At 71.7% G+C, this 57,671-nt stretch carries 41 protein-coding genes and 2 pseudogenes; 23 read left to right on the top strand and 20 right to left on the bottom strand.

Features of this window, described 5'->3' with window-relative positions:
- Nucleotides 1-108 precede the first annotated feature (108 nt).
- Nucleotides 109-1,095 (top strand): DeoR/GlpR family DNA-binding transcription regulator, encoded by a 987-nt coding sequence (locus AB0937_RS23425; protein ID WP_366714138.1) that lies wholly within the window; start codon nt 109-111, stop codon nt 1,093-1,095.
- Nucleotides 1,096-1,677: 582 nt separating this feature from the next.
- Here AB0937_RS23425 and AB0937_RS23420 read toward each other — a convergent pair.
- On the bottom strand, nt 1,678-3,453 hold the full coding sequence (locus AB0937_RS23420) for a biotin carboxylase N-terminal domain-containing protein (RefSeq protein WP_366714137.1): 1,776 nt from the start codon (nt 3,451-3,453) through the stop codon (nt 1,678-1,680).
- A gap of 337 nt (nt 3,454-3,790) precedes the next feature.
- On the opposite strand from AB0937_RS23420, the gene AB0937_RS23415 reads away from it, so the two are divergent.
- A complete protein-coding gene (locus tag AB0937_RS23415) occupies nt 3,791-4,267 on the top strand; it encodes a hypothetical protein (RefSeq protein ID WP_366714136.1) in 477 nt (158 codons plus the stop codon).
- Here the strand turns inward: AB0937_RS23415 and AB0937_RS23410 are convergent.
- The 4 genes from AB0937_RS23410 to AB0937_RS23395 form a co-directional block, all read right to left on the bottom strand.
- On the bottom strand, nt 4,236-4,856 hold the full coding sequence (locus AB0937_RS23410; protein ID WP_366714135.1) for a nucleoside triphosphate pyrophosphatase: 621 nt from the start codon (nt 4,854-4,856) through the stop codon (nt 4,236-4,238). The two genes, AB0937_RS23415 and AB0937_RS23410, sit on opposite strands and share 32 nt — an antisense overlap.
- Before the next feature lie 32 nt (nt 4,857-4,888).
- Nucleotides 4,889-5,017, bottom strand: coding sequence for a hypothetical protein (locus tag AB0937_RS23405; protein WP_366714134.1), 129 nt, complete (start codon nt 5,015-5,017; stop codon nt 4,889-4,891).
- Between the two features lie 109 nt (nt 5,018-5,126).
- Nucleotides 5,127-5,336 (bottom strand): acyl-CoA carboxylase epsilon subunit, encoded by a 210-nt coding sequence (locus tag AB0937_RS23400; RefSeq protein ID WP_366714133.1) that lies wholly within the window; start codon nt 5,334-5,336, stop codon nt 5,127-5,129.
- Nucleotides 5,337-5,361: 25 nt separating this feature from the next.
- Nucleotides 5,362-6,966: an acyl-CoA carboxylase subunit beta gene (locus tag AB0937_RS23395; protein ID WP_351642544.1), complete on the bottom strand. Its 1,605-nt coding sequence runs from the start codon at nt 6,964-6,966 to the stop codon at nt 5,362-5,364.
- A gap of 110 nt (nt 6,967-7,076) precedes the next feature.
- Between AB0937_RS23395 and AB0937_RS23390 the strand changes: the two genes are divergently transcribed.
- Entirely contained in the window at nt 7,077-7,943 is an 867-nt protein-coding gene (locus AB0937_RS23390) for a biotin--[acetyl-CoA-carboxylase] ligase (protein WP_366714132.1), read from the top strand.
- Nucleotides 7,944-8,309: 366 nt separating this feature from the next.
- On the top strand, nt 8,310-9,416 hold the full coding sequence (locus tag AB0937_RS23385; protein WP_366714131.1) for an adenylate/guanylate cyclase domain-containing protein: 1,107 nt from the start codon (nt 8,310-8,312) through the stop codon (nt 9,414-9,416).
- Between the two features lie 43 nt (nt 9,417-9,459).
- On the opposite strand, the gene AB0937_RS23380 is transcribed toward AB0937_RS23385, so the two are convergent.
- Nucleotides 9,460-10,242, bottom strand: coding sequence for a hypothetical protein (locus tag AB0937_RS23380; RefSeq protein WP_366714130.1), 783 nt, complete (start codon nt 10,240-10,242; stop codon nt 9,460-9,462).
- 231 nt (nt 10,243-10,473) lie between these two features.
- Here AB0937_RS23380 and AB0937_RS23375 point away from each other — a divergent pair, with 231 nt between their 5' ends.
- The 3 genes from AB0937_RS23375 to hutH all read left to right on the top strand — a co-directional run bounded on the left by AB0937_RS23375 (nt 10,474) and on the right by hutH (nt 14,168).
- Nucleotides 10,474-11,274 (top strand): enoyl-CoA hydratase-related protein, encoded by an 801-nt coding sequence (locus AB0937_RS23375; RefSeq protein ID WP_366714129.1) that lies wholly within the window; start codon nt 10,474-10,476, stop codon nt 11,272-11,274.
- 87 nt (nt 11,275-11,361) lie between these two features.
- Nucleotides 11,362-12,510 (top strand): GGDEF domain-containing protein, encoded by a 1,149-nt coding sequence (locus AB0937_RS23370; RefSeq protein ID WP_366714128.1) that lies wholly within the window; start codon nt 11,362-11,364, stop codon nt 12,508-12,510.
- A 119-nt stretch (nt 12,511-12,629) separates the two neighbouring features.
- Nucleotides 12,630-14,168 carry a histidine ammonia-lyase gene (gene hutH / locus AB0937_RS23365; RefSeq protein ID WP_366714245.1) on the top strand — a complete coding sequence of 513 codons (1,539 nt, stop codon included), beginning with the start codon at nt 12,630-12,632 and terminating at the stop codon, nt 14,166-14,168.
- Between the two features lie 92 nt (nt 14,169-14,260).
- Here the strand turns inward: hutH and AB0937_RS23360 are convergent, their stop codons facing one another.
- On the bottom strand, nt 14,261-14,575 hold the full coding sequence (locus AB0937_RS23360; RefSeq protein WP_366714127.1) for a hypothetical protein: 315 nt from the start codon (nt 14,573-14,575) through the stop codon (nt 14,261-14,263).
- Between the two features lie 109 nt (nt 14,576-14,684).
- On the opposite strand from AB0937_RS23360, the gene AB0937_RS23355 reads away from it, so the two are divergent.
- The 6 genes and pseudogenes from AB0937_RS23355 (at nt 14,685) to AB0937_RS23330 (ending at nt 21,662) form a co-directional block, all read left to right on the top strand.
- Nucleotides 14,685-15,014 carry a hypothetical protein gene (locus tag AB0937_RS23355; RefSeq protein ID WP_366714126.1) on the top strand — a complete coding sequence of 110 codons (330 nt, stop codon included), beginning with the start codon at nt 14,685-14,687 and terminating at the stop codon, nt 15,012-15,014.
- Between the two features lie 246 nt (nt 15,015-15,260).
- Nucleotides 15,261-16,520, top strand: a complete 1,260-nt coding sequence (locus AB0937_RS23350) for an Ig-like domain-containing protein (protein WP_366714125.1) — start codon at nt 15,261-15,263, stop codon at nt 16,518-16,520.
- Nucleotides 16,521-16,705: 185 nt separating this feature from the next.
- A pseudogene (locus AB0937_RS23345) lies at nt 16,706-17,025 on the top strand (ABC transporter permease); the annotation flags it as partial.
- Between the two features lie 40 nt (nt 17,026-17,065).
- A complete protein-coding gene (locus tag AB0937_RS23340; RefSeq protein WP_366714124.1) occupies nt 17,066-17,551 on the top strand; it encodes an ATP-binding cassette domain-containing protein in 486 nt (161 codons plus the stop codon).
- Between the two features lie 206 nt (nt 17,552-17,757).
- Entirely contained in the window at nt 17,758-21,072 is a 3,315-nt protein-coding gene (locus tag AB0937_RS23335) for a S8 family serine peptidase (protein WP_366714244.1), read from the top strand.
- A gap of 77 nt (nt 21,073-21,149) precedes the next feature.
- A complete protein-coding gene (locus AB0937_RS23330) occupies nt 21,150-21,662 on the top strand; it encodes a hypothetical protein (RefSeq protein WP_366714123.1) in 513 nt (170 codons plus the stop codon).
- A gap of 10 nt (nt 21,663-21,672) precedes the next feature.
- Here AB0937_RS23330 and AB0937_RS23325 read toward each other — a convergent pair whose 3' ends face one another.
- The gene (locus AB0937_RS23325; protein ID WP_366714122.1) at nt 21,673-22,587 is read right to left on the bottom strand and encodes a helix-turn-helix transcriptional regulator; all 915 of its coding nucleotides are present in this window, start codon (nt 22,585-22,587) and stop codon (nt 21,673-21,675) included.
- Between the two features lie 180 nt (nt 22,588-22,767).
- Between AB0937_RS23325 and AB0937_RS23320 the strand changes: the two genes are divergently transcribed.
- The 3 genes and pseudogenes from AB0937_RS23320 to AB0937_RS23310 form a co-directional block, all read left to right on the top strand.
- A complete protein-coding gene (locus AB0937_RS23320; RefSeq protein ID WP_366714121.1) occupies nt 22,768-23,808 on the top strand; it encodes an NAD(P)-dependent alcohol dehydrogenase in 1,041 nt (346 codons plus the stop codon).
- Between the two features lie 146 nt (nt 23,809-23,954).
- A complete protein-coding gene (locus tag AB0937_RS23315; protein WP_363118409.1) occupies nt 23,955-24,338 on the top strand; it encodes a VOC family protein in 384 nt (127 codons plus the stop codon).
- Between the two features lie 128 nt (nt 24,339-24,466).
- Nucleotides 24,467-25,099 (top strand): annotated as a pseudogene (locus AB0937_RS23310) (NAD(P)H-binding protein); the annotation flags it as partial.
- Between the two features lie 135 nt (nt 25,100-25,234).
- Here AB0937_RS23310 and AB0937_RS23305 read toward each other — a convergent pair.
- From AB0937_RS23305 to AB0937_RS23285, 5 genes are all read right to left on the bottom strand, one after another.
- A complete protein-coding gene (locus AB0937_RS23305; protein WP_366714120.1) occupies nt 25,235-25,921 on the bottom strand; it encodes a DUF4389 domain-containing protein in 687 nt (228 codons plus the stop codon).
- A 134-nt stretch (nt 25,922-26,055) separates the two neighbouring features.
- Nucleotides 26,056-27,171: an AI-2E family transporter gene (locus AB0937_RS23300; RefSeq protein ID WP_366714119.1), complete on the bottom strand. Its 1,116-nt coding sequence runs from the start codon at nt 27,169-27,171 to the stop codon at nt 26,056-26,058.
- Nucleotides 27,172-27,230: 59 nt separating this feature from the next.
- Nucleotides 27,231-27,587: a hypothetical protein gene (locus tag AB0937_RS23295; RefSeq protein ID WP_366714118.1), complete on the bottom strand. Its 357-nt coding sequence runs from the start codon at nt 27,585-27,587 to the stop codon at nt 27,231-27,233.
- A complete protein-coding gene (gene msrA / locus AB0937_RS23290; protein ID WP_366714117.1) occupies nt 27,580-28,248 on the bottom strand; it encodes a peptide-methionine (S)-S-oxide reductase MsrA in 669 nt (222 codons plus the stop codon). Before msrA ends, AB0937_RS23295 begins: the two co-directional genes overlap by 8 nt.
- Before the next feature lie 81 nt (nt 28,249-28,329).
- Complete coding sequence (locus tag AB0937_RS23285) at nt 28,330-29,451, bottom strand: hypothetical protein (protein WP_366714116.1); 1,122 nt, start codon at nt 29,449-29,451, stop codon at nt 28,330-28,332.
- A gap of 119 nt (nt 29,452-29,570) precedes the next feature.
- Here AB0937_RS23285 and AB0937_RS23280 point away from each other — a divergent pair, with 119 nt between their 5' ends.
- Nucleotides 29,571-30,725, top strand: coding sequence for a cystathionine gamma-synthase (locus AB0937_RS23280; RefSeq protein WP_366714115.1), 1,155 nt, complete (start codon nt 29,571-29,573; stop codon nt 30,723-30,725).
- A 37-nt stretch (nt 30,726-30,762) separates the two neighbouring features.
- Here AB0937_RS23280 and AB0937_RS23275 read toward each other — a convergent pair whose 3' ends face one another.
- The 3 genes from AB0937_RS23275 to AB0937_RS23265 form a co-directional block, all read right to left on the bottom strand.
- A complete protein-coding gene (locus AB0937_RS23275) occupies nt 30,763-31,011 on the bottom strand; it encodes a hypothetical protein (protein ID WP_366714114.1) in 249 nt (82 codons plus the stop codon).
- Nucleotides 31,012-31,036: 25 nt separating this feature from the next.
- Complete coding sequence (locus AB0937_RS23270; RefSeq protein WP_366714113.1) at nt 31,037-31,537, bottom strand: sigma factor-like helix-turn-helix DNA-binding protein; 501 nt, start codon at nt 31,535-31,537, stop codon at nt 31,037-31,039.
- Between the two features lie 385 nt (nt 31,538-31,922).
- A complete protein-coding gene (locus AB0937_RS23265) occupies nt 31,923-32,429 on the bottom strand; it encodes a MarR family transcriptional regulator (RefSeq protein WP_366714243.1) in 507 nt (168 codons plus the stop codon).
- A 163-nt stretch (nt 32,430-32,592) separates the two neighbouring features.
- On the opposite strand from AB0937_RS23265, the gene ilvA reads away from it, so the two are divergent.
- The 3 genes from ilvA to AB0937_RS23250 all read left to right on the top strand — a co-directional run bounded on the left by ilvA (nt 32,593) and on the right by AB0937_RS23250 (nt 35,850).
- On the top strand, nt 32,593-33,822 hold the full coding sequence (gene ilvA / locus AB0937_RS23260) for a threonine ammonia-lyase (RefSeq protein ID WP_234845472.1): 1,230 nt from the start codon (nt 32,593-32,595) through the stop codon (nt 33,820-33,822).
- Between the two features lie 196 nt (nt 33,823-34,018).
- The gene (locus AB0937_RS23255) at nt 34,019-34,996 is read left to right on the top strand and encodes an ATP-binding cassette domain-containing protein (RefSeq protein WP_366714112.1); all 978 of its coding nucleotides are present in this window, start codon (nt 34,019-34,021) and stop codon (nt 34,994-34,996) included.
- On the top strand, nt 34,993-35,850 hold the full coding sequence (locus tag AB0937_RS23250; protein ID WP_366714111.1) for an ABC transporter permease: 858 nt from the start codon (nt 34,993-34,995) through the stop codon (nt 35,848-35,850). The genes AB0937_RS23255 and AB0937_RS23250 overlap by 4 nt, the downstream gene beginning before the upstream one ends.
- A gap of 55 nt (nt 35,851-35,905) precedes the next feature.
- On the opposite strand, the gene greA is transcribed toward AB0937_RS23250, so the two are convergent.
- Nucleotides 35,906-36,403, bottom strand: coding sequence for a transcription elongation factor GreA (greA, locus tag AB0937_RS23245; RefSeq protein WP_234845475.1), 498 nt, complete (start codon nt 36,401-36,403; stop codon nt 35,906-35,908).
- Nucleotides 36,404-36,582: 179 nt separating this feature from the next.
- A complete protein-coding gene (locus tag AB0937_RS23240; RefSeq protein WP_366714110.1) occupies nt 36,583-36,981 on the bottom strand; it encodes a DUF4307 domain-containing protein in 399 nt (132 codons plus the stop codon).
- A 147-nt stretch (nt 36,982-37,128) separates the two neighbouring features.
- Here AB0937_RS23240 and mca point away from each other — a divergent pair, with 147 nt between their 5' ends.
- Both mca and AB0937_RS23230 read left to right on the top strand, forming a co-directional pair.
- Complete coding sequence (mca, locus tag AB0937_RS23235) at nt 37,129-38,010, top strand: mycothiol conjugate amidase Mca (RefSeq protein WP_352117799.1); 882 nt, start codon at nt 37,129-37,131, stop codon at nt 38,008-38,010.
- A complete protein-coding gene (locus AB0937_RS23230) occupies nt 38,003-38,293 on the top strand; it encodes a hypothetical protein (protein WP_366714109.1) in 291 nt (96 codons plus the stop codon). The genes mca and AB0937_RS23230 overlap by 8 nt, the downstream gene beginning before the upstream one ends.
- 132 nt (nt 38,294-38,425) lie before the next feature.
- Here AB0937_RS23230 and AB0937_RS23225 read toward each other — a convergent pair whose 3' ends face one another.
- Both AB0937_RS23225 and AB0937_RS23220 read right to left on the bottom strand, forming a co-directional pair.
- The gene (locus AB0937_RS23225) at nt 38,426-41,623 is read right to left on the bottom strand and encodes a tetratricopeptide repeat protein (RefSeq protein ID WP_366714108.1); all 3,198 of its coding nucleotides are present in this window, start codon (nt 41,621-41,623) and stop codon (nt 38,426-38,428) included.
- 173 nt (nt 41,624-41,796) lie between these two features.
- Nucleotides 41,797-42,723 (bottom strand): ornithine carbamoyltransferase, encoded by a 927-nt coding sequence (locus tag AB0937_RS23220; protein WP_366714107.1) that lies wholly within the window; start codon nt 42,721-42,723, stop codon nt 41,797-41,799.
- A 194-nt stretch (nt 42,724-42,917) separates the two neighbouring features.
- Here AB0937_RS23220 and AB0937_RS23215 point away from each other — a divergent pair.
- Nucleotides 42,918-57,671 (top strand): amino acid adenylation domain-containing protein (locus AB0937_RS23215; RefSeq protein WP_366714106.1); only part of this gene is annotated, 14,754 nt, incomplete at its 3' end.

The following is a 57,671-nucleotide window of genomic DNA, read 5'->3' as shown; positions in this document are numbered from 1 at the left end:
GCGGCGGGACTAGGCCCTATACCACCTCCCGCTGCCTGGTGCGAACATCTTCTGCTATTCAGCGCAAACTGCTGAAAGCAGACGGTCGCTGGCGTTACTGTCAGTTTCGTGTTCGCTGCAGAACGTCGCCAATTGATCCTCGAAATGGTGCGAGCGAACGGGGCCGTGTCGCTCCGTGAGCTCGCCCGCGTCGTCCAGACCTCCGAAGTGACCGTACGGCGGGACGTGCGCGCGCTGGAGGCAGAAGGACTCCTCGACCGCCGGCACGGCGGTGCGGTACTGCCGGGCGGTTTCACGCGGGAGTCCGGCTTTCCGCAGAAGTCTCATCTCGCGACCGCCGAGAAGACCGCCATCGCCGACCTCGCCGCGAACTTCGTGGAAGAGGGCGAGGCGATCGTGGTCGGGGCGGGTACGACCACCCAGGAGCTGGCCCGCCGGCTCGCCCGGGTGCCCGGTCTCACCGTCGTCACCAACTCACTCCTCGTCGCCCAGGCGTTGGCCCATGCCAACCGGGTCGAGGTCGTGATGACCGGCGGCACGCTCCGCGGTTCGAACTACGCGCTGGTCGGGAGCGGTGCGGAGCAGTCCCTGCACGGGCTGCGGGTGTCGCGCGCGTTCCTGTCCGGGGCCGGGCTGACCGCCGAACGCGGGCTGTCCACGTCCAACATGCTGTCGGCGTCCGTCGACCGGGCGTTGGTGCAGGCCGCGGCGGAGGTGGTGGTGCTCGCCGACCACACGAAGCTCGGCACCGACACCATGTTCCAGACCGTGCCGACGGATCTCATCACGCGCCTCGTCACGGACGAGCCGCCCGCCCATGACGACCGTGCGGCCACGGAACTCCAGGCACTCGCCGACCAGGGCGTGCAGATCGCCGTGGCCGGGGGGCAGGGGGGTTCTGCCGGAGCGGGGGCGGCGGGCCCGGGGGGTGATGGGGTCCCGGCGCGCCAGCAGCGCCGGGATGTGCCGTTGCCCGGCCCTCGGCGGCAGGTGCCGGGAGCCGGTGGACAGTTGAGGTCCGCCTCTGCCTCGATGCTGGGTGAGCAGGGGCCCGGGGCGGAGCGGGCGCGGGTGGCTGATCTGCGGCGGCGATGATGCCGACGGTGGGTTGAGCCCGTGGGTTTACCGGCACCCGGCGCTGGTGCTGAGGCCGGGTGGGTCCGCAGCCCTGCGTCGCGAGGTGCCGCTGCGTCGGTGCCGAGGCCGGGTGGGTCCGCAGCCCGGCGGAACGGGGTGCCTCCCCCAAGCTCTCGGCTTCGCTCGAGCAGGGGGACCCCCACGCCCACCCGTGCCACCCCTGGCGGCACGCATGCCCGCAGCTGGGCGGCTGCTCACAGGTCCATGCGGACGAGTAACGACGGGCCCGCAGCCACGCGCCTGCGACGGCTGGGCGAGCCAGGATGCTCCCGAGGCCATGGGCCCATGACGCTGGCCGGGCGAGTCACGACCGGCCCGCAGCCGTAGGACGCTGATCGCGCCGGGCGAGCCACGATGCTCCCGCAGTCGCCGTCGTACCCAAGGGGTCGTGTCGGGGGTGTCCGCCCGCAGCGGTTGGCGCGTCGACGGACAGTCAGCCGGTGTCCGGCCCCATCGCGCCGTTCCGAGGACGGACACCCCCCGGCGCGGCCCCCACTCGGGGCCGCGCCGGGGGGCGTGCCGTGTAGCCGTGCGGCCGCGTCAGTCCTTGATCTCGCAGATCGCCGCGCCCGACGTCACCGACGCGCCGATCTCCGCGCTCAGGCCCTTGATCGTGCCCGAGCGGTGCGCGTTCAGCGGCTGTTCCATCTTCATGGCCTCCAGGACGACGACCAGGTCGCCCTCCTTGACCTCCTGGCCCTCCTCGACGGCGACCTTGACGATGGTGCCCTGCATCGGGGAGGCGAGGGTGTCACCGGACGCCACCGGGCCCGACTTCTTCGCCGCGCGGCGCTTCGGCTTGGCGCCCGCCGCGAGACCCGTACGGGCCAGGGACATGCCCAGCGACGACGGCAGGGAGACCTCGAGGCGTTTGCCGCCGACCTCGACGACGACCGTCTCGCGGCCCGGCTCCTCGTCCGCGTCCGCGCCGTCCGCCGGCGCCGCGAACGGCTTGATCTCGTTGACGAACTCCGTCTCGATCCACCGCGTGTGCACCGTGAACGGGTCGGACGAGTCCGTGAGCTCCGGCGCGAACGCCGGGTCCTTCACCACCGCACGGTGGAACGGGATCGCCGTCGCCATGCCCTCGACCTGGAACTCCTCCAGCGCACGGGCGGCACGCTGCAGCGCCTCCTTGCGGGTGCGGCCGGTGACGATCAGCTTCGCCAGCAGGGAGTCCCACGCCGGGCCGATGACCGAGCCGGACTCCACGCCCGCGTCCAGACGGACACCCGGGCCGGACGGCGGCGCGAACGCCGTGACCGTACCGGGGGCCGGGAGGAAGTTGCGGCCCGGGTCCTCGCCGTTGATACGGAACTCGAACGAGTGACCGCGCAGCTCCGGGTCGCCGTATCCGAGCTCCTCGCCGTCGGCGATGCGGAACATCTCACGCACGAGGTCGATGCCGGCGACCTCCTCGGTGACCGGGTGCTCCACCTGGAGACGGGTGTTGACCTCGAGGAAGGAGATCGTGCCGTCGAGGCCCACGAGGAACTCGACCGTGCCCGCGCCGACGTAGCCGGCCTCCTTGAGGATCGCCTTGGAGGCGGAGTACAGCTCCTCCACCTGCGCTTCGGAGAGGAACGGCGCGGGGGCCTCCTCCACGAGCTTCTGGTGGCGGCGCTGCAGGGAGCAGTCACGGGTGGAGACGACGACCACGTTGCCGTGCTGGTCGGCCAGGCACTGGGTCTCCACGTGCCGCGGCTTGTCCAGGTAGCGCTCGACGAAGCACTCGCCCCGGCCGAAGGCGGCGACGGCCTCACGGACCGCCGAGTCGTACAGCTCCGGCACCTCTTCGAGGGTGCGGGCGACCTTCAGACCACGACCGCCACCGCCGAAGGCGGCCTTGATGGCGATCGGCAGGCCGTGCTCCTCGGCGAACGCGACGACCTCGTCGGCACCGGACACGGGGTCGGGCGTGCCGGCCACCAGCGGGGCACCCGCGCGCTGCGCGATGTGCCGGGCGGCGACCTTGTCACCGAGGTCGCGGATCGCCTGCGGGGGCGGTCCGATCCAGATCAGGCCCGCGTCCAGGACCGCCTGAGCGAACTCGGCGTTCTCGGAGAGGAAGCCGTAGCCGGGGTGGATGGCGTCCGCGCCCGACTCGCGGGCGGCGTTGAGCACCTTCTCGATGTCGAGGTAGCTGGTGCCCGGCGTGTCACCGCCCAGGGCGAACGCCTCATCCGCGGCGCGGACATGCAGAGCGTCCCGGTCCGGGTCGGCGTAGACGGCCACGCTCGCGATACCGGCATCCCGGCAGGCCCGGGCCACGCGGACAGCGATTTCGCCACGGTTGGCGATGAGCACCTTGCGCACGATTGAGGCTCCCTCCTTGAAACAAGCCGAGTTTAGGGACAGCCGACACGACACTTCGACCCGTCCACAGTGGTGAGCTTGCCCACACGGAGCGTGATGCGTGGCTCGCTCGACCCGCGAAATCCCTTGTCGCACCGCGGTACGCAGTACTCCTTCGGAGAACCCTAGCCCTCCCTTGTGGTCAAGGTCTCTGTCATCACGTGCTGCGGGCCACTCGGTTTCTTTGTCGAGTCCCTACGAATGGCCCAATGATTCTTTGCCCGCTGCCGGACCCTTGTCCCCCGGTTTACCGGTTAGTAGCGTTCACGGTGTCTTCGGAGGGAAGAGGGTGGGCCCGGTGATACGCAGGCCGGTGGCGTGGGTCGTGGCGGTGCTGCTGTTCGCCGAGGCGTTCGGCATCGCGGCGCTCAACTGGTTCCTGGGGGTCGTCGTCGACCGGCAGGACATGTCGCTGGCCGGGCTGGACCCGCACATGATGTCGGTGTCGTCGAAGATCGGCGGGATCGCCTTCGGCCTCTACTTCGCCCTGTGCGGCCTGGTCGCCCTGCTGGTGGCGCTTCGGGACCGGCCCCCGGCGGGCCTCGGACGCGTGCTGCTGATCAGCGCGGCGGTCGTGCACGGTGTGCTGGGCGCGTTCACCTGGGGGCTCGTCGGCTGGCCGGCGTTCCTGTTCATGGTGCTGGTGCTCGCCCTGATCGTGCTGCTGCTGATGACGTACGACCGTCCGGGGGAGCCCGCCGGCGCCGCGCCCGGGGGCGGGGAGAGCGGCGACGGGTCCCCGGTCAGCGCTCCGCCGGCTCCCACAACTCCGTGATGCCGACGCCCAGCTCGGCCAGCAGCCGCCGCAGGAGCGGGAGGCTGAGGCCGATGACGTTGCCGTGGTCGCCGTCGATGCCGTCGATGAACGGGGCCGAACGGCCGTCCAGAGTGAACGCCCCGGCGACGTAGAGGGGTTCGCCGGAGGCCACGTAGGCGGCGATCTCCTCGTCGGTGGGGTCGCCGAAGTGGACGACCGTGGACGCGGTGGCGGAGACGTACCGGCCGGTGAGCGTGTCGTAGACGCAGTGGCCGGTCTGGAGGGTGCCGGCGCGGCCGCGCATCGACTTCCAGCGGGCGGTGGCCTCCTCGGCGTCCGCCGGCTTGCCGAGGGCCTGGCCGTCCAGGTCGAGCACCGAGTCGCAGCCGATCACGAGCGCGCCCTTGACGTCGGGCCGGGCCGCCACGACGGAGGCCTTCGCCTCGGCCAGGGCCAGCGCCAGCTCGGCGGGGGTGGGGGCGATGACGGCGTCCTCGTCGACGCCGCTCACGATCACCTCGGGGGTGAGCCCGGCCTGACGGAGCAGTCCGAGCCGGGCGGGGGACTGGGAGGCGAGGACGAGTCGGCGGCGCGGCTGATCTGTCATGCGTTCAGCGTATCGGCGTCACCCGGCGCGTCTCACCTCACGCCGATCACGAGCATCACCAGCACCATGGCCAGGGCCAGGAGAACGCTCAGCCGCCGCAGCATGTCCTGCATGTCACGCAGTTCTTCGGGCGGTTCGTTCTCGGGGTCGGACCACAGCATGTCACCAGGGTGCGGCCTGGCAGGGCGGGGCGCCTGAGTAGCGGTACTCAAATCGGCGCCCCGCGTTGTTCCACCGTGCGCGGTTCCCCGCGCCCCCGGGACGGGAGCTCTAGCCCGGCCAATACGTGCGGCCCCAGGCCGACGGCCCCGGCTGGGGCAGGCGGTGGGCCGCGATGCGGGACGGGTCGGACCAGGAATCGCGGGAGGTCGGCGCGCCGGGCGGGACGGCTGCCGCCGCCGCGGCGCGGGCCCTGACCACCGCCAGGGCGGCGGCCAGCTCCTCCGGGGTCGGGTTGCCCCGTACGACCTTGATCGTCATGTGGGCCTCCTGGGCTCGCTGCGGGCTAGAGGGGGATGTTGCCGTGCTTCTTCGGAGGCAGGGATTCCCGCTTCGTGCGCAGTTGACGCAGACCCCGTACGACGTGCCGGCGGGTCTCGGACGGCAGGATCACGGCGTCGATGTAGCCGCGCTCGGCCGCGACGTAGGGGTTGAGGAGGGCGTCCTCGTACTCCTGGATCAGCCGGGCCCGGACCGCCTCCAGATCCTCGCCGTTCGCCTCGGCCTCCGCGATGGTGCGGCGGTGCAGGATGTTGACCGCGCCCTGGGCGCCCATCACGGCGATCTGGGCGGTGGGCCAGGCGAGGTTGAGGTCGGCACCCAGGTGCTTGGAGCCCATGACGTCGTAGGCGCCGCCGAAGGCCTTGCGGGTGATGATCGTGATCAGCGGGACGGTCGCCTCGGCGTAGGCGTAGATCAGCTTGGCGCCGCGGCGGATGATGCCGTCGTGCTCCTGGCCGACGCCGGGCAGGAAGCCGGGGACGTCGACGAACGTGATCACCGGGACGTTGAAGGCGTCGCAGGTGCGCACGAAGCGGGCGGCCTTCTCGCTGGCCTTGATGTCCAGGCAGCCGGCGAGCTGCGTCGGCTGGTTGGCGATGATGCCGACCGGGTGGCCCTCGACCCTGCCGAAGCCGGTGACGATGTTCGGCGCGTACAGCGGCTGCGTCTCGAAGAACTCGGCGTCGTCCAGGACGTGCTCGATCACCGCGTGCATGTCGTACGGCTGGTTCGCGCTGTCCGGGACGATCACGTCCAGCTCGCGGTCCTCGTCGCTGACCTCCAGGTCGGCCTCCTCGGGGAAGACCGGTGCCTCGGAGAGGTTGTTGGACGGCAGGTAGGACAGCAGCTGCTTGATGTACTCGATGGCGTCCTTCTCGTCGCCCGCCATGTGGTGGGCCACGCCGGAGGTCGCGTTGTGGGTGCGGGCGCCGCCCAGCTCCTCGAAGCCGACGTCCTCACCGGTGACGGTCTTGATGACGTCCGGGCCGGTGATGAACATGTGCGAGGTCTGGTCGACCATGACCGTGAAGTCGGTGATGGCCGGGGAGTAGACCGCGCCGCCCGCGCACGGCCCGACGACCAGGCTGATCTGCGGGATGACGCCGGACGCGTGGGTGTTGCGGCGGAAGATCTCGCCGTAGGCGCCGAGCGAGGCGACGCCCTCCTGGATACGGGCGCCGCCGGAGTCGTTGATGCCGATGACCGGGCAGCCGGTCTTCAGCGCGAAGTCCATGACCTTGACGATCTTCTGGCCGTAGACCTCGCCCAGCGCTCCGCCGAAGACGGTGAAGTCCTGGGAGAACACGGCGACCGGGCGGCCGTCGACGGTGCCGTACCCGGTGACGACCCCGTCGCCGTACGGGCGGTTCTTGTCGAGGCCGAAGTTCGTGGAGCGGTGCCGGGCGAACTCGTCGAGTTCGACGAAGGAGCCCTCGTCGAGCAGGAGCTCGATCCGCTCACGGGCCGTCAGCTTGCCCTTGGCGTGCTGCTTTTCGACGGCACGAGCGGAGCCGGCGTGTGTCGCTTCCTCGATGCGTCGCTTCAGATCCGCGAGCTTGCCCGCGGTCGTGTGAATGTCGGGCTGCTGCTGCTCTTCCGGCTCGGACATCGGGATGCGGCTCCCTGCCTGCTCAAAAGGGGGGACGGTTACTCATCCGTAGAGTAGTGGGGTGCCTCCACATCGGCAGTGCGGCGTTTACCACACCTAGGGTGGCTTGCATGACGCCGCGAGATGCATCAGAGCCCAACGGAAGCCGGTGGTCGGACCTGGACCGTCCGCCCCTCAACATCACCGCCCTGCGCCGGGGGCTGGTGCGGCAGGGAGGGTTGTGGTCGGCGGTGGACGTGGTGCAGCGCACCGGCTCCACGAACTCCGATCTGGTGGCCCGGGCGGCGAAGGGGGAGGCCGCCGAGGGCGCGGTGCTGGTCGCCGAGGAGCAGACGGCGGGCCGTGGCCGCCTCGACCGTCAGTGGACGGCGCCGCCCCGCTCCGGCCTCTTCTTCTCCGTCCTGCTCACGCCGGGCGAGGTGCCGGTGGCGCGGTGGGGCTGGCTGCCGCTGCTCACGGGGGTCGCGGTGGCGGCGGGGCTGTCCCGGGCGGCGGGCGTGGACACGGCTCTGAAGTGGCCGAACGACCTGCTGGTCACGGTCGGCCGGGACGAGCGCAAGGCCGGCGGGATCCTGGCCGAGCGGGCCGGTGACGGCGGGGTGGTCATCGGGGTCGGCATCAATGTCTCGCTGAGGGACGACGAGCTGCCCGTACCGACGGCGGGATCGCTGGCACTGGCCGGGGCGGTGAGCACGGACCGGGATCCGCTGCTGCGGGGAATGCTGCGGTCCCTCGAGGACTGGTACGGCAGGTGGCGTGCGGCCGGGGGCGACGCTGGGGCATGCGGGTTGCACGAGGCATATGCGGCGGGGTGCGCGACGCTCGGGCGTGAGGTGCGGGCGGAGTTGCCGGGGGACCGGGCGATCGTGGGGGAGGCCGTCACGGTGGACGGGGACGGGCGGTTGGTGCTGGCGACGGAGGCGGGCGTGCAGGAGCCGGTCGGGGCCGGGGACATCGTGCATCTGCGGCCGGCTTGAGCTGCGGCCGGGTGGGTGCGCAGCCGGGCGTGGCGGGTGTGTCCCCCAAGCTCTCGGCTTCCGCTCAAGCAGGGGGACCCCACGCCCACCCGTCCTCCCCCCTGGCGGCACGCATGCCCGCGGCCAGGGGGGGCCGGGGGCTGCGGATGTCCCAGCCCGTCCGGCGCTTGCGGACCAGGCCGTTCAGGCCGACCGGGGGTCCAGGGGGCGGAGCCCCCCGGGGCAGCGGCAGACCCGCCCGGTTCCTGTGCGGCCCCGGGAGCCTCACCCCCGTCGGCTGAACCTGACGGAGTGAGCTGGCGCACACCTGCCGTAGAGTTGAGGCCGGTCGATACATGACCGTGACAGATCGGAAGGGCAACACGCGTGACCGTCGACGACTCGGGTTCCGGCACGGACGCGCAGGGCGCCGACTCCGGCGAGGATCCGCTCGCCCTGCGCCTCGAAGGGCTCATCCTGGGCGCCGAGCGCCGCTACACCCCGTTTCAGGCGGCCCGCAGCGCCGGTGTCTCCATGGAACTGGCCTCCCGCTTCTGGCGTGCCATGGGCTTCGCCGACATAGGCCAGGCCAAGGCACTCACGGAGGCCGACGTCCTCGCGCTGCGACGCCTGGCCGGTCTGGTGGAGGCGGGGCTGCTGAGCGAGGCGATGGCCGTACAGGTGGCCCGGTCCACGGGGCAGACCACCGCACGGCTCGCCGAGTGGCAGATCGACTCCTTCCTGGAGGGGCTGACCGAGCCGCCCGAGCCGGGCATGACCCGCACCGAGGTGACGTACCCGATCGTCGAGCTGCTCCTGCCCGAGCTGCAGGAGTTCCTGGTCTACGTCTGGCGCCGGCAGCTCGCCGCCTCGGCCGGACGGGTCGTGCAGGCGGCCGACGACGAGGAGATGGTCGACCGGCGGCTGGCCGTCGGCTTCGCCGACCTGGTCGGGTTCACGCGGCTGACCCGGCGCATGGAGGAGGAGGAGCTCGGCGAGCTGGTCGAGGCCTTCGAGACCACGGCCGCCGACCTGGTGGCCGCGAACGGCGGTCGGCTGATCAAGACCCTCGGCGACGAGGTGCTCTACGCCGCCGACGACGCGGGCACGGCCGCCGAGATCGCCCTGCGCCTGATCGAGACGATGGCGCACGACGAGACGATGCCGGAGCTGCGCGTCGGCATGGCGTTCGGCACGGTGACCACCCGAATGGGTGATGTGTTCGGTACGACCGTGAACCTGGCCTCCCGGCTCACGTCGATAGCGCCGAAGGATGCCGTGCTCGTCGACACCGCCTTCGCCGAGGAACTGATCCGTACGCAGGACGCCCCGGCCTCGGAGGCGGAGGCGGCCGAGGAGGCCGCGGCGGCGGAGAAGGAGGGCGAGGAGCCCCCGGTGTACCGGTTCGGGCTGCAGCCGATGTGGCAGCGGCCCGTGCGTGGACTGGGCGTGGTGGAGCCGTGGCTGCTCACGCGGCGCGACGGGGCGCCGTAGCCACTCGCCCGGTCCCCCTGCCGTAGTGCGTCGCCCCCGCGCGTCAGCGGCGGCCTACCGGTGAGTCCACGCACAGCCCGACGACCGGCACGCACAGGCCCGGGTCGTGCGGTGGCTTCTCCTTCTCGGGTGGTGCGGGTGCCGGGGCCGGTGCGGTCCGGCTCGGCGGTGCGGCGGGAGGGGAGGCCGTGCTCGGGGCGTCGCCGAGGTGTGAGGCCGTGGGCGACGGGGCCGGGGCTTGGGCGTTCGGCGCGTCGGGGATGGTCGTGGGCGCGGGAGCCGCGGTGGTGGCCGTCACCGGGACGCCGGCCGTGGTGGACGGGGACGGCCGGGCGCCCTGGGTGACCGGTGACGGGGTCAGGCCTCCCAGGGCCGTGGGTGACGAGGGGCTCGCGTCGGGGACGGCCGGGAAGGTGACGGCGGTCCGGGTGGCGCCGTCCGTGGCGGTGGCTGCCGGGTCCGGGCGTGACCCCGCTTCGAGCGGGCCGGCCCCGGCGCCCGGGCCGGAGGACAGGCGCAGGAAGCTCAAGGCGCCGGCGGCGAGGGCGAGGCCGCCGGTGGCGAGCAGGACCTTGCGGGAGCGGGGTTTACGGTGCCGGCCCCGGACCCGGGGAGTGAACGGGCCGGTCGCGCCCGGTGCCGGCGCCCGGGGCGCGGAAGGCTCGCGCCGGTGTGGTGCCGTGGAGCCTCGTGCCGTGGAGTCCTGGTGGGGTGCGGGTTCGCGGCGGGCGGTTGTCGTGGAGTCCTGGTGGGGTGGCGGCTCGCGTCGGGGCTGTGGCGGGGCGGGCCTGGTGGCCCCCCGTGGCTTCGCCGTCGAGTTCGTCATCACGGTCCCTCCCCGAGGCGTCCCTCCCCGATACACGTGCGCCCCCTGTGCGCCGTGGGGGACGCACGCTATGCGCTCCCATGAGCGGTTGGGACGGAGTTGGGGTGATGTCACTCGAACGGGTGGGCGGGGGGTGGTGCGGACCCGGGCGCGTCCGCCCTTTCGCGGGCGGAACGCGGCTGCGATGATCGAAGCGTCGACCTTGTTAACCCGCGTTAACCGGAGGGTGTCATGAGTGAGGAACGGTTCGGGGAGTTCGTGCTGGTGCGGCGGCACGAGCAGGGGCATGTCGCGGAGCTCGTCCTCGACCGGCCCAAGGCCATGAACGCGGTGTCGACGGAGATGGCGCGGTCCGTCACCGGGGCGTGCGCGGCCCTCGGCGAGGACCGGGACGTACGGGCGGTCGTGCTGACCTCGACGCATGAGCGGGCCTTCTGTGTCGGGGCGGACCTGAAGGAGCGCAACTCGTTCAGCGACGCGGATCTGCTGCGGCAGCGGCCGGTGACGAGGGCGGCCTACACCGGCGTGCTGGAGCTGCCGGTGCCGACGGTGGCTGCGGTGCACGGGTTCGCGCTCGGCGGCGGGTTCGAGCTGGCGCTGGCGTGCGACGTGATCGTGGCGGACCGGACGGCTGTGGTGGGCCTGCCGGAGGTGTCCGTCGGGGTGATCCCCGGAGGCGGGGGCACGCAGCTGCTGCCGCGGCGTGTCGGGGCGGCCCGGGCGGCCGAGCTGATCTTCTCCGCGCGGCGGGTGGAGGCCGTGGAGGCGGGCGAGTTGGGACTGGTCGACCGGCTGGTCGAGGAGGGGCGGGACCGGGAGGAGGCGCTGGCGCTGGCGACGCGGATCGCCGGGAACTCGCCGGTGGGTCTGCGGGCGGCCAAGCGGGCGCTGCGGCTCGGGCAGGGGCTGGACCTGAGGGCCGGGCTGGAGGTCGAGGACGCGGCGTGGCGGGCCACGGCGTTCTCGGGCGACCGGGCGGAGGGTGTCGCGGCCTTCAATGAGCGGCGTACGCCGCAGTGGCCGGGGGAGTAGGGGCCGGAGCGGAGCCGGGCGATACCGGTCGTCCCCGTTCGCGTCGTAAACAGGTCAGTCTGGCTGGAAACTCCCTAGCCTGGAGTGATGGGTGAGGACAGACGGCTCGCGGCCGTCGTCGCGTTGGCTCAGGGGATGGCGGCCGCACACGGGTCGCGTGAGGCGTGGCGCGCCGCGGCCGCCGGGGCGTGCCTGGCGCTGGGCGGGAGTTTCGCCGCGCTGTCGGTGTGGGAGCGCGAGCTCGGGCGGCTGCGGGTCCTGGTGAACGTCGGGGAGCTCGCCGAGGGGGAGGAGGAGTTCCCGGAGGACGAGGCCTACCCGGTGCACCAGTTCGCGGAGATCACCGAGTTCCTGCACGAGCAGTGGGCCGGTGGCGGGGAACCCGACGCGTGGGTGGAGACCGCCGAGGGGCCCGCAGCCGGGCGGCCCGGCTACAGCCACCAGCGGGTCGCCGCCCTGCGGCGCCGCGGCCGCGGCTGCTGCGTGGTCGCGCCCATCGTGCTGCACGGCCGGGCGTGGGGCGAGCTGTACGTGGCCCGGCCGGCCGGTGAGGCCGTCTTCGGGCGGGGCGACGCCGACTTCGCCACCGTCCTGGCCTCCGTCGTGGCCGCGGGCATCGCACAGACGGAGCGGCTGGAGGAGGCCCGGCGGCTCGCCTTCACCGACTCCCTCACCGGGCTGGCCAACCGCCGTGCCGTGGACGTACGCCTGGAGCAGGCGATCGAACGGCACCGCCGGGACGACTCCGTCGTCAGCCTTGTGGTCTGCGACCTGAACGGGCTCAAGCGGGTCAACGACACCCATGGGCACGCCGCGGGGGACCGGCTCCTGGAGCGGTTCGGGTCGGTGCTGTCGCTCTGCGGGGCCATGCTGCCCGGGGCGCTGGCCGCGCGGCTCGGCGGGGACGAGTTCTGTCTGCTCGCGGTCGGGTCGCCCGCCGACCAGGTCGTGAAGGCGGCCACGGAACTGTGCCGCAGGGCCGCCGAGTTGGACCTCGGGGACGGGGTGGCCTGCGGGGTCGCGTCCACCGAGGACCCGATCGGGCCGGTGCGCTCGGCCCGGCGGCTGTTCCGGCTCGCCGACGCGGCCCAGTACCGGGCCAAGGCCGAGCGGGCGGACAGGCCGGTGGTGGCGGGGCGGGCCGGGCCCGACGACCCCGTCGTACGACTCGCGGACGAACCGTCCACGGAGGCGGACGGGGAGCGCCGGCGGTTCCGGGGCCGGCACGCACCCTGACCCCGCCCGGGTGGCATGCCGTGCCCGGGCACCGGCGGTGTGACGTATTCGGTAAGGGGTGAACGCCTCCCCCAGTGGTGACATCATCGAATTCACTGCGTACGCTCCTGAATATGGATATGCACACTGTGGTGGTGGGGACGTCCGGGGTGACCGCGTCCGACGTGCTCGCCGTGGCGCGCGGCGGCGCCCGCGTCGAGCTCTCCGAGGAGGCCGTGGCCGCCCTCGCCGCGGCCCGCGAGATCGTGGACGCGCTGGCGGCCAAGCCGGACCCCGTGTACGGCGTGAGCACCGGCTTCGGCGCCCTGGCGACCCGGCACATCAGCCCCGAGCTGCGCGCCCAGCTGCAGCGCAACATCGTCCGCTCGCACGCCGCCGGGATGGGCCCGGCCGTGGAGCGGGAAGTCGTCCGCGCGCTGATGTTCCTGCGGCTGAAGACCGTCTGCTCCGGGCACACCGGCGTCCGGCCCGAGGTCGCGCAGACCATGGCCGACCTCCTCAACGCCGGGATCACCCCGGTCGTGCACGAGTACGGCTCCCTCGGCTGCTCCGGCGACCTCGCGCCGCTGTCCCACTGCGCGCTCGCGCTCATGGGCGAGGGCGACGCCGAGGGCCCCGACGGTGTCGTGCGCCCGGCCGCGGAACTGCTCGCCGCGCACGGCATCCAGCCGGTCGAACTGCGCGAGAAGGAGGGGCTCGCCCTTCTCAACGGCACCGACGGCATGCTCGGCATGCTGGTGATGGCCCTGGCCGACCTGGAGACGCTCTACCGGTCCGCCGACGTCACCGCCGCCCTGTCCCTGGAGGCCCTGCTCGGCACCGATAAGGTCCTCGCGCCCGAGCTGCACGCCATCCGGCCGCACCCGGGGCAGGCCGCGAGCGCCGCCAACATGCTGGCGGTGCTGAAGGGCTCCGGCCTGACCGGCCACCACCAGGACGACGCCCCGCGCGTCCAGGACGCCTACTCGGTGCGCTGCGCCCCGCAGGTCACCGGCGCCGGTCGCGACACCATGGCACACGCCCGGCTGGTCGCCGACCGTGAGCTGGCCTCGGCCGTGGACAACCCCGTCGTGCTGCCGGACGGCCGGGTGGAGTCCAACGGCAACTTCCACGGGGCGCCCGTCGCCTACGTCCTGGACTTCCTGGCCATCGCCGCCGCCGACCTCGGCTCGATCGCCGAGCGGCGCACCGACCGGCTGCTCGACAAGAACCGCAGCCACGGCCTGCCGCCCTTCCTCGCCGACGACGCCGGTGTGGACTCGGGCCTGATGATCGCTCAGTACACGCAGGCCGCGCTGGTGAGCGAGCTGAAGCGGCTCGCCGTACCGGCGTCCGCCGACTCGATCCCGTCCTCCGCCATGCAGGAGGACCACGTCTCGATGGGCTGGTCGGCGGCGCGCAAACTGCGCACGGCGGTCGACAACCTCACGCGCGTGATCGCCATCGAGCTCTACGCCGCCGCGCGTGCCGTCGAGTTGCGCGAGGGGCTGGCACCGGCTCCCGCGACACGGGCGGTCATCGACGCCGCCCGGGAGGCGGGCGTCGAGGGCGCGGGGCCGGACCGGTTCCTCGCGCCCGACCTCGCGGCGGCGGACGCGTTCGTGCGCGACGGGCGGCTGCTGGCCGCGGTCGAGAAGGTCACCGGGCCGCTGCAGTAGGGCGACGGGCCCTGTCGTCGACGAGGCGGTGGGGTCCTGTCGTCAGCAGGGTGGCGGGGCCTGCCGTCCGGCGGGTCCCGCGTCAACCGCTGTCAGAAACCGAGCCGTTCCCGGCGCACCGAGTACACGACGAACCCGGCGCCCAGCGTCAGGCAGAAGGTCCCGCCGATCAGGTACGGCGTGCTGTCGAAGCTGCCCGTGTCGGCGAGGCGGGTGCCGCCGACCGCGGCGTCCGCGGTCGTGGCCGCGATCCGCGCCTGCTCCGTGACCTGCGGCGACGGGCTCGTCGAGACCGCGTCTCTCACCGGGGAGTCCGACGTCGCGTTCGCGGACGGGACGAACCACAGGGCGCCCAGCAGGGACGCCGCGGCGGTGGCGGTCAGCAACGGACGGCGAGCGGATGACACGGAATATCGATCCCCTTGTGGCGCTGGCGAATTGGCCGTGTGGGGCGATGTTAGTGAAAGTCGCGGGTCACGGGAAAGTCACGGGAGGGCCTGGACGTACGCTCCCGCCATGAGCACTCCTGAGACATCACGTTTTGTACGGCTTCGGGTGGAACTTGTTCTCGAGGTCGACGACGCGGACGCGGTCACCAAGTCCGCGCTGCGCCGGATCGCCGACGAGTCGGAGATGCCGGCGGCGGAGCGGGCCCACGCCGAGAGCGCTGTGACGGAAGACACCGCGGAGGCCCTCGCCTACCTCGTGGACCCGTTCGACCTGGTCAGCCAAGTACCCGGGGTGGAGCTCCAGCAGGCCTCCTGGAGCAGCGAGCGGATCGAGTACGACCCCGACTCGCCGGAGTGGGACCTCGACGAGGATGATGGCGAGGACACTGACGGCTGAGCTGTCCGGAAACTCGTGACCCCGGGCGGCAACCGCCGCCCGGGGTCTATGCGTCTCAAGCGGCGCACCGACCGCACCCGTAACGACAGCACCGTCCGTCACGGACGTGTCGATCCCCACATCTGCGCGACCTGGGGAACCGGGCGTACCGGTCGTAGCGTTGAAGTTTCCGGATGAGGACTCACGAGTCCCGGCGGGGGCACTCAGTGGTGACGGGGACACTCGGGGTTTGGGGAAATCGCAACGATGGAGAAGCGTGTGATGACGGTCAGCAAGCGGCGCAAAGGCCTGACGGTCGCGTCCGCACTGCTCGGCGGGGTTCTGGTGCTCTCGGCCTGTTCCGGCGGTGACGACGACGCCTCCGGCGGCGGCGACAGCTCGCAGTCGAAGGTCGACGAGGCCGCGGCGAAGAAGACCTCCGAGGCCCAGATCAAGATCACGCCCGAGGACGGCTCCGACAACGCCTCCATCAACAACTCCGCCGCCGTCACCGTGAGCAAGGGCACGCTCACGGACGTCAAGATGACGACGTCCGAGGGCACCGAGGTGAGCGGCCAGATATCCGCGGACAAGACCAGCTGGAAGCCGACCGCCCAGCTGGAGCGGTCCACCACCTACAAGCTGTCGGCCGAGGCGAAGGACTCCGACGGTCGCGTGGCCCACGAGAACGCCTCGTTCACCACGGTCTCCCCGGCCAACAGCTTCATCGGCAACTTCACGCCGGACGACGGCACCACCGTCGGCGTCGGCATGCCGGTCTCGATCAACTTCGACAAGGCGATCACCAACAAGGCCGCGGTCCAGAAGGGCATCAAGGTCAGCACGACCAGCGGCCAGGAGGTCGCCTGCCACTGGTTCAACGCCAACCGCGTGGACTGCCGTCCCGAGGACTACTGGAAGGAAGGCTCCACCGTCACGCTGAAGCTCGCGCTCGACGGTGTCGAGGGAGCCAAGGGCGTCTTCGGCGTCCAGCAGAAGACGGTCACCTTCAAGATCGGCCGCAACCAGGTCTCGTACGTCGACGCGAAGACCAAGCAGATGAAGATCACGCAGGACGGCAAGACCGTCCGCACGATCCCGATCTCCGCCGGCTCGCCCGAGAACAAGACCTACGAGGGCATCATGGTGATGTCCGAGAAGTTCAAGGAGACGCGCATGAACGGCGCGACCGTGGGCTTCACGGACGACGACGGCAAGGGCGAGTACGACATCAAGGACGTGCCGCACGCCATCCGCCTCTCCAGCTCGGGCACGTTCATCCACGGCAACTACTGGGGCGCGAAGTCCATCTTCGGCAGCGTGAACACCAGCCACGGCTGCGTCGGTCTGCAGGACGCCAAGGGCGCCAACGACCCGAACACCCCGGGTGCGTGGTTCTTCAAGAACTCGATGCTCGGTGACGTGGTGGTCGTCCAGAACACCGGCGACAAGACCGTCGCGCCGGACAACGGCCTCAACGGCTGGAACATGAGCTGGGCCGACTGGAAGGCCGGCTCGGCGGTCTGACGGTCCGCCGGTTCCACGCACCGAGGCTTCACCGGACGAAAAGGCCGCCGCCCATCCCGCGCGTGGGGTGGGCGGCGGCCTTTTTGCTGTTCTCATCCACCTCTTGTGCGCGGCTCAAGCCCCCCTCGCGGACCGTGCCTGGCTTGCGGCCAGGTTCTTCACCCTGCAGTCGCTGTGCGGGGGGCAACGGCCTGGTGGGCGGTGTGCTGGGGATCGCGCTCGGCCTGGCGGGCGCCTACGCCGTGACGGCCGGGCCGTGAGTCCCACGCTGCGGGCCCGGTTGGGCGGGAGTGGTGGAGGCGAGGGCTTCTCGGGCGGCTTCGGCGGCCCGGGCCGGGCGGCGGCCACGAGGACCCTCGACGCCGCCCTCACCGCCCCGGTCGGCCTGACGACCATGGCCCTCGCCGTGGCCCTGGCCGTGACGGGCGGACTGATCGCAGGGGCCTTCGGCGGCCGGCGGGCCTCCCGGCCGCGCCCGGCGGACGCACTGCGCCGAGTCGAGTAGCGGCACCGCCTTCACTCCAGGACGACGCCAGGAGCCCCACATGCAATCCACGCTGCTCCAGATGCCCGGCGGCCTGGACCGCCCCACCTCCGGACAGGTCGTCCTGGACGGCACCGACGTCGCCCGCGCTGCCGGAGACACGACTGACCCGGGTCAGAAGCGAAAGCATCGGCTTCGTCTTCCGGTCCTTCAACCTCATCCCGCCGCTCACCGCGAAGGAAAACGTGGAGACCGCACTCGTCCCCCTCGGCGTGAAGCGAAACAGCGACGCGAACAGGCCGCCGAGGCACTGAAGTCGGTCGGCCTCAGCGAGCGACTCGCCTATCTTCCCGGCGAGATGTCCGGCGGTCAGCGACAACGCGTGGCCATCGCCCGGGCCCTGGTGAAACGGCCGAAGGTGCTGCTCGCCGACGAACCCACCGGAAATCTCGTCGTCACCCACGACTCGGCGACAGCGGGCAAGGCGCCGCACGTGGCGACGATCCGCAAGCGCCGAATCCCTGCCAAGGAGAACGCACTTGCGTAACCATGCGGCCCTGTAACGGAGTTCCGACGGCTGTGTAACAGTCGGCCGACGGATTTCTTACCGTCCTCTCATCTATTGAGCACCTGATCACCCGTCGGCATACTGCGTATCCCGGGGGTGTGCGTGCATGCGTACGAGACCACCCCCGGCCGGGTGAACAGGGAATTCACCCGGTTCTTCTGCAAGGGGGAAACTTGCGCAGACAAGTGAAAAGGGCATGCGCGGCCACGGTCGCCACAGCGGCGGCCGTGGCCCTGGCGGCGGGCATGACCAGCCCGGCGTCGGCCAACGGCGAGCAGGCGGCGGCGTCCGCCGAGCCGGCATCCCTGACCGCCAAGCACCGCATCACACTGATCACCGGAGACCGGGTCGTCCTGGACGCCAAGGGCCGTGTCATCGGCCTGGAGCACGCCAAGGGCCGTGAGAACGTACCCGCCCAGGTCCGCAAGGTCGACGGTCACACCCTCGTCATCCCGGCCGACGCGGCCCGCCTGGTCGCCACGGGCAAGCTCGACCAGCGGCTCTTCGACGTCACCGAGCTGAACAAGTCCGCCACCCGCAAGGCCCAGAAGAAGGGCCTGAAGGTCATCGTCGGCTACCGGGGCAGCGCCGCGGCCACCAAGGCCGACGTCCGCGAGGCCGGCACCCTGCGCCACGCGCTGAAGTCCGTGAACGCGGACGCGGTGCAGACGCCGCAGCAGGACGCGCCCGAGCTCTGGGACGCGGTCACCGACGGGGAGAAGACCGCCTCCGGCATCGCGCACGTCTGGCTCGACGGCGTCCGCAAGGCCAGCCTCGACAAGTCCGTCCCGCAGATCGGCGCGCCCAAGGCGTGGGCGGCCGGCTTCGACGGCAAGGGCACCAAGATCGCCGTGCTGGACACCGGTGTCGACGCCACCCACGACGACCTCAAGGGTCAGGTGGCCGGCGCCAAGAACTTCACCACCTCGCCCGACGCCTCCGACAAGGTCGGCCACGGCACGCACGTCGCCTCCATCGCGGCCGGCACCGGCAAGAAGTCCGGCGGCAAGTACAAGGGCGTCGCGCCCGGCGCGAAGATCCTCAACGGCAAGGTCCTCGACGACGGCGGCTTCGGCAGCGACTCCGAGGTCCTCGCCGGCATGGAGTGGGCGGCCGCCGAGGGCGCCGACGTCATCAACATGAGCCTGGGCGGTGGTGACACGCCCGCCATTGATCCGCTGGAAGCGGCGGTGAACAAGCTGTCCGCCGAGAAGGGCGTCCTGTTCGCCATCGCGGCCGGCAACGAGGGCGACTTCGGCGAGCAGACCATCGGCTCCCCGGGCAGCGCCGCCGCGGCCCTCACCGTCGGCGCGGTCGACGACAAGGACAAGCTCGCCGACTTCTCCAGCCGCGGCCCCGGCATGGACGGCGCCCTCAAGCCCGACGTGACCGCACCCGGCGTGGACATCACCGCGGCCTCCGCCCCGGGCAACCAGATAGCCCAGGAGGTCGGCGAGAAGCCGGCGGGCTACATGACGATCTCCGGTACGTCGATGGCGACCCCGCACGTCGCGGGCGCGGCGGCGATCCTCAAGCAGCAGCACCCGGACTGGAAGTACGCCGAGCTGAAGGGTGCCCTCACCGGCTCCACCAAGGGCGGGAAGTACACCCCGTTCCAGCAGGGTTCGGGCCGGATCCAGGTCGACAGGGCCATCAAGCAGTCCGTGATCGCCGAGTCGGTCTCGGTGAGTTTCGGGGTGCAGCAGTGGCCGCACACCGACGACAAGCCGGTCACCAAGGAGCTGACGTACCGCAACCTCGGTACGAAGGACGTCACGCTGAAGCTGGCGTCGACGGCCACCAACCCCAAGGGCCAGGCCGTCCCCGCCGGGTTCTTCAAGCTCGGCGCCACCTCGGTGACGGTCCCGGCCGGCGGCAAGGCCTCCGTGCCGTTCACCGTCAACACCAAGCTGGGCGGCACGGTCGACGGCGCGTACTCGGCGTACGTCACGGCGACGGGCGGCGGCCAGACGGTCCGCACGGCGGCGGCGGTGCAGCGCGAGGTCGAGTCGTACGACGTGACGCTGAAGTTCCTCGACCGCGACGGCAAGGCCGCGAAGAACTACAGCGCCGACCTGACCGGCATAGCCGGCCTGGGCAAGGGCAAGGGGGCCGCGCCGTACGACGAGGACGGCACCGTCACCACCCGGGTTCCCAAGGGCACCTACGTCCTCAACACGAACATCTACGTGGGCGACGACCCGGAGAAGTACGAGGGCGCCGACTGGCTCGCCCAGCCCAAGCTGAACGTCACCAAGAACAGCACGATCACGCTGGACGCCCGCAAGGCCAAGCCGGTCGACATCACGGTCCCGGCCACGGGCGTCAAGTCGGAGTTCGCCTCGGCCGACTACACGGTGGAATCCGGTGACAGCAGCTGGGGCTTCGGCTGGTGGCTGGACTCCTACGACAACTTCCGCAGCGCCCACGTCGGCCCGCAGATCACCGACGGTTCGCTGACCCAGCAGTGGGACGGCCACTGGTCCAAGGGCGGCAAGGAGGAGTACGACGTCATCGCCGGCGGCCCGGTCAAGCAGCTCGCCACCGGATTCACCAAGCACTACAAGGCGAGCGAACTCGCCACGGTGAAGGCCGGCCTCGGCGCCTCGGCGGGCGGCAAGAAGGGCGTGATCAACGCGGTGGGCTGGCTGCCGTGGAGCAGCAGCGCCTCCTCGATCGGCATCCTGCAGACCCTGCCCGGCACCCGGACCCTGCACCTGTCCGCCCAGGGCGGCGTGAAGTGGCAGCTCGAGTTCAACCAGTCCGGCGGTGTGGACGCGGACGGGTTCCCGGTCGACGAGGCCGCCTACGCGCTGGGCTCGCAGAAGTACGCCGCCGGCAAGAGCTACTCCAAGACCGTCAACACGGCCGTCTTCGGGCCGCGTCTGACCGGCGACTTCGGCGTCATCCGTGAGGGCAACCAGATCTACGGTTCCCTGCCGCTGTTCGCCGACGGCAAGGGCAACGTGGGCTACTCGCAGTTCTCCGCGGTCGACACGACCCTCTACCGCAACGGCACCAAGGTCGGCAGCAACGACGACCCGCTGTTCGGTGAGAAGCAGTTCAAGGTCCCGGCCGCCGACGCCGAGTACAAGCTGACGACGTCGGTCAAGCGCAGCGTCAAGGTCGCGGCGGCCTCCACCCGGGTCGACGCCGGCTGGACGTTCCGCTCGAAGAAGACCAGCGGCATCACGAAGCTGCCCGTCTCCACGGCCCGCTTCCTCGCGGCCACGGACCTGGGCAGCAAGGCCCCGGCCGACAAGACCGTCAAGGTCCCGGTCACCGTCGAGGGCGCGGCCAAGGGCAGCAACCTGAAGTCGCTGTCGGTCTACGTGTCGTACGACTACGGCAAGACCTGGAAGAAGCTCACCGTCAAGGACGGCAAGGTCAGCGTCAAGAACCCGGCGAAGGGGAAGGGCATCTCCTTCCACGCCAAGATCGCCGACAAGAAGGGCAACAAGTCGACGATCTCGATCTACAACGCGTACTACGGCAAGTAAGCGGTAGCGCGCCCGCTTTGACGGCCCGCCGGAAGCCTCGGCTTCCGGCGGGCCCGTCGCGTCAGTAGGGTCCTCGCATGACCGCCGCAGTGACCGCCATGATCACCGCCGTCGTGGGCGTCCTCGGCACACTCTTCGCGCCGGTGCTCGGCCAGCGGCTCTCCGCCCGGCAGCGGGACGAGGAGAGCCGGGCCGACGAGCGGCGGCGGCGCTTCGAGGAGCGCAGAGACGCGTACACGGCGATGAACAGGGCCTCGCGCCAGTTCCACACACTCCTGAAGGACGCCCTGCACCGCATCCGCGACGGGGTCTACGGCGACGCCGAGCGCGATCGGCTCGAAGAGACCCGGCGCGACTACCGGGACCGGTACGCCGAGGCCCAGATGATCGTGCCGGAGCGCATCCTGGAGGCCTCGCGGTCCGTGAACGAGGTCCTCGCGGGCATCGACGCGGCGGTCAAGCGGCTCGACCGGGGCGTGGCCCGGGAGGGCGAGAGCGCGGAAGGGGCCCTTCGCGAGCTGAAGGAGGCCGAGCCGAGGCTGTCCGCGATGCGCAGGCTGATGCGGGAGGACCTCGGGGTCACCGACTGAGCGCGCGGGCTCAGTCCGACGGCGTCGAAGCCCTGGTTCCGGAGCGGGTCGCGTCCGCGCCCCAGCTGGCCAGGAGGCGCAGAGCCTCCGCCGAGGGGGTGCCTGGTTCCGCGTGGTAGGTGATCAGGGACTGCTCGCCGTCGTCGACCAGGCGGAACGTCTCGAAGGAGAGGGTCAGGTCGCCGACCAGGGGGTGGCGCATGCGCTTGACGCCGTAGCTCTTCTCCTTGACGTCGTGGGCGGCCCAGAGGCGGCGGAACTCCTCGCTCTTCACCGAGAGTTCACCCACGAGGGACGACAGCCGCGGGTCGTCCGGGTGGCAGCCCGCGTCCATGCGCAGATAGCCGACGATGTCGGACGCCTTCTGCTCCCACTCCACGAACAGCTCGCGGTAGTCGGGCCTGAGGAACACCATCCGCGCCCAGTTCCGCTCCTGGGCCGGCACCTCCGCCCAGTCGCCGAACAGGGCCGACGCCATCCGGTTCCAGGCCAGGATGTCGGAGCGGCGTCCGACGATGTACGCGGGCACGCTCTCGATCGAGTCCAGCAGATGCCGCAGCGCCGGCCGCACCTGCTGGCTGCGCGCCACCGGCTTCTTCTTGTGCTGCTTCGGCTTCGCCAGATGCGTCAGGTGCGCGTGCTCGGCGTCGCTCAGCCGCAGGGCACGCGCGATCGCGTCCAGCACCTCCGCCGAGACGTTGCGGCCGTTGCCCTGCTCCAGCCGTGTGTAGTACGCCACGGACACCCCGGCCAGCTGCGCCAGCTCCTCGCGGCGCAGCCCGGGCACGCGCCGCCGCCCGAAGTCGGGCAGTCCCACGTCCTCGGGCTTCAGCCGTGCCCGCCGGGTGCGCATGAACTCGCTGAGCTCGGCACGCCGGTCCAGGCCGCCACCGGCCGTCCGCGCGGGTTCGGGCTGTTCGTCCATGCCGTCCAGTATTCACGGTCGTACGCACACGAGCCTGACCCCGCCAGTGGTACGCACCGTGTGCGTACGCAAAACCGTGGTCTGGGTGAGTCCTCGCGGACCGGGCACGCTGGTGGTCGTGCCCGGTCAGAAGATCCTGAAGGCGGCCGGGCGCACAACCCCGCTAGGAGAACCCCCGGCATGACCACTGTTGCTGCGTACGCCGCTCCCGCCCCCAAGGCTCCGCTGGAGCGCACCACCATCGAGCGCCGCGAGATCCGCGAGTTCGACGTCCTGATCGACATCAAGTTCGCCGGCATCTGTCACTCCGACATCCACCAGGCCCAGGAGGGCTGGGGCGAGGCGATCTTCCCGATGGTCCCCGGCCACGAGATAGCCGGTGTCGTCTCCGCGGTCGGCCCGGGCGTCACGAAGTTCGCCGTCGGCGACCGCGTGGGCGTCGGCTGCATGGTCGACTCCTGCCGCGAGTGCGAGAACTGCAAGGCCGGCCGGGAGCAGTACTGCGTGCAGGGCAACGTCCCGACGTACAACGGCATCGGCAAGGACGGCGAGCCCACCTACGGCGGCTACTCGCAGAACGTCGTCGTCGACGAGAACTTCGTCGTCCGCATCCCCGACGGCCTCTCCCTCGACGTCGCCGCGCCGCTGCTCTGCGCCGGCATCACCCTCTACTCCCCGCTCCGGCGCTTCGGTGCCGGCCCCGGCAAGAAGATCGCGATCGTCGGCCTGGGAGGCCTCGGCCACATGGGCGTCAAGATCGCCCACGCGCTCGGCGCCGAGGTGACCGTGCTGTCGCAGTCCCTGCGCAAGCAGGAGGACGGCCTGCGGCTGGGCGCTGACCACTACTACGCGACCAGCGACCCGAAGACCTTCGAGGAGCTGGCCGGCACGTTCGACCTGATCGTGTCCACGGTGTCCGCCCCGCTGGACTTCAACGCCTATCTGTCGCTGCTGAAGACCGAGGGCACGCTGGCCAACGTCGGCGCCCCCGAGGAGCCCGTCTCCCTCAACCTCTTCTCGGTGATCGGCGGCGGCAAGACCCTCGCCGGTTCCATGATCGGCGGCATCGCCGAGACCCAGGAGATGCTGGACTTCTGCGCCGGGCACGGTCTCGGCGCCGAGATCGAGCTGATCCGCGCCGACCAGATCAACGAGGCGTACGAGCGGGTCCAGTCGAGCGACGTGCGCTACCGGTTCGTGATCGACACGGCGACGATCTGACGCCGCACCTCCTGTGCAGCGGCCCCGAGGGCCCCGGCCGCGCGCCGGAGCCCTCGGGGCTTTCGTGATGCACGGCCGGCCGCACCCGGGGTACACGTGGGGGAGTGCACCAGAGGGGTTCGCCGGGTACGCAGGGGAGGCCCACCATGACCGTGCAGCTGAACCACACCATCGTCGTCGCCCACGACAAACGCGCCTCGGCCCGGTTCCTCGCCGACCTCCTGGGACTCGACGTGAGCCCGCCGTACGGCCCCTTCCTCCCGGTCGAGATCCCCAACGGCGTGACGCTCGACTTCATGGACAGCCCCGGCGCCATCACGCCGCAGCACTACGCCTTCCTCGTCTCGGAGGAGGAGTTCGACGAGATCTTCGGCCGTATCCGGGAAGCAGGACTGACCTACTGGGCGGACCCGTTCCACAGCCGCCCGGGGGAGATCAACCACAACGACGGCGGCCGTGGGGCCTACTTCGACGACCCCGACGGCCACCGTCTGGAGATCATCACGAGGCCCTACGGCAGCGGCGGCTGAGCCGCCCGCACCTGCGACTGCCCCCCCCGGCTCGTCACATCGTCGCGCCGCCGTCCGTCATACCGGCGAAGGCGACACCGACCGACGAGGACGCCGGTCGACAGCCGACGAAGAGCTGGGGAGCGGTCATGACATCACCGATCCTGGTCACCGGCGGCACGGGCACCCTCGGCGCCCACGTCGTCCCGCTGCTGCGTGCTTCCGGCCACCACGTGCGGAACCTCACCCGGCACGGCCGCCCCGCCGCGGACGGCGTCGAGTACGTCACGGGCGATCTGCTGAAGGATGAAGGGGTGGAGGCCGCAGTGGCGGGCACGGAGACCGTGCTGCATCTGGCGGGCGGCCCCAAGGGCGACGACGAGGCGACCCGCGCCCTGGAGGGCGCCGCGGCCCGGGCGGGCGTCCGGCACTCGGTCTACTCCTCGGTCACCGGCGCCGACCGGGTCCCGCTGGCCTGGATGCGGACGAAGCTGGAGACGGAGCGGGCCGTCGCAGGCTCGGGTATCCCGTGGACGACCCTGCGCGCGGCCCAGTTCCACGACCTCGCGCTGACGATGGTCGAGAAGACGGCGAAGCTGCCGGTCTTCCCCGTCCCCGGCGGCCTCAGGCTCCAGCCGGTCGACGCGCGCGAGGTCGCAGCCCGCCTCACGGAACTGACCCTCGGCGCGCCCTCCGGCCTGGTCCCCGATCTGGCCGGGCCGCACCAGTACGGCCTGGCCGCCCTGGCCCGCCCCTGCCTCCGCCTGCGCGGCAGGCGCCGCCTCGCTCCGCCCTGGACCGTCCCCGCGAGGGCCAGGGCGAAAACCATGATCAGCTGTAACGCTCGTCTGAGAACCGTGCCAGGGAGCGTAGGGCGGGAGGAAACGCTTCCGCTGCGGATTTCGCCCTTCGCGGGCTCAGGCCTTGGCCAGCGGGTCGGCCGGTGGCGGTGCCGCCGCCGAGCGTTCCTGCCCGCCCTGGTCGAGCCGGAACGGCGGGTACTCGTCCGTCAGCAGCGCGGCGTAGGCCGCCACCCGGGCCGCCCAGCGGGCGAGGCCGGTCAGGAAGTCGAAGAGCGGCCGCGGGTAGCGGGCGGTGAAGAGCAGGATGACCACGGCGACCAGCGAGAGGAAGGGCAGCAGCCCGGCGCCCCGCCAGTCGTCCTCGTCGCCCCAGCCGCCCCCGACGATCATCGCGACGACGATGTACTGCGGGATCGCCAGCAGCCACCACTTGACCAGCACCAGCCCGCGGGACAGCCGCTCGGGGTAGACGACGTCGAAGCGCGCCGGGTAGTCGGGCACGTCGGCGAGGGTGAACGGCGGGTACCGGTCGGTGCCGAGCACGGTGTGGGCGTAGTAGCCGACCCGCCAGTTCCAGCGCAGCACTCCGACGCTGAAGTCGAACAGGGGGCGCGGGTAGCGGGCGGTGAACAGGATGGCGAAGAAGGCGATCACCGTCACGACGACGAACGCGATCCACAGGAAGAACAGCACGATGTAGTGCGGGATGGCGAGCAGCCACTTCACCAGCCACATCCACCGGGACAGGCGGGGATCGACGGACGCTTCCAGACGTACGGGTGACGCGGTGGCAGGAATCATGAGGCGGCACTCCTCTCGCCTGCAGATTCGCAAGCGGGGGGCGGCCCCGCGACCTGGACGGGGCCGTTCGCGTGCCCGGCCGCCCGGCCGCCCGGCTTCCGGCTCCCGCTCCGCCGGCTCCGGTTACGGGCCCCTCAGGACGGGACGGCGGCCCCGGCGTCCGGCTCCTCCGTGCCCGCTTCGGCTTCCGGATCGGCGAGCTGCTCGCGCACGTAGTTCCACACCACCGCGATCAGCGCGGCCACGGGCACGGCGAGCAGGCTGCCCACGATGCCGGCCAGGTTGCCGCCCAGGGTCACCGCCAGCAGGACGACGGCCGCGTGCAGGCCCAGCCCGCGGCTCTGCAGCATGGGCTGGAAGACGTTGCCCTCCAGTTGCTGCACCACGACGATGATGACCAGCACGATCAGCGCGTCCGTCACACCGTTGGAGACGAGCGCGATGAGCACCGCGACGAAGCCCGCGAACAGGGCGCCGATGATCGGCACGAACGCCGAGACGAAGGTCAGCACCGCCAGCGGCAGCACCAGCGGCACGCCCAGGACCCACAGGCCGATCCCGATCAGGACGGCATCGAGCAGACCGACGGCCGCCTGGGACCGTACGAAGGCGCCCAGGGTGTCCCAGCCGCGTGCGCACACGGTCGGGACGTCGGTGGCGAGCCGGCCGGGCAGCTGGCGGGACAGCCACGGCAGGAACCGCGGGCCGTCCTTGAGGAAGAAGAACATCAGGAAGAGCGCGAGGACGGCGGTGACGACACCGTTCACCACGGTGCTCACCCCGGTGACGACCGCGCCCACCATGCTGCCGACGCCCTCCTGGGCGCGGGAGACCGCGCTGTCGAAGGCCTGGTTGATCTGCGCGTCCCCGATGTTCAGCGGCGGCCCGGCCGCCCACTCGCGCAGCTGCTGGATCCCCTTGACGACCCCGTCGGTCAACTCCCCTGACTGGGACGCCACGGGCACCGCGATCAGCGCCACCACACCGGCGGCGACCAGCAGGAACAGCACGGTCACGACCGACGCGGCCAGCGCGGGCGGCCATCCGCGCCGGCGCAGGAGCCGGGCCGCGGGCCAGGTCAGCGTGGTCAGCAGCAGCCCGACCACGAGCGGCCACACCACCGACCACATCCGGCCCAGCAACCACAACGCCACGGCCGACACGGCGAACACCAGCAGCAACTCGGCGGAGACCCGCGCGGATATCCGCAGCGCGGCACGGGATCTGTCGGAACTCAGAGGCGCAGTCACGCAGGCACCTTACGGGCTGAGCCCGCGCCCGCAGAGCCCCGTGTCCCGGAAGCGGGCCGTCAGCGGACGGTGTACATGCTGAAGATGTGCAGGGCCGCCTCGATCCGGGCCCGTGTGCGGTCGTCGGGTTCTCCCGTGAGGCGGACGAAGACGACGGACGAGCCGGGGTCGGCCGCGACCAGCAGGGTCATCGGCACCCGGCCCGCCAGGGGGTAGTCGTACCAGCCGTCGGGCCTCTCCACGTCCGTCCCGGCGAGGGCGTTCTCGACGGCCTGCCAGTCCGCGTCGCCGAAGTCGTAGCCGCAGAACTCCGCCACCGACTCGCAGAACGGCCGCAGTCCTTCCTCGAAGATCCAGCCGCCGCCGAGGCTCATGGCGGAGTCCGAGGAGTCCGCGGGGGCCGCTGGGTCAGCCATCGGCCCTCGCCACACCGATCGGGCAGGACACCCCTGTGCCGCCGATGCCGCAGTAGCCCGCGGGGTTCTTGTCGAGGTACTGCTGGTGGTAGCCCTCCGCCGGGTAGAAGGGGCGGCCCTGCGCCGTGACGATCTCCGTGGTGATGTCGCCGTGGCCGGAGGACGTGAGGACCTTCCGGTACGCCTCGCGGGAGGACTTGGCGGTGGCCTCCTGCTCGGGGGTGTGGGTGTAGACCGCCGAACGGTACTGCGTGCCCACGTCGTTGCCCTGGCGGAAGCCCTGCGTGGGGTCGTGGGACTCCCAGAACGTCTTCAGCAGGCGCTCGTACGAGATCTGCTCCGGGTCGAAGACCACGCGTACGACCTCGGTGTGGCCGGTCAGGCCCGAGCAGACCTCCTCGTAGGTGGGGTTCTCGGTGTGGCCGCCCTGGTAGCCGACGAGGGTCGTCCAGACACCGGCGGGGAGCCGCCAGAACGCGCGCTCGGCGCCCCAGAAGCAGCCCAGGCCGAAGTCGGCGGTCTCCAGGCCGTCGGGGTAGGGGCCGAGCAGCGGGTTGCCCAGGACGGTGTGGCGGTCGGGGACCGTGAACACCGGCTCGGGGCGGCCGCGCAGCGCCTGCTCGGGAGTCGGCAGCTGGGGCGTACGGCTGTACAGGAACATGCGGGCTCCAATCGGGGCGACGCCCACGTCAACGTGCCGGTGGCGTCCGGAATTCCGGCCGGTCCCGGCCCCGGGCGCGGCTCAGTGCGGCAGGCTCGCCGGGCTGCCGCCGTTCGCCTCGTAGCCCGCCACCGCCAGGGCCCGGTACACCGCGAACTCCGCCGCCGGATCCGCCGACAGGGTCCAGGGCAGGGCGCCCACGTGGCCGTCGACGTGCACGAGCTGGTTCATGGCCTCCGACCAGCGCTCGCCGCGGACCAGGAAGAACACCAGCATGTGCCGGACATGGGCGAGCATCGGGTCGTCGGGGCGGGCCGAATGCACCGCGTGCAGCGCGCCGTGGACCGCCTTGGTGACGACCTCGCTCTGCCAGAAGCTCGCGACGAGGGTCACCTCGGGCAGGTGCTCGAACACCGCGAAGAGGGGCATCGCCGACAGGAGGGAACCCCGGGGCGCCCGGGCCGCCGCGGCCTCGGCGAACGCGTAGGCCTCCGCACGCGAGCCGTGCCACTTCTCGCACCAATAGTGCAGCGCCGCCAGGTGCGCCCCCATGTGGGCCGGGGCGCGGTCCAGGATCTTCAGCCAGAGCTGCTCGAAGTCCTTCTGCGCGTAGCCGAGGCCGCGGGCCACCGAAAGCTCGACGATGTACGGGATCGGATCACCCGGGGCGAGCAGCGCTGCCTCGCCGCACGCCGTCCTCGCCTCTTCCATGATGATCCGGAACTCGTCCGTCCCGGGTGTCGCCGTACGCCACGCCTGCTGTACCAGGAACTCGGCGTGCACCGCCGCACCGCCCGCGTCCTTGGGCGCTTCGGCCCGCCACACGCGCAGCCACTGCCCGCCCGGCGCCTCGCTCACCCCGCCCGGCCGCCGTGACAGCTCCAGCGAGGCCGCGCCCGCGAAGGCCTGCACACGCTGCCAGCGCCGCTCGCCCTCCGTCTCCGTGCCCGCCAGGAGCTGCTGCGCCGCGCGGTGGTCCTGCGTGCGCTGCACCACGTCCAGGACGTCCAGCAGGTCCTGGTCGGGGCCGGGCATGCGGATGTCCAGCTCCTCCTCGAGGACGAAGCCGTAGTTCGCCGGGTCCGCGGCGTCCGGGTGGTCGGGCGAGACCAGCCCTATCGCACCGCCGCGCTTTCGCCGCAGGAAGGGGAGCAGCACGAAGCCCAGCATGACCAGCGCGATCAGGACCCAGAGAATCTCCATGCGTCAAGCGAACCAGACCGCGCCGACAATTGGCCAACCTGCTCCCGGAACCTGTGGAAAACCCCGCGTCGTCCCCGTCCCCCGGCGCGCTGCGCTTCGGCGCACTACCCTCGGTGCCCATGAGCGACAGGCACATCAGTCAGCACTTCGAGACGCTCGCGATCCACGCGGGCAACACCGCCGACCCCCTGACGGGCGCGGTCGTCCCGCCGATCTACCAGGTCTCCACCTACAAGCAGGACGGTGTCGGCGGGCTGCGCGGCGGCTACGAGTACAGCCGCAGCGCCAATCCCACCAGGACCGCGCTGGAGGAGAACCTCGCCGCCCTGGAGGGCGGCCGCCGCGGTCTCGCGTTCGCGTCCGGGCTGGCGGCCGAGGACTGCCTGCTGCGCACGCTGCTCGCCCCCGGCGACCACGTGGTCATCCCCAACGACGCCTACGGCGGCACGTTCCGGCTGTTCGCCAAGGTCGTCGCCCGCTGGGGCGTCGAGTGGTCGGTCGCCGACACCAGCGACCCTGCCGCCGTGCGGGCCGCCGTCACGCCGAAGACCAAGGTCGTCTGGGTGGAGACGCCCTCCAACCCGCTGCTCGGCATCACCGACATCGCCGCCGTCGCACAGGTCGCCCGGGACGCCGGTGCGCGCCTCGTCGTCGACAACACCTTCGCCACGCCCTACCTCCAGCAGCCGCTGTCGCTGGGCGCGGACGTCGTCGTGCACTCGCTGACCAAGTACATGGGCGGTCACTCCGACGTCGTCGGCGGCGCCCTGGTCACCGGTGACGCCGCCCTGGGCGAGGAACTGGCCTTCCACCAGAACGCGATGGGCGCGGTCGCCGGGCCCTTCGACTCGTGGCTGGTGCTGCGCGGCACCAAGACCCTCTCGGTCCGCATGGACCGGCACAGCGAGAACGCGGCCAAGGTCGCCGACATGCTCACCCGGCACGCGCGTGTGTCGAGCGTGCTGTACCCGGGCCTGCCCGAGCACCCCGGTCACGAGGTCGCGGCCAAGCAGATGAAGTCGTACGGCGGCATGGTCTCCTTCCGCGTCGAGGGTGGCGAGGAGGCGGCCGTCGAGGTCTGCAACCGTGCGAAGATCTTCACGCTGGGCGAGTCGCTGGGCGGCGTCGAGTCGCTGATCGAGCACCCCGGCCGCATGACGCACGCCTCCGTGGCCGGCTCGGCCCTGGAGGTCCCCGGCGACCTGGTGCGGCTGTCCGTCGGCATCGAGAACGCCGAGGACCTGCTCGAGGACCTGCAGCAGGCACTCGGCTAGAGGAGACGCACCGGCCCGGACCGGCCCCCTCGCGGGGTCACCAGCCGGTGAGGGGTGGGGTCGTGTCGGACGGCGGCTCCACCCACGGGCGGGCCGTCAGCGCCCACACCGTGAACGCCACGGCCGCCGCGCACAGCAGCAGCCACATGGCGCGGCGGGCGAGCGTCCTGCGCCGCAGCATGCGGCCGCCGCGGCGCACCGCCTCCGCGTGGATCTCGGGCGGCACCGGCCGCGACGGGCCCCGCAGAAGCCTCCGTACGGCCGCGTCGCGGTCGTTCCCGCTCATGCCGGCCTCCGGTCGCCGGGCGGGCTCACGGCGTCGCCTTCGTGGCCGTCACCGCGGGCGCCGGGCCCCGTGAGCGGTGCAGCAGGGCGGATGTCGCCCGGTGCGCGATCGCCCGGACGCGCTCCGGGGACAGTCCGAGCAGGGCCGCCGTCTGCTCCTCGGCGACACCCTCGTGGAGCCTGAGCACCAGGATGAGCCGCTCCTGGGGGGTGAGCGGCGCCAGAGGGCTCGCGGGGTGCGGCCGGGAGCGGCCGAGCACGCCGTGGTGGTGCCAGGCGCCGCGCGCGAAGCGGGTGGCCAGTTGCCGGCGGGTGTGGTCGTAGGGATCCTCGCCGTGCAGCCGGTCCCAGCACGCGTACGTGTGGGCCAGCGACAGCGTCAGCAGGCGCCGCGCGCGGGGGTTGTCGTCGGGGGACTCGGCGGTGAGCAGCGTGGCGGCGTGCAGCAGCCGCCCGGCCGCGCCCGCGACGAACGCCTCGAACTCCCGGGCGCGACGGGTTGCCCGGGACGCATGCCGCTCCAGCACCGCGCCTCCCGCCTGACGGCGACCCTGAGGATGCGGGCCCCGGCCGCGCGCGTCGGGGGCCCGGTCTCATATCAGGCCAGGGACGGCCCCGCGGTCAAGAGCCGCGCACGGCTCGGTCGGTGCCACGCGCGCGTGCGGCGCCGGTCGCCGTGCCCGAGGGCATGGGCAGCGGGGCGGCGGGGGCTTCAGGGAGTGGTCGGGAGGCATGCCACGGGGCGTTCCCGACGCGGTCCGGACCGTGCCGCGGGGCGTTTAGGGGGGGCAGCCGGGAGCCGGCTCCACGGGGCGTTCAGGGCGCGGTCGTGAGCCGTGCCGCTGCGTGTTCGGGACGCGGTCCGGACCGTGCCGCGGGGCGTTCAGGGCCGGAAGCCGGGCAGCAGGGTGCTCAGGACGTCGTCTGCGCCTCCGGCCCCGGTACCCCCTGCGCGCTCATCCGGGAGGACAGCGCGGTGTTGAAGCGCGTGAGGAGGTCGCAGAACGCCTCGCGCTCCTCGGGCTCCCAGTCGTGCGTCAGTTCGGCCATCAACTGGCGCCGGGAGGAACGCACTTCCTCCAGGCGGGCCTGGCCGCGCGGGGACAGCTGCAGCACCACCGCGCGCCCGTCCTCGGGGTGCGAGGTGCGCTTCACCAGACCGGTGTCGACGAGCGGAGCCACCTGACGGGTGACCGTCGAGGAGTCGATCCCCATGCTCGCGGCGAGTGCCTTGACGCCCATCGGGCCTTCCTTGTCGAGACGGTTGAGCAGCAGATAGGCGGCGCGGTCCATGGAGTTGCGCACCTGCCCGACCCCGCCGAGCCGGGTCTGTTCGGCACGGCGGGCGAACAGCGCCACCTCGTGCTGCAGCGTGTCGAGAAGACCGGTGTCACCGACGGTCGTCATGTCCATCGACATTTCAGGTGTTGTGGGCATGGCCGGGGGCTCACTTCGTGGAGGGCTGGCAGATTGGGGGACAGGGTACGCGGCCGGACGGCAGGCCGTACCGGCGCTGCGCAAAGCGGGTCTCGGAGGTTGGTCACAACGGTCGTTCCCGCCTGTGAACTGCGATGCTGGAGTCATGAGCTACAGCACGGCTGACTCCTTTCGGACCGTCACCCTCGACGACGTGCGCGGCGCGCAGAAGATGCTGTCGGGTGTGGCGCGGGTGACCGCGATGGAGGGCAGCAGGCACCTGTCCCAGATGGTCGGTGCGCCGGTGCACCTCAAGTGCGAGAACCTCCAGCGGACGGGCTCGTTCAAGCTGCGCGGCGCGTACGTCCGGATCGCGGGCCTGCTGCCGGAGGAGCGTGCCGCCGGTGTCGTCGCCGCGAGCGCCGGCAACCACGCGCAGGGCGTCGCCCTCGCGTCCTCCCTGCTGGGCGTGCGCTCCACGGTGTTCATGCCGAAGGGCGCTCCGCTGCCCAAGGTGAGCGCCACCCGGGACTACGGGGCGGAGGTCCGGCTGCACGGCCAGGTGGTCGACGAGACGCTGGCCGCCGCGCAGGAGTACGCGGCCGAGACGGGTGCCGTGTTCATCCACCCCTTCGACCACCCCGACATCATCGCGGGCCAGGGCACGGTGGGCCTGGAGATCCTGGAGCAGTGCCCCGAGGTCCGCACGGTCCTGGTCGGCATCGGCGGGGGCGGGCTGGCCGCCGGCATCGCGGTGGCGGTGAAGGCGCTGCGGCCCGAGGTCCGGGTCGTGGGCGTGCAGGCGGCGGGCGCGGCGGCCTACCCGCCCTCGCTGGCGGCGGGCCGGCCGGTGTCGGTGGAGAATCCGGCGACCATGGCCGACGGCATCAAGGTCGGGCGTCCCGGCGACGTGCCGTTCAGGATCATCGACGAGCTGGTCGACGAGGTGCGCACGGTCAGCGAGGACGAGCTGTCGGCCGCGCTGCTGCTCTGCCTGGAGCGGGCCAAGCTGGTCGTCGAGCCGGCCGGGGCGAGTCCGGTCGCTGCGCTGCTGAGCGATGCCGGCGCCTTCGAGGGCCCGGTCGTCGCGGTGCTGTCCGGCGGCAACGTCGATCCGGTGCTGATGGAGCGGGTGCTGCGGCACGGCATGGCCGCGCAGGGCCGCTACCTGGCGGTCCGGCTGCGGCTGACGGACCGGCCCGGTGCCCTTGCCACTCTTCTGGGCGTGTTGTCAGTGGTCGACGCTAACGTCCTCGATGTGAGCCACGTGCGAACCGACCCACGGCTCGGGCTCACGGAGGCGGAGGTCGAGCTGCACCTGGAGACGAAGGGCCCGGCGCACTGCGTCGAGGTGGGTCAGGCGCTGCGCGAGGCGGGCTACACGGTCATCGGCTGAGCGGGCCCCGGCCCGGTCACGACGCCGCCCGGACGCGGTCAAGTTTCTTCCCCGACCCGGTCAAGATCCTTTCGTCTCACGGAGAGCGACGCGGAAAAACTCATTGTGAGACGCGATACATCGCGTTATGGTGTGTTGGTGAGAAGAAGCTTCGCCGGACATCCGTCCGGTCATCCCCGAAGACGTGGAGACTCATATGCCAGGCGCCATCTACGCCGAGGGTCTGGTCAAGACCTTCGGTGACGTAAGGGCCTTGGACGGCGTCGACCTCGACGTGCCCGAAGGCACGGTCCTCGGCCTGCTCGGGCCGAACGGCGCGGGAAAGACCACCACCGTCCGCTGTCTGACCACCCTGCTGCGGCCCGACAGCGGGCGAGCGGTCGTCGCGGGCATCGACGTGCTCAAACAGCCGGATGCGGTCCGCCGCTCCATCGGCCTGTCCGGCCAGTTCGCGGCCGTCGACGAATACCTCACCGGCCGGGAGAACCTCCAGATGGTCGGCCAGCTGTACCAGATGCGGGCGAAGGCGGCGAAGGAGCGGGCGGCCGAGCTGCTGGAGCAGTTCCACCTCACGGACGCCGCCGACCGCCCCACCAAGACCTACTCGGGCGGTATGCGCCGCCGCCTCGACCTGGCGGCGGCCCTGGTCGTCTCGCCGCCCGTGATGTTCATGGACGAGCCGACGACCGGCCTCGACCCCCGCAACCGCCAGCAGCTGTGGGAGGTCATCAAACAACTGGTCTCCGGCGGCACCACCCTGCTGCTCACCACGCAGTACCTGGAGGAGGCCGATCACCTGGCCCACGACATCGCGGTGGTCGACCACGGCAAGGTCATCGCCAAGGGCACCTCCGACCAGCTCAAGGCCCGCACCGGCGGTGAGCGCGTCGAGGTCGTGGTGCACCAGCGCGAGCACATCCAGGCCGCCGCCGACGTCCTGGCCGGCTTCGGCAAGGGCGAGACCGCCGTCGAGGAGCACATGCGCAAGCTCACCGCCCCGGTGACCGGCGGTGCCAAGCTCCTCGCCGAGGTCATCCGCGAGCTGGACACCCGGGGCATCGAGATCGACGACATCGGCCTGCGCCGGCCGACCCTCGACGACGTCTTCCTCTCCCTGACGGGACACGTGGCCGAGGCCGAGCACCAGGAGAACGACAAGGAGGCCGCCCAGTGAGCGCCGTCACCGACACCGTGCGGGTCGCACCGGCCGCGAACCCGGTCAGCCAGTCGATCCGGGACTCGATGGTCGTCGCCAAGCGCAACCTGATCCGCATGTCCCGGATCCCCGAGATGATCATCTACGGGCTGATCCAGCCGATCATGTTCGTGGTGCTGTTCACCTACGTCTTCGGCGGCTCCATGCAGATCGGCGACAGCACCAGTGCCGCCGACTACAAGAACTTCCTGATGGCGGGCATCTTCGCCCAGACGGTCACGTTCGCCACCGCCAGCTCCGGCGCCGGCATCGCCGACGACATGCACAAGGGCCTCATCGACCGCTTCCGCTCCCTGCCGATGGCACGCGGCGCGGTGCTCACCGGCCGCACCCTCGCCGACTCCGTGCAGACGGCCCTCACCCTGGTCGTCCTTGCCGTGGTCGCCCTGCTCGTCGGCTGGCGCGTCGGGTCGGACGGCAGCACCAACGCCGCCAAGGTCCTCGCGGCCTTCGGCCTGCTGCTCCTGCTCGGCTACGCGTTCACCTGGATCGGCGCCCTGATCGGCATGTCGGTGAAGACACCCGAGGCGGCCACCTCCAGCGGCCTGATCTGGCTCTTCCCGGTCACGTTCATCTCCAACGCCTTCGTGGACACCAGCCACATGACCCCGTGGCTGCGCCACATCGCGGAGTGGAACCCCTTCAGTGCCACGGTCCAGGCCTGCCGGGTGCTGTTCGCCAACCCGGGCCAGTCCCCGTCGGACGCCTGGCCCATGCAGCACCCGGTGTGGGCCTCGCTGATCTACTCGATCCTGATCCTGGTGATCTTCCGGACCCTGGCGGTGCGCAAGTACCGCTCGGCCACCGCATGACAAGGCCCCCGGCGCCGCTGCGGCGCCGGGGGCACTCCAAAGACGGGAAGGCCGCTCAGCCCTCGTACGGCTCGGCCTTGAGGATCTTCACCAGGGCCTTCTTGCCGTTCGGCAGCTCGTACTCGGCGTCCTCGCCGACCTTGTGGCCGATCACGCCGCTGCCCAGCGGGGACTGCGGCGAGTAGGTCTCGATGTCGGAGCTCGCGTACTCGCGGGAGGCGAGCAGGAACGTCAGGGTGTCGTCCTCGTCGCCGTCGAACGCGATCGTGACGACCATGCCCGGCGCCACCGCACCGTCCGCCGCGGGCGCCTCACCGACCTTGGCGCTCTCCAGGAGCTGGGTGAGCTGGCGCACGCGGAGCTCCTGCTTGCCCTGCTCCTCCTTGGCCGCGTGGTACCCGCCGTTCTCACGCAGGTCGCCCTCCTCGCGCGCCGCGGCGATCTTCGCGGAGATCTCCGCCCGCGCGGGACCAGTAAGGTACTCAAGCTCAGCCTTGAGCTTGTTGTACGCCTCCTGGGTCAGCCAGGTGACGTTCTCGCTGGTCTGGGTCACAGGTGCTCCTCGTAGGTACTGGGAATACAAAGCATCGCCCTACCCAGAAGAATGTTCCTTCACGGAAGGGCGAAACCACGAGCCTAACAATTCAGGGGCCCGAGGGGGAGGACATATGCGACGACAATCACGTCAATGCAGGTCAGGCTCTACGTATTCCAGGTGATGTCAAGCGGTCGTCAGCCGGTGTGGCAGCCCAGCAGCTCGGCCGTCGTCCCCGGGGAGGTCGTACGGAGAGTGACGACCTTGTCGATGCGGGTCCCGTCCCCGTCGAAGCGGAAGTCGGCCCGGCCCACCTCGGCGCCGTTCTCGGCCTGCGAGCGCACGGTGCAGTAGCCGTCGGTGCCGGCGTCCTTGCGGACCTCCAGATGCACCTGGACGGACTTCTCGCCCGGCTCGAAGCTGATCACCTCGGCGCTGATCTCGTTCTGGGCGACGTAGTGGTAGCCGAACCAGCCGACGAGTCCCAGCAGTGCCACCGCGAGGACGACGCCCACGACCTTGAGCGTGCGGTCGGCGCGCTCGTCCGAGGAACGGCCGTAACGGCCCTCGGGCGGTCGCGTGCTCGCCGTACTCATGATCGTCCTCCAGGCAGGGCCGGGACGGAGGTCCCGGAAGGGGCTCCAGGACCGGGCCCCGGAATTATTCGCCCCCCGATTCGGTCACTATAGAAGCCGCTGATTGCGCCGACGCACACCGGGCGCCGACTTACTGAGGATTGAGTCTTGACTGACCAGTTGCGACTGATGGCCGTTCACGCCCACCCCGACGACGAGTCGAGCAAGGGCGCCGCGACCATGGCGAAGTACGTGTCCGAGGGGGTGGACGTGCTGGTCGTGACCTGCACGGGCGGGGAACGCGGCTCCATCCTCAATCCGAAGCTCCAGGGCGACGCGTACATCGAGGAGCACATCCACGAGGTGCGCAAGAAGGAGATGGACGAGGCCCGGGAGATCCTGGGCGTCAAGCAGGAATGGCTCGGCTTCGTCGACTCCGGGCTGCCCGAGGGCGACCCGCTGCCGCCGCTGCCGGAGGGCTGCTTCGCCCTGGAGGACGTGGACCACGCAGCCGGTGAGCTGGTGCGCAAGATCCGCGCCTTCCGCCCCCAGGTGATCACCACCTACGACGAGAACGGCGGGTACCCGCACCCCGACCACATCATGACCCACAAGATCTCCATGGTGGCGTTCGAGTCGGCCGCGGACACCGAGAAGTACCCGGAGGCCGAGTACGGCCCCGCCTACCAGCCGCAGAAGCTCTACTACAACCAGGGCTTCAACCGCCCGCGCACCGAGGCCCTGCACCAGGCGATGCTCGACCGCGGCCTGGAGTCCCCCTACGGGGACTGGCTCAAGCGCTGGGAGGAGTTCGGCATGAAGCAGCGCACGCTCACCACGCACATCCCGTGCGCCGAGTTCTTCGAGATCCGCGACAAGGCGCTGATCGCGCACGCCACCCAGATCGACCCCGACGGCGGCTGGTTCAAGGTCCCGATGGAGATCCAGAAGGAGGTCTGGCCGACGGAGGAGTACGAGCTGGCGAAGGCCCTCGTCGATACCTCCCTCCCCGAGGACGACCTCTTTGCGGGCATCCGCGACAATGCCTGACATGAGCGCAAGCGCAAGCCTGGCAATGACGCACCTCGTCTCCTTCGCCAAGGAGGTCGACGAGGACAAGGTCACCCCCGGAGTCCTCGGCTTCATCGTCTTCGCGGCGATGGCCCTGGCGGTGTGGGCCCTGATGAAGTCCATGAGCCGGCACATGAACCGGGTCGACTTCACCCAGATCCCGGACCCCGAGGCCGAGCAGCGGGAACAGTCCGCGACGGAGACGTCCGCGGCGACCCCCGAAGCCGAGCCCTCCGGCGGGACCGGCAAGAAGCAGGGCTGACGCCCCCACCCGAGGGCACACCACCCGTCGGCGGCCCGACACGAAGCGCCGCCGGCGGGTGACTCACGCGCCGGGCCGCGCCGCGGTGTCTCCCCCGCGCGCGCCGCCCCGGGGCACGACCCGGGCCCAGGGTTACCCCTTCGAGGCCACCGCCACCCCCATCACCTCCCGCGCATGCCGGCCGGGCACCATACCGAGTCGCCAGGCCTGCCAGCCCGCCTCCAGGGTCACGCCGCGCTCCAGCAGGAGCCCGTACGCGTCGAGGTAGTCGTCCAGCTTCGGATCGCGCAGCGGGTGCCCCGCCCGCGACAGCTGCGCCAGCTCCTCCTGCGCCACCGCCGTACCCACCTCGATGCCGCCCGGGGCCGCGTAGGGGAGGAGGGTGCAGCGCAGGAAGCGGGCCCAGTCCTCGCCCCGGTGGTCGCCGTAGGACGTGAACAGCTCCACCGCCTCGTCGCACAGGGCCAGGGCCTGCTGGGTGCGGGCGTTGCCCGCGTCCACGACCGCCAGCTCCAGGCACGTCCACGCCTCTCCGTGGGCGACGCCGATGCGCTGGAAGTCGGCCCGGGCGTCGACCAGCAGCTGGCGGGCGAAGCCGGAGTTGCGCAAGGAGCCCGTCTGGGCCGCCCGCTGGTCCCGGGTGACGCGGGCCGAGTGGTGGCGTGCGCAGGCCAGTCCGTAGACGTCCCGCATGCGGGAGAACATGGTGCGGGCGCGTTCCAGTTCGCGGACCGCCTGGTCGAGGTCGCCCGTCTCCTCCAGGGCCTGGCCCAGGTAGTACAGCGTCCAGGCCTCGCCGCGCGCGTCCTCGTTGTCGCGGTGGCGCGCGGCCGCCCCGCGCAGCTCCTCCACCGCCGGCGACGCGTCACCCGCGACCAGCAGCGCCCGGGCCAGCTGGGTCAGGGCCCAGGCCTCACCACGGGCGTCACGGGTGCGCCCGTACAGGTCCAGGGCCGCCCGCAGCTCGGCCTCGGCACGCGGGACGTCGCCCATGCGCAGCCCCAGCTGGCCGAGCTGGAAGTGCGCCCACGCCTGGCCGTGCACGGACTCGCCCGCGCGGTGCAGAACGAGTGACTCGGTCAGCAGGTCCCGTGCCTCGCCCACCCGCGCGCGGTCCCGCTCGACGGCCGCCAGGGCGTGCATCGTCCAGGCACGGTCCGTGGCCAGCTCGGCGGAGGCCTGAAGCGCCAGGGCCTCGCGGAGCTTTGCCGACGCCTCCGTCAGATTGCCCTGGTGGTGCAGGGTGATGCCGAGGGAGCACAGGGCGCGGGCCGCACCGGCGTCGTGGTGGGCCTCCCGGTAGAGGTCCACGACCGACGTGAGGGTCGTACGGGCCTTGTCCAGTTCGCCCAGCTGCCGTGCCGCGATACCCGTGCGCCACTGCACCGAGCGGACCAGCAGGCCCTCGTCGACGGCCTGGGCCAGCTCACTGATCTCGCCCAGCCGGTACAGGTCGCCCCGCAGCAGGCAGTAGTCGCACAGGGCGCCCAGCAGGTTCAGCACCGCCGCCTGGTTCACGCCCTCGGCGTGCCGCAGCGCCGTCGTGATGAAGCTCGACTCGTCGTCCAGCCAGCGCAGCGCCTCGTCGAGGGAGGTGAAGCCGTACGGGCTGAAGCGGTTGGTGCGCGTCGACATGTTGCCGTCGACCATGCGCAGCACCGAGTCGGCCAGCTCGGCGTAGTTCACGATCAGCCGCTCCTGCGCCGCCGTGCGCTCCGCCGGCTCCTCCTCGTCGAGGAGCCGGGCCCGGGCGAAGGAGCGGACCAGGTCGTGCAGCCGGTAGCGGTCGCCCCGGACGTGGTCGATCAGGCCGGCCCGGGTCAGGACCTCCAGGTGGCGTTTCGCCTCCGCCTCGTCGGTCGCCAGCAGCGCGGCGGCCGCCGCGGCACCCAGCGAGGCCCGCCCGGCCAGGGCCAGCCGGCGCAGCAACCGCCGCACGGTCTCCGACTGGTCGGTGTAGCGCAGCCACAGGGCGCGTTCGACCGGCTCGACCGGGCCGTAGGCGTCGAGGTCCGTGGCCAGTGCGCGCGGGGAGCGCGGGCCGAGACACGAGCCCGCGATGCGCAGCGCCAGCGGCAGCCCGCCGCACAGCTCCCGGACCCGGTCCGCGGACTCCGCGTCGTACGGCCCGGAGCGGTCCTGCGCAGCGGCGCCCAGCAGTTCCTCCGCACCGGCGGCGTCCAGCGGCTCCACCGCCAGCCGGTGCACCCGCGCGGGAAGGCCGTCGAGCTCCAGCGGGCCCCGCGCGGTCACCAGCACCAGGCTGTCGGACCGCTCCGGGACCAGTGCACGGATCTGCTCCGCATCCGAGGCGTCGTCGAGGACGACCGTGACGGGCAGGCCCGTCAGATGCTGGTGGTACAGCTCGCTCAGCCGCTTGACCTGCTGGTCGGGGGAGGAGCGCTCACGGAACAGCAACTGCTCGCGGGGCGCGCCGAGCCGGTTCAGCAGATGGAGCAGGGCGTCACGGGTGGACAGCGGGGACCCGCCCGGCCCCTCTGCGCGCAGGTCGACGACGCAGGCGCCGCGGAAGTAGTCCCTCAGATCGTGCGTGGCGTGCACCGCGAGCGCCGTACGGCCGCTGCCGGGCTCGCCGTGCAGCACGACCACGGTCGGCTGGGTCTCCGTGCTCGCCCGGCCCGCCTGCACCCACTGCCGGATCTGCGCGAGCTCGGCCCGCCGCCCGGCGAAGGGCTGCGCCGGTTGCGGGAGCTGCCCGAAGGACTGCTCCAGCACGTTGCGCCCGCGAGCCGCCGCGCTCTTGTCCGCGCCGCGCAGCCGCGGGCCCGTCTTCGTCGGCCCGGTGGAGGCCGCGAGCACCCGCTGCTGGTCCAGGAACGGCCGGATGCCCCGCACCTCCAGCGCCGTCAGCCACTGCAGCCGCAACTGTTCGGGCCCGCCCGGCTGGCTCACGGCCCCGGCGCGGCGGTGCGCGGCCGGCAGGTGCGATCCGACCACCTTCACCACCGTCGCCGCGGCCCCCACGACGCCCACCGTGACACCGGCCCCGACAGCGGTCCCGGTCCCCGTGCCCAGGGCCATGTCGGCGACGACGGCCGCGACCCCCGCCACACCGGCCACCAGCAGCGGCGTTCCGGCGCCCTCCCGGGCGTAGCGCTGCCCGAAGGTGAGCTGACCGGCCGCCGCCTCGTCCAGGGCGCGGGTGTAGGCCTCGTACTCCTCGGACGCGCTCCCTGCCATCACGTCGAGCGCGCCGCGCGCCCGCGCCAGCAGCACCTTCCCGTCGGTGCGGCCGCCCGAGCGGCGCACCTCCTCCTCCACGGCCCGTCCCAACAGCCGCTCGGCCTCCGCCCGATGACTGTCCCGCATGTCAAGGTCCCCCTCCGGCGGCAACTCCTGTGCGTATGAGTGTCCTTGGTGGGAGGCGTGAGCGCGAGGGGGCGACGATCAACGGTTGCGGTCCGGTGACTCGCGAGCCGATCGAAGCGGTGCCGCCGAGCTGGAACGGGTACGGGCGGTTCCGAGCCACTGCCGGGTGCCTGTCAGGGGAGGACTCCGAGGCTCCACTCCAGGACCGCCGCGGCACTGTGCATCTTCGCCTCGGCCTGGGTGAATGCGATCGAGCGTGGTCCGTCCAGTACCGCCGCGGTGACTTCGTCGCCCCGGTGTGCGGGCAGATCGTGCATGAAGACCGCGTCAGGGCTGGCTTCCATGACGGTTTCGTCAACCCGGAAGGGAACGAATTCCTTGCGCCAGTCCGGGGACTCCTTCGAAGTGCCGGTGGTCTCCCACCGCGTCGTGTAGACGACATCGAGGTCCTTGGGCACGCCGGCGGTGTCGTGCTGCTCGGTGATGGTGGAGCCGTGCCGGGCCGCGAGGTCCTTGGCCCGCATCAGGATCTCCGGATCGAGGGCGTAGCGCCGCGGGGTCCGCAGGTGCAGCTCGGTACCGGGGTAACGCGGAAGGGCGAGAGCCAGAGCGGCGGCGGTGTTGTTGCCTTCGCCCATGTAGAGCATCCGCCGCCCGGCCAGATCTCCGAAGTGCCCGGCCATGGCGGTCAGATCGGTCAGCGCCTGCGTCGGATGCTCCTGCGCCGCCATGGCGTTCACCACCGCCATCCGGTCCTGGGAGGCCAGTGCGCGCAGTTCCCCGGCGCTGCCCACCGTGCGCGCGACCAAGGCGTCCAGCATGCCTCCCAGGACCCGGCCGGTGTCCGCGGCGGTCTCGCCCGTGTTGACCTGGAGATCGTGCGGGCCGTAGGTGATGAGGCGCGCGCCGAGCCGGAGGGCCGCGGAGGAGAACGCCGTACGCGTACGCGTCGACGTCGCCCGGAAGTAGATGCCGACAACGGCGCCGTGCAGGGTCTCGTCCGACCAGGCGCCGGAGGCGAACCGGGCTCCTCTGTCCACGATCCGGTACAGGTCGGCATCGGGGATGTCGGCCAACGAGATGAGGTGGTTACGGGCCATTGCGCGACTCCTGTGCATAGCGGGCTTGGCAACGTAGAGGCGCTGTTTATCAGGGCGGTATCGGCGTCGCCTCCGCATCGGATGAGCGTGCGATAACAGGCTGAAAGTGCTGCTCCCTACCGTCGGGCACCGTGTCGGACGTGCGTGTGCGCCCCGGCTTTACGAGTTGTCGACGAAGTACAGGAGCCAGCAGCGTGGACCGTCGTGCGACGCGCAATCCGATCGGGTCGAGCCTGGGCGGCGATGTGGCGGCGATGTCGCTGCCCGCACTGGTCGAGGCGCAGGTGCAGCGGGCTCCCGAGCACCCGGCCGTGGTCTTCGGTTCGACCGTGCTCAGCTATGCCGAACTCGACCGTCGGGCCAACAGGCTGGCCCGACGGCTCATCGGCTTGGGAACGGGCCCCGAGCAGCTCGTGGCATTGGCCGTGCCGAGGTCGGCGGACGCGGTGGTCGCCATGCTGGCCGTACTGAAGACCGGGGCGGCGTACCTGCCGATCGACCCGCGCTACCCCGCGCAGCGGATCGCGTTCATGCTGACCGACGCCCGACCGTCCGTCGTGCTCACGACCAGCGCCACCCGTGCCGCGCTGCCCGGCACCACGGCCCCCGTCGTACTTCTCGACGACATCGACCTGACGTCGGGTGACGACACCGCCCCCGGCGTCACGGTCCGTACGGAGAACGCGGCCTACGTCATCTACACGTCCGGTTCCACGGGACTGCCCAAGGGTGTGGTCGTACCGCACCTGGGCGTCTCGAACCACATGCTGTGGCAGGCCGGTGAGTGGGGCGTCGACGCGTCGGACGTGGTGCTCGCGCGGACCGCCTTCAGCTTCGACGCGTCCGGCTCGGAGATCTGGCTGCCGCTGATCGCCGGTGCGACGATCTGCATGGCGCCCGACGACGTGGTGGGCCTGCCGCACCTGCTGATCGACTACGCCGCCGAACACGGTGTCACCGTCGCTCAGTTCGTTCCGTCGCTGCTGGCGGTCGCCCTGCCCGCCATCCGGGACACCTCCGGTCTCGCCCTGCGGCTTCTCTTCGTGGCGGGAGAAGTGCTGCCGCCCTCCCTGGCGGACGAGGTCGTCACCAAGCTGGACCTGCGACTCGGCCACCACTACGGCCCGACCGAAGCCTCGATCGATGTGACAGCGTTCGATGTGCGGCCGGGCGAGAGCTACCGGAACGTCCCCATCGGGTCCCCGGTCGCCAACACCCAGGTGCACATCCTCGACAGCGCCCTGCGCCCGGTGGGGCCCGGTGAGGAGGGCGAGCTCTACGTGGCGGGCGTCCAGCTCGCCCGCGGCTACCTGGGCCGGGCCGGTCTGACGGCACAGCGGTTCGTCGCCTCCCCCTTCGCCGAGGGCGAGCGCATGTACCGAACCGGGGACCTGGCCAGGTGGAACGCCGATGGCCTCATCGAATTCGCGGGCCGAGCCGACGACCAGGTGAAGATCCGCGGCTTCCGGATAGAGCTGGGCGAGATCGAAGCGGCGATCACCGAACTGGCCGAGGTGTCCCAGGCGGCCGTGACCGTGCACGAGGGCCGTCCGGGACAGCAGCGCCTCGTGGCCTACGTCGTGGGCGCGGTGGAGGCCGACACGGTGCAGGACCGGCTGGCCGCCCGGCTGCCGGAGCACATGGTGCCGTCGGTGTACATGATGCTCGACGAGCTTCCGCTCGCCCCGAACGGCAAGCTGGACCGCGCCGCGCTGCCCGCCCCGGAACTCACCGTCGGCGCCGGCCGTGCGCCGCGGACGGCCGCCGAAGAGGTTCTCGCCGGACTCTTCGCCGATGTCCTGGGCATCGACCGCGTCGGCACGGACGACGGCTTCTTCGATCTCGGCGGTGACTCACTCCTCGCGGCCCGGCTGATCAGCCGCATCCGCACCGCGCTCGACCGTGAGGTGTCGGTTCGCGCCCTGTTCGAGGCGCCCACCGTCGCCGGCCTGGCCGCCCGTCTCTCCGAGGCGGGAGTGGCACGGCCGCCGCTGACCCGCACCGAGCGCCCCGACCCCATGCCGCTGTCACACGCGCAGCGAGGGCTGTGGTTCCTGCACCGGCTCGAGGGCGCCAGCGCCACCTACAACATCCCCCTCGTCCTGCGGCTGACCGGAGAGGTGGACGCAGAGGCGCTCCGTGCCGCCGTCCGCGACGTCTCCCGGCGGCACGAGACCCTGCGGACGGTGTTCCCGGAGACAGACGGTGTCGCCCGCCAGGACGTTCTCGACACGCTCGCCACGCTCACCGTCGTCAGTACCCCCGACGTCGACGGTGCGGTGGCCGCAGCGGCCCGTCACCCGTTCGACCTTCGCAGCGAGGCGCCGCTGCGAGCCACGCTGTTCTCGCGACCCGGCACGGACGAGCACACCCTCCTGCTCCTGATGCACCACATAGCGAGCGACGGCTGGTCCGAGCGTCCGCTGATCGAAGACCTGTCCCTGGCCTACGCCGCCCGTCGCATCGGGCGCGAACCGGCGTGGGACGAACTGCCGGTGACCTACGCCGACTACACCCTCTGGCAGGGCGAGGCAGACGGCGTCGACTTCTGGCGGACCGCGCTCGACGGGCTGCCGCAGCTCGTCGAACTTCCCACCGACCGCCCCCGGCCTCCGGCTGCGAGCTTCCGCGGGGACGAGGTGCGCACGCACCTCGACGCAGAGCTGCACCGGGAGGCGACCGCGCTCGCCCGCTCCACCGGCCGCACCGTCTTCATGGTGGTGCAGGCCGCCCTTGCGGCGCTCATGACCCGGCTCGGCGCCGGCACCGACATCCCGCTCGGCACCCCGACCGCAGGACGGCCCGACGAGCAACTCGACGGCCTCGTCGGCTCGTTCGTCAACACGCTGGTGCTGCGCACCGACACCTCGGGCGACCCGACCTTCCGGGAACTCCTGGACCGGGTGCACGGCACGGCCGCGGCCGCCTACCCGCACCAGGACGTACCGTTCGACCGGCTGGTCGAAGCGCTCAATCCGGCCCGGTCCCTCTCGCACCACCCTCTCTTCCAGGTGATGCTCACCTTCGAGAACCTCGGCATGGCCGCACCCGCCCTGCCCGGTCTCACCGTCGAGGTGGACGAAGCCTGCACCGGCGTCGCCAAGTTCGATCTCGACCTGCGCCTGCAGGAGCGCTTCTCCGACACCGGTACTCCGGCCGGAGTGGACGTGGTCGCCGAATACGCCACCGACCTCTTTGACGGCTCCTCGGTCGACACGCTCATCGCCCGGCTTGCCCGGCTGCTGCGTGCCGCGGTGGCCGACCCGGAACGCCGGATCTCCACGATCGACCTGCTCACCGACGACGAACGCGCCGTGCTCCAGGGCCGTCGCGATCGGGTGGTCGACGAGCACGGCGAGCCGGTGCCCGACGGCGTGGTCGGCATCCTCGACGGCGCCCCGGCCAGGTACACCCTCGACGGTCGCCTCGAGCGTCTGTGCAGGCCGATCCTGGTCGAGGGAGCCCCGGTCGACGCCTCCCGCACCGTCGGGACTCTGCTCGCCCACCCCGCACTCGTCGACGCGACGGTGACGGACGGTCTCGTCGCCTACGTCGTGACCGCCCCCGGTCTGTCCGTACGCTCCGTCGACCTTCGTGATCACCTCGCCCGTGTACTGCCCGACTTCCTCGTGCCGGAGACGTACGTCACCGTCGCCGAGCTGCCGCGCACCGAGGACGGCCGCATCGACGTCGGCGCACTGCCCTCTCCTGCCGTCGAGGGCCCCGAATCGGAGGGCTCTGCCGAGGAAGAACTGCTGGCCTCACTCTTCGCCGAGGTGCTCGGCCTGCCCGAGGTGGGGCCCAGCCAGGGCTTCTTCGACCTCGGCGGCGACAGCATCGTCTCCATCAAGCTGGTCAGCCGCGCCCGCAAGGCGGGATTGCACATCACGCCGCGGGACGTCTTCGAGCACAAGACCGTCGCCCGTATCGCTGCCGCTGCCCGCACAGCTGCTCCCACCGCCCCGGCCACCCAGGACATCGCCACGGGCCCGCTGCTCCCCACACCGGTCATGGCGGACCTGCGCGACCTCGGCGGTCCCGTCGACGGCTACCACCAGTCGATGCTGCTCGTCGTGCCGGCCGGGCTGGGCGCCGAGCGTCTGACCGCCGCACTCCAGGCGGTGCTCGACCGGCACGACGCGCTTCGGCTGACCCTGGACGAGGAGTGGGGACTCAGCATCCCCGCGCCAGGCGCCGTCGCGGCGACCGTCCGCCGCGTGGACGCCGCCGGTGCCGATGCCGACGCGCTGCGCGAGGCGATCGAAGAGCACAGCAGGGCCGCTCAGGCCGAACTGAACCCCTACAAGGGCGACCTGGTGCGTGCGGTGTGGTTCGACGCCGGGGCGGAGGCCGGGCGGCTGCTGCTGCTCGTGCACCACCTGGCCGTGGACGGCGTTTCGTGGCAGCCCCTCCTCGGCGACCTTCGGGCCGCCTGGGAGGGAGAGGCCCTCGAACCGGTCGGGACCTCCTTGCGGCGGTGGAGCGCGCTTCTCGGCGAGGAGGCCGGCAGGCGCGCCGGTGAACTGCCCTTCTGGCGATCGGTGCTGGAGACACCCGACCCGCTCCTCGGCGACCGGCCCCTTGACCCAGCGATCGATGTCCGGGCCGACGCCGGGACGTTGACGCTCACTCTGCCGACCGACGTCACCGAAGCGCTGCTCACCTCGGTCCCCGTCGCCGTGCACGCAGGTGTTCGGGACGTGCTGGTCACGGGCCTCTCGCTGGCCGTCGCCGCGTGGCGCGGCCGGCGCGGGGTCGACGCCTCCGCGCTGCTCCTCGAACTGGAGGGGCACGGCCGCGAGGACATCGTCCCCGGACTGGACCTCAGCCGGACGGTCGGCTGGTTCACCAGCGCGTTCCCCGTCCGTGTCGACCCGAGAGGCGCGGACGGTGTCCGCGCCCTGAAACTCGTCAAGGAGCAGCTGCGCGCGGTGCCCGGCAACGGCATCGGATACGGGCTGCTGCGGCACCGCGATCCGCGCTCCACCCCGGAACTGGCCGCGTACGACCGCCCCCAGCTGGGATTCAACTACCTGGGCCGTTACGCCGCTCCCGAACTCGCCGACTGGGCGCCCGCTCCCGAGGCCCCCGCACTGGGCGCGGGCTTCGACGACGCCGCGCCGCTCGGCCTGGGCATCGAGCTCGACGCCGTCACCGTCGACCACGCCCACGGGGCGCAGCTCGTCGCGACCTGGACCTGGTCGAAGGCCCTGCTGGCCGAGGACGACGTACGGGAACTGGCGCACGGCTGGTTCGCCGCGCTCACCGATCTCGCGGCCGTCGAAGGCGGCGGACTGACCCCGTCCGACCTGCCCCTCGTGGACCTCTCACAAGGCGACATCGAGGAGCTGGAAGGGGCACTGCCGGATCTGGTCGACGTGCTGCCGCTCGCCCCGCTCCAGGAGGGCCTGCTCTTCCACGCCCTGTACGACTCCGGCGCCGACCTCTACGCCGTCCAGGAGGTCTTCGCGCTGAGCGGCCCGCTGGACTCGGGCGCCCTGCGCACCGCCGCGGCCTGTCTTCTCGATCGCTACCCGAACCTGCGGGCGGGCTTCCACCACGAGGGCCTGTCCCAGCCCGTCCAGGTGGTTGTCGACGGCCTCGAACTGCCGTGGCGGGAGGTCGACCTCTCGGGACTCACCGAGGCCGAGCGCGAGCCCGCCCTCGCCCGGATCGTGGCCGAGGCACGCGCCGAGCGCTTCGACCTGGGCCGGCCGCCGCTGCTGCGTTTCACCCTGGTCAGGCTCGCCGAGGACGAGCACCGGCTCGTCCTCGTCAACCATCACATCCTCTTCGACGGCTGGTCCATGCAGCTGGTGCTGAACGAGTTGTTCGCGCTCTACCGGGGCGAGACCCTGCCCGAGCCGGCCGCGTTCCGCGACCACCTGGCCTGGATGGCGCGGCAGGACCGTACGGCGGCGCACGACGCCTGGCGGACCGCGCTCGACGGGCTCGCCGCACCGACCCTCCTCGCGACGCCTGGCACCCAGGCGCCCGCCCGCCCCCTCCAGGTCTACTGCGACCTGCCTGACACGGTGTCCGGGCGGCTCCAGGACCGGCTGCGCGAGTACGGGATCACCCTCAACACCGCCGTCCAGGCCCTGTGGAGCCTGATGCTCCGCGCTCGCACCGGACAGGAGGACGTGGTGTTCGGCTCCACGTACTCCGGACGCTCCGCGGAGCTGGCCGGCAGCGAGGCGATGGTCGGCATGTTCATCAACACGCTGCCCGTTCGCGTCCGGCTCGACGCGACGGAGTCCCTGCTGCAGCTGATGGAGCGCGTCCAGGACGAGCAGTCCCGGCTGATCGCCCACCAGTACCTCGGGCTCAACGACGTCCAGCGGCTCCGGGGACTGGGCGACCTGTTCGACACGCTGACCATCGTCGAGAACTACCCGCACGACGACGACGTGTGGGAGCCCGCGCCCGGCCTGCGCGCGAGCGTGCTGGAGGACCACGACGCCACCCACTACCCGCTGACACTCTCGGTGCTTCCGGGCACACGGCTGAAGTTGCGCCTTGAGTACCGGCCGGACTTGCTGGACGGCACGCAGATCGACGTGCTCGCCGCTGACCTCGTCCGCCTGTTCACCGCTTTGGTCGACGACGCCTCCGTGCCCGTCGGCGAACTCGTCAGGACGGAAACGGCCGTGGCCGGGACCGCTCCGGGCACCGCACCGGCCACCGCACCGGCCGCCGAACCGGCCGCCGCGCCGACCAACGGTCCGGCCGACGAGGGCAGCGTCGCCGTGCCCCTCTCCTTCCGTGCACCGCGTACCCCGGAGCAGGAGATCCTGTGCGGTCTCTTCTCCGCCGTGCTCGGTGTACCGACCGTCGGCATCGACGACAGCTTCTTCGACCTCGGCGGGCACTCACTCACCGCGATTCGTCTGCTCAGCCGCATCCGCTCGATGTTCAACGTGGAACTGGCCATCCGGCACCTGTTCGAGGCGCCCACCGTTGCCGAACTCGCCGAACGGATGACGGGCGCCGAGCAGTCCAGGCTCGCTCTCGGCCCGATGACACGGCCGGAGCACATCCCCGTCTCGGCGGCGCAGTGGCGCCTGTGGTTCCTGTACCGGCTCGAAGGCCGCAGCGCCACCTATACCGTGCCGCTGTTGCTGCGCATGTCGGGACCCCTCGACCGGGAGGCCCTCGAAGCCGCTCTCGGCGACATGGTGGCGCGGCACGAGAGCCTGCGCACCCGCTTCCCCGAAGTGGACGGGCAGCCGTATCAGCTGATCGTCGACGCCGAGCAGCCGGACGTCACCCTGGTCGAGACCGACGAGACCGGGCTCGCCGAGCAACTCGCCGTCGCCACCCGCTACGGCTTCGACCTCGCCACCGAACTGCCGCTGCGGATCACCTTGTTCCGGCTCTCGGAGACCGAGCACGTCTTGCTCTTCCTGCTGCATCACATCGCCAGTGACGGCTGGTCGGACGCACCGTTCGCGCGTGACCTCTCCGTCGCGTACGGAGCCCGGACCGAGGGGCGGGCGCCGGCCTGGCAGGCGCTGCCCGTCCAGTACGCCGACTACACCCTCTGGCAGCGCGAACTGCTCGGCTCGGAGGACGACCCGAAGAGCCTGCTGGCTCAGCAACTCGCCTACTGGCAGAAGACCCTCGCCGGACTTCCGGAGCAGTTGGAGCTGCCCACGGACCGGCCGCGGCCGGCCGCCGCGAGCTTCCGCGGCGCGGAGGTCCACTTCGAGCTCGAGGCCGAGCTGCACGCCAGGCTGCTCGAACTCGCCCGCCACACGAACACCACCCTCTTCATGGTGTTCCAGGCGGCAGTGGCCGGACTGCTCACCCGGCTCGGAGCAGGCGACGACATCCCGCTCGGCGGCGTCATCGCCGGACGGACCGACGAGGCGCTCGACGAACTGATCGGCTTCTTCGTCAACACCCTGGTGCTGCGCACCGACACCTCGGGGAACCCGACCTTCCGGGAACTCCTCGCCCGGGTCCGAGAGACCGACCTGGCCGCGTACGCGCACCAGGAGGTGCCGTTCGAGCGGCTGGTCGAGGTGCTCAACCCGACCCGCTCCCTCGCGCACCACCCGCTGTTCCAGGTCATGATCCTGTTCCAGAACAATGCCGAGGCGGATCTGAACCTTCCCGGTCTCCGGGCCGGTCTGGAGGATGTCGGTTCCGGGGTCGCCAAGTTCGACCTCGACTTCGACATGCAGGAGAAGCACGGCCCCGACGGCGAGCCCGCCGGTCTGTCGGGCCTGGTCGAGTACGCCACCGACCTGTTCGACCGGTCCACCGTGCAGGACATCGTCGACCGGCTCGCCCGGCTGCTGAGGGCGGTCGTGGCCGACCCGGACCAGAGGCTGTGGCAGACCGACATCCTGGCCCCGGCAGAACGCCGGGAACTGCTGGAGCAGTGGACCGCACCGGCTCCGCCGTCCGAGCGGACGACAGTGCCCGCACTGTTCGAGGCCGCTGTCACCGCGTATCCCGAGGCGATCGCCGTCGTCGACGGCGCGGAGCACCTGACCTACGCGGAACTGAACACCCGGGCGAACCGGCTCGCCCACACCCTCATCGCCCACGGCGTGGGCCCGGAGTCCGTGGTCGCGCTCGCCCTGCCGCGGACCGCGGACCTCGTGGTGGGCGTCCTCGGCGTCCTCAAAGCCGGCGGCGTCTACCTGCCGCTGGACCCCAACTATCCGGCCGAGCGCATCGCCTTCGTCGTGGAGGACGCTCACCCGGCCGTCGTCGTGACCAGCCTCCGCGCGGACGTGGCACTGCCCGAGGGCAGCACCCGCGTCGTCATGGAGGAGCTGCCCGAAGGTCCCGCCGGCGACCCGGCACGCCGCACGCTGCGCCCCGACAACGGCGCGTACATCATCTACACGTCCGGCTCCACCGGGCGGCCCAAGGGCGTCCTGGTCCCCCACCAGAACGTCGTGCGGCTCTTCACGCGGACGGAGCAGTGGTTCGGCTTCGACGAGTCCGACGTGTGGACGCTGTTCCACTCCTACGCGTTCGACTTCTCCGTCTGGGAGCTGTGGGGACCCCTGCTGCACGGCGGCACGCTCGTCGTGGTTCCGCAGGACGTGAGCCGGTCCCCGCTGGACTTCCTGCGGCTGCTCGGGGACGAACGCGTCACCGTGCTCAACCAGACCCCGTCCGCCTTCTACCAGCTCATGCAGGCCGACGAGGAGAACCCCGGCACGGAGCTGGCACTCAGGTACGTGGTCTTCGGCGGTGAGGCGCTCGACCTGGGACGGCTCCCGTCCTGGTACGACCGGCACCCCGACGACTCTCCCGCGCTGGTCAACATGTACGGCATCACCGAGACCACGGTGCACGTCACCCACCACGCGCTCGACCGTGTCTCGGCGGAGGCCACCGCCAACAGCGTCGTCGGCACCGGCATCCCCGACCTGCACGTGTACGTCCTCGATCAGGGCCTGCAGCCCGTCCCGGCGGGCATCACCGGCGAGCTGTACGTCGCGGGCGCCGGCCTGGCCCGCGGCTACCTCGGCCGTCCCGGCCTCACCGCACAGCGCTTCGTCGCCGACCCGTACGGCGCCCCCGGGACCCGCATGTACCGCACCGGAGACCTGGCCCGCCGGGCCGCCGACGGCACGCTGTCCTACTTCGGCCGGGCCGACGACCAGGTGAAGATCCGCGGCTTCCGGATCGAACTGGGCGAGATCGAGTCCGCGGTCCTCGACGCGCCGGACGTCACACAGGCCGCCGTGATCGTGCGTGAGGACCAGCCGGGCGATCCGCGGCTCACCGCGTACGTGGTCGGTGGCGACACCACCCTTGTCCGCAAGCACGTCGCGGACGTGCTGCCCGCCCATATGGTCCCCGCCTCCTTCGTCACACTCGACCGGCTGCCGCTCACCCCGAACGGCAAGCTCGACCGCAAGGGCCTGCCCGCGCCCACGCTGTCCGGTGCGGTGGAGGGCCGGCGTCCGCGCAACCCGCGCGAGGAACTCCTCGCGGTCCTCTTCGCCGACGTGCTGAACGTGGACCGGGTCGGGATCGACGACAACTTCTTCGAGCTGGGCGGGCACTCGCTTCTCGCCACCCGGCTGATCAGCCGCATCCGGTCCACGATGGGGGTGGAGGTGCCCGTCCGGGCACTGTTCGAGACGCCGACCGTCGCCGGGCTCGCCGGCTGGACGGACCAGGCGGGCGAGGCCAGGCGCGCCCTGGAACCCATGGAGCGTCCTGAGCGGGTGCCGCTCTCCTTCGGTCAGCGCGGACTGTGGTTCCTCAACCGCCTCGAAGGCCCCAGCTCGACGTACAACGTGCCGCTCGTCATGCGCTTCTCGGGGCCGCTCGACGTTCCGGCACTGCGAACCGCCCTGCACGACGTGGTGGCCCGGCACGAGGGACTGCGCACCCTGTTCCGCGAGGCCGACGGCACGCCGTACCAGCACATCGTGCCCGCGGGTGAAGCGGTGGTGGACCTGATCATCGCCGACGTCGACGACGAGCGGCACTTGGAGGCGGCTCTCGCCGAGGCCGCGCAGTACCACTTCGACCTCGTCACCGAACTGCCCATCCGCTGCACCCTGTTCCGGCTCAGCGACGAGGAACACGCCCTGCTGCCGCTCATGCACCACATCGCCAGCGACGGCTGGTCGGAGACACTGCTCGGCGACGACCTCTCCGTCGCCTACGCGGCACGGGCCGAGGGACGGGCCCCGGGCTGGGCTCCGCTTCCGGTGCACTACGCGGACTACACCCTGTGGCAGCGTGACCTGCTCGGACGCGAGGACGACCCCGACAGCGCGATCTCCCGGCAGCTCGCCTACTGGACCGAGAACCTGCGCGGCCTGCCGGAGCTCGTGAACCTGCCCACCGACCGGCCCCGGCCGCCGGTGGCCACGTACGGAGGCGCCGAGGCGCCGCTGCGTCTGGACGCCGCCCTGCACGACGCTCTGCTGCGTCTCGCCCGACAGGGCAACACCACCCTCTTCATGACGATCCAGGCCGGCTTGGTCGCCCTCATGAGCAGGCTCAGCGGCGACACCGACATCGCCATCGGAACACCCGTCGCAGGGCGCACCGACGAGGCTCTGGAAGACCTGTTCGGCTACTTCGTCAACACCCTCGTGCTGCGCACCGATGCCTCGGGCGACCCGACGTTCGCCGAACTGCTGGAGCGCGTCCGCGAGACCGACCTGGCCGCGTTCGCCCACCAGGACGTGCCGTTCGAGCGCCTCGTCGAGGTGGTCAACCCGGTGAGGTCGCTCGCCCGGCACCCGCTCTACCAGGTCATGCTGACGTTCGAGAACTTCGACGAGGTCAAGCTGACCGTTCCCGGCCTCGAAACCCGGCTCGAAGACGTGGTCGGCGACGCCTCCAAGTTCGACATGGACGTCCGTCTGCAGGAGAGGTACGGACCGGATGGCGAGCCCGCCGGGATCGTCGGCGAGATCGAATACGCCACCGACCTCTTCGACCGGGCGACGATGGACGCGTTCGGCGACCGCCTGATCCGGCTGCTCACCGCGGCCGCCGCCAACCCGACCGCGCCGGTCGCCGCACTCGACCTGCTGTCCGACGACGAGCGGGACACCGCCCTCGTGGACGCCGAAGGACGCCTCGTGCCCCCGGGCGTGGTGGCCACGCTCCCCTCGGGAGAGCTGGCACGCCGCAGCCCCGACGGCACCACCGAACTCCTCGGGCGCCCCGAGGACGTACGCTTGGTGCGCGGATTCCGCGTCAACCCCGCCGAGGTCGCGGCCCGGCTGCGCCAGGTCTTCGCGGACGCCGCCGTCGTCGCCGGCTCCGCCCGGGTCGTCGCCTACGTCGTCCACGACGGCGACGCGACGGCCGCACGGCGCCTCGCCGAGTCCGTGCTGCCCGACTACCTCGTGCCCGCCAAGTTCGTCGTCGTCACCGAGATCCCCGCCGAACTGCCGGCCGAGGACCTCGCCACCGCCGCCGCCCGGCGCAGCCCGCGCACACTCGCCGAGGAGATCATCGCCGGTCTCTTCGCCGAGACGCTGGGCATCGCCGCGGTCGGCATCGACGACAACTTCTTCGACCTCGGCGGCCACTCGCTGTCGGCGATCCGGCTGCTCAGCCGCATCAGGTCGCAGCTCGGAGCGGAGCTGTCGGTGCGGTCGCTGTTCGCCGAGCCCACGGTGTCGGGACTCGCCACCCGGATCGACGGCGTGTCCGCCGACCGCCCCGCTCTGGGCCGCAGGGAGCGTCCGGCACGGGTGCCGCTCTCCTTCGCCCAGCAGCGCCTGTGGTTCCTGCACCGGCTCGAAGGGCCGAGCACCACGTACAACGTACCGATACTGATCAAGCTCACCGGCGAGCTCGACGCGGCGGCCCTCGAAGCGTCGCTGGGCGACGTCGTGGCACGGCACGAGGCACTGCGCACGGTGTTCCCGTCCGATGCCGACGGAACCCCCTACCAGCGGGTGCTCGGGGTCGACGAGGCCAGGCCCGTACTGGCCACCGGCGTCGCGGAGCCCGCCGAGGCGGCCCGGCACACCTTCGACCTCGAAGTCGAACCGCCGCTGCGCGCCACGCTGTTCCAGGACGGACCGGACGAGCACCGGCTGCTCCTGCTGATCCACCACATCGCCGGCGACGGCTGGTCGACCGGCGTGCTCGCACGGGACCTGTCGACCGCGTACGCGGCCCGGCGGGCCGGCCGGGCGCCGCGCTGGCCCGGACTGCCCGTCCAGTACGCCGACTACACCCTGTGGCAGTCCGAGCTGCTCGGTGCCGAGGACGATCCGGAGAGCCTCGTCAGCCGGCAGCTGGCGTGGTGGAAGGACTCCCTCGAGGGCATGCCCGAGCTGCTTGCCCTGCCGACGGACCGGCTGCGGCCCGCCGAGGCGACCCACCGCGGCGCCGAGGTCGGCATCCGCATCCCCGCCGAGCTGCACGGTCGCCTCCTGGCGGTGGCGCGGGAGACCAACACGACCCTGTTCATGGTGCTGCAGTCGGCCCTCGCCCTCATGCTGTCGAAGCTGGGCGCGGGAACCGACATCCCGATCGGCACCCCGGTCGCGGGACGGACGGACGACAGCCTCCAGGACCTCGTCGGGTTCTTCGTCAACACCCTCGTGCTGCGCACCGACGTGTCCGGATCCCCGTCCTTCCGCGACCTGTTGGGCCGGGTCCGGGAGGCGGACCTGGCCGCGTTCGCCCACCAGGACGTGCCGTTCGAACGACTGGTGGACGTGGTACGCCCCGGGCGCTCGCTGGGCCACCACCCGCTGTTCCAGGTGATGCTGGTCTTCGAGAACGACGACGAGGACGACTTCGCCCTGGCCGGCCTGACCGCCGCGTTCGACGAGGACGTCGAGATGGGAGCGGCCCGCTTCGACCTGACCCTGCACGTGCAGGAAGCGGTCGGTGCGGACGGCACGGCCGGGGGCCTCGGCATCGACCTGGAGTACGCCGAGGACCTCTTCGACGCCACCACGGCGCAGCGGATGGCCGCGCAGTTCGTCCACCTGCTGGAGACGGTGAGCGCCGACGCGGACGTCGTCGTGGACCGGCTCGCACTGCCGCAGGCCGTGCACGGCCGCGCCGCTGAGGCCCCGTCGGACACGCCCACCTTGCTCGAACTGATCGGCGCGCATCCGACGGACGCCGTCGCGATCGTCGACGGCGGCGTCGAGACGACGTACGGGCAACTGCTGGCCCAGCCGCCCGCCGGAATCCTGGCCGCGGTCGTCAGCGGCGAACCGTTCGTCCTGCGCACCCGCACCGGTACGCCCGTCGTCCTCCCGCAGGACGTCGTCGCGTCCCGCATCGCGGCTCGCCAGAGCGTCCACGGCCTGGGCGGCACGGACCGCGTCCGATCGACGGCCGCACCCGGGACGATGGGCGAGATCGACGAGGTGCTCTGGCCCCTCACCGCCGGTGCGACCGTCGTACGCGCCGACCGCACGGCCGCACCGCACGACACGGCCTTCCTGCACGGCGCCACCACACTGCACGTCACGCCCTCCGAGCTGGCCGTGCTCCTCGGTGACCCGGCGCTGCCGGAAGCCGGACTGCGGCGGGTGTTCTGCTCCGGCGAGGCCCTGGCCGAGCCGCTGCAGCGAGCCTGGTTCGACACCGTGGACGTGCCGCTGTGGCACGGCTACTCGCTGACCGAGGCCGCCGGCGCCGTCACGGAGCGCGCGTGCGACCCCGACGACTGGGACACCGTGGTGCCCCTCGGCACCCCGCTGCCCGGCACCGTCCTGTACGTGCTCGACGCCGGCCTGTGCCCGGTTCCGCCGGGCGTCGTCGGCGAGCTCCACGTCGGCGGGTCGCTGCTCGGCTCCGCACCGACGGTGGTTGCCGATCCGTTCGGCGGCGAGGGCGCGCGCATGGTCCGTACCGGGGACCTGGTCCGCTGGACCGCCGACGGCGAGCTGGAGTTCGTCGGGACGCCGCTGCCGATACCGGGCTTCACGGCCTACCCGACGCAGCTCGAGGCGGTCCTTGCCGAACACGGCGACGTCGCACGGGCCGCCGTGGCGGTACGGGACGGATCCCTTGTCGCGTACCTGGTGCCGGCTCACGGTGCCACCGTCACTCCCGCCACCGTCGCGGCCTTCGCCCGTGCCGCGCTGCCCGATCACCTGGTCCCGGCCGCCCTGGTGGTCCTGGACCGGCTGCCGCTGACCGAGGACGGCCGGGTGGACCGCGACGCGCTGCCGTCGACCAGCCCCGCCGGTGCCGAGGCGGACCGCGGCCCCGGCACCCCGGCGGAGGAGATCCTCCAGGGCCTCTTCGCCGAGATCCTCGAAGTCGAGCGGGTCGGCGTCGACGACGGGTTCTTCGAACTCGGCGGGCACTCGCTGCGCGCCACCCGGCTGATCAGCCGCATTCGCACCATGTTCGGTGTCGAACTGCCCGTCCGTGCGGTGTTCGAGTCGCCGACGGTGGCGGGTCTGGCGTTGCGTCTGGTGGGTGCGGATGTGGCGCGGAGGGCGTTGGTGGCGGGGGAGCGC

Source organism: Streptomyces sp. NPDC047880 (genome assembly GCF_040706515.1).
Classification (GTDB): Bacteria; Actinomycetota; Actinomycetes; order Streptomycetales; family Streptomycetaceae; genus Streptomyces.
This window is presented reverse-complemented; position numbering and strand designations above follow the sequence as displayed.

Excerpts from the sequence above, each read along its gene's own strand:
- AB0937_RS23410 (WP_366714135.1), bottom strand. The coding sequence starts at position 4,856 with ATGACAGATCAGCCGCGCCGCCGACTCGTCCTCGCCTCCCAGTCCCCC.
- AB0937_RS23405 (WP_366714134.1), bottom strand. The coding sequence starts at position 5,017 with ATGCTGTGGTCCGACCCCGAGAACGAACCGCCCGAAGAACTGCGTGAC.
- AB0937_RS23400 (WP_366714133.1), bottom strand. The coding sequence starts at position 5,336 with ATGACGATCAAGGTCGTACGGGGCAACCCGACCCCGGAGGAGCTGGCC.
- AB0937_RS23395 (WP_351642544.1), bottom strand. The coding sequence starts at position 6,966 with ATGTCCGAGCCGGAAGAGCAGCAGCAGCCCGACATTCACACGACCGCG.
- AB0937_RS23390 (WP_366714132.1), top strand. The coding sequence starts at position 7,077 with ATGACGCCGCGAGATGCATCAGAGCCCAACGGAAGCCGGTGGTCGGAC.
- AB0937_RS23380 (WP_366714130.1), bottom strand. The coding sequence starts at position 10,242 with ATGACGAACTCGACGGCGAAGCCACGGGGGGCCACCAGGCCCGCCCCG.
- AB0937_RS23375 (WP_366714129.1), top strand. The coding sequence starts at position 10,474 with ATGAGTGAGGAACGGTTCGGGGAGTTCGTGCTGGTGCGGCGGCACGAG.
- AB0937_RS23370 (WP_366714128.1), top strand. The coding sequence starts at position 11,362 with ATGGGTGAGGACAGACGGCTCGCGGCCGTCGTCGCGTTGGCTCAGGGG.
- hutH (WP_366714245.1), top strand. The coding sequence starts at position 12,630 with ATGCACACTGTGGTGGTGGGGACGTCCGGGGTGACCGCGTCCGACGTG.
- AB0937_RS23355 (WP_366714126.1), top strand. The coding sequence starts at position 14,685 with ATGAGCACTCCTGAGACATCACGTTTTGTACGGCTTCGGGTGGAACTT.
- AB0937_RS23350 (WP_366714125.1), top strand. The coding sequence starts at position 15,261 with ATGGAGAAGCGTGTGATGACGGTCAGCAAGCGGCGCAAAGGCCTGACG.
- AB0937_RS23340 (WP_366714124.1), top strand. The coding sequence starts at position 17,066 with ATGCAATCCACGCTGCTCCAGATGCCCGGCGGCCTGGACCGCCCCACC.
- AB0937_RS23330 (WP_366714123.1), top strand. The coding sequence starts at position 21,150 with ATGACCGCCGCAGTGACCGCCATGATCACCGCCGTCGTGGGCGTCCTC.
- AB0937_RS23325 (WP_366714122.1), bottom strand. The coding sequence starts at position 22,587 with ATGGACGAACAGCCCGAACCCGCGCGGACGGCCGGTGGCGGCCTGGAC.
- AB0937_RS23320 (WP_366714121.1), top strand. The coding sequence starts at position 22,768 with ATGACCACTGTTGCTGCGTACGCCGCTCCCGCCCCCAAGGCTCCGCTG.
- AB0937_RS23315 (WP_363118409.1), top strand. The coding sequence starts at position 23,955 with ATGACCGTGCAGCTGAACCACACCATCGTCGTCGCCCACGACAAACGC.
- AB0937_RS23305 (WP_366714120.1), bottom strand. The coding sequence starts at position 25,921 with ATGATTCCTGCCACCGCGTCACCCGTACGTCTGGAAGCGTCCGTCGAT.
- AB0937_RS23295 (WP_366714118.1), bottom strand. The coding sequence starts at position 27,587 with ATGGCTGACCCAGCGGCCCCCGCGGACTCCTCGGACTCCGCCATGAGC.
- msrA (WP_366714117.1), bottom strand. The coding sequence starts at position 28,248 with ATGTTCCTGTACAGCCGTACGCCCCAGCTGCCGACTCCCGAGCAGGCG.
- AB0937_RS23285 (WP_366714116.1), bottom strand. The coding sequence starts at position 29,451 with ATGGAGATTCTCTGGGTCCTGATCGCGCTGGTCATGCTGGGCTTCGTG.
- AB0937_RS23280 (WP_366714115.1), top strand. The coding sequence starts at position 29,571 with ATGAGCGACAGGCACATCAGTCAGCACTTCGAGACGCTCGCGATCCAC.
- AB0937_RS23275 (WP_366714114.1), bottom strand. The coding sequence starts at position 31,011 with ATGAGCGGGAACGACCGCGACGCGGCCGTACGGAGGCTTCTGCGGGGC.
- AB0937_RS23265 (WP_366714243.1), bottom strand. The coding sequence starts at position 32,429 with ATGTCGATGGACATGACGACCGTCGGTGACACCGGTCTTCTCGACACG.
- ilvA (WP_234845472.1), top strand. The coding sequence starts at position 32,593 with ATGAGCTACAGCACGGCTGACTCCTTTCGGACCGTCACCCTCGACGAC.
- AB0937_RS23255 (WP_366714112.1), top strand. The coding sequence starts at position 34,019 with ATGCCAGGCGCCATCTACGCCGAGGGTCTGGTCAAGACCTTCGGTGAC.
- AB0937_RS23240 (WP_366714110.1), bottom strand. The coding sequence starts at position 36,981 with ATGAGTACGGCGAGCACGCGACCGCCCGAGGGCCGTTACGGCCGTTCC.
- AB0937_RS23230 (WP_366714109.1), top strand. The coding sequence starts at position 38,003 with ATGCCTGACATGAGCGCAAGCGCAAGCCTGGCAATGACGCACCTCGTC.
- AB0937_RS23225 (WP_366714108.1), bottom strand. The coding sequence starts at position 41,623 with ATGCGGGACAGTCATCGGGCGGAGGCCGAGCGGCTGTTGGGACGGGCC.
- AB0937_RS23220 (WP_366714107.1), bottom strand. The coding sequence starts at position 42,723 with ATGGCCCGTAACCACCTCATCTCGTTGGCCGACATCCCCGATGCCGAC.